This window comes from Streptomyces sp. NPDC054786 (genome assembly GCF_053611685.1).
In genome coordinates this window covers 55,984-112,582 of sequence record NZ_JBSHAW010000007.1, presented here as the reverse complement: position 1 = coordinate 112,582, position 56,599 = coordinate 55,984, and the positions used below count along the sequence as shown (strand labels likewise).

Here is a 56,599-nt window from a genome sequence, read left to right as displayed (position 1 = left end):
CCGTGCCCTTCGACCGGCTCTTCGAGTTTCCCGACGAGGACGGCATTGAACCCGACAGCCGGCCCCTCTACACGCCCCTGAACCGGCTGCGCGGCATCCTCACCCCCGACAATGGACACCTCTCCACCGACCCAGACATCTACACCGCCACCGATGCAGATACCTAGGCCGGTGGGAGGTTCAGTCCCATGTGTCACGAACCCGGACAGGCGGTGGGCAATTTCCCCAAGGACAGTCCGAGGGCAGCCGTCACTCAGCGTGCGCGTATCACGGAAGGTGAGCTGGCCAAGACCGACGGGCGATTAGGGGATCAGTACACAGTGGTTCTCGATGACCCTGCCACTGCGATCCAGACCACCGCAGATGGCCAATCGCGGATATGCCCTGATCTCGCGGTTGACGACGAACCGCCACCGCGACACGCCGGCCTTGCTGTTCCGGTAATCGCCCACGAAGGCGCGCAACGTCCCCGGCAGCCCGTCCCTCGTCGTGACGGTGATGTCCTGGACGTAGTCGCGCCCCTGATAGGCAGTAGCCACGCAGATGTAGGTGCCGCAAGTGGACTTGACCTCGGCGCTCGCCGGTGCCGCGGTCGCCAGCCCCAAAGCACTGGCGGCGGCGAGCGCAGCCGCGATCGTCGCTGATCGTCGCCGTGTAGTTGTCACCGGCCGAATCGTCTCTTGGCGCGCGTGCATCACAAGACCCCCCTTGACTACCTGCGTCGGCTGACTGCACGACTGTGCACACTGTCGCGTGCCGGCCCGGATTCGACAAGTAGCGGTGCAATTACACAGCGCCATATTCCACCTGGCGATACCTATCCGAGAACGGAGCCGTCATGCAACCGCCGCACCGTCACAGCTGTGGCGGACGAGAGAAATGAGTTCAGTGTCCAGGGCCCTGTCCTGTCCACTGGACACTTTTCTGCGCAGCTGAGATCGACGATCTACGCCTGATCTTTCAGTGCGCAGATCTTGTTTACCCCGTGCTGCAGGTCATGTCGGCTCCCCAAACTCACTCGACGTCAGTCCCGGCCGGCCCCACGGAAGGCTGACAGGGGGCACTGCTCACCAGCGACGCGGAGTCAGTCAATTCGACGAGAGCACTCAACACGACGCCGCGGCAGCCACGCTCGGCAAGACCGAACTCGCGCAGGTGCGCGGTCCGGCGGACCGCGGGCTTCCGCGTCCACGGTGCAGTCGTCCCGGGACACGGATTGCGCGTCGCGTGCCCGGCGGGTGGCGGCGCCGACAGTTGATTGTCGACGGCCATGCCTCGCCCTTCCCCTTCCCCTCCCCCTCGAAAGCCGCGGAGGCGGTGACAGGCAATGTCATCAACGGCTGGACGCTCTGGCACCGCTCCGACGGCACCACGCTGGACGAACTGCGCCGTCGGCGGCCCAGCGGCGAAGGCAACCAGGCCGTTTCCTTCGAATCGTCCAGCACAACGCGATCGCGTTGCCTGTGTCGCCCTCCAGCACTCGGCCGACGATCGACTCTCCGGGTGTCTACGTACACTGAGGGCATGGCATGCCGCATCAGTGAACTGGTCATCGACTGCGCCGACCCTGACCGGCTCGCCGCATTCTGGAGCAAGGTCCTGGGCTACGTCGAACTCGGCCGGGAGGACGACGGAAGCATCGAGATCGGGCCGCCCGACGCCGGCTTCGGCGGCCCGCAGCCCACCCTCGTCCTCAGCCCCAGCAGCGACCCGCGGACCGGGAAGCTCCCACTGCACATCGACGTCAACGCCACCGACCGCGACCAGGACGCCGAGCTGGAGCGGCTGCTCGCTCTCGGCGCCAGGACCGTCGACGTCGGTCAGACCGGTACCGAGAACTGGCACTGCCTGGCCGACCCGGAAGGCAATGAATTCTGCCTCCTGCACACCCGGCTCCAGCCCCTCTGACCACGTGCGTCCTGGCGCCAAGCCGCTCGGCCCGTTCGAGTCGGGCCGGGGGTTTGCTCGTCGGTGTCAGCGCCCGAACTTGCCGCCGAAGGCCGTGGATGGCTGGGACGTATCGGTGGACCGCTGCTGTTCGGCGTCGACGATGCGGGACAGGCGCGGTATGCGTGACCGGAGCATCACCAAGACCGCGAGGATCAGAGCGATCCCCGGCACCTTCTGCAAGCCGTCGGCCTGGCTCACCGGATACGAGTAGACGATCACCACGTTCAGCATGGCGTAGCCGAACATCGCGGCGGCGATCGCGGCGGTGAGCCGGCGGTGGGTGGCTCGCATCTGCGGGGAGTTGTGCCAACTGCGCTCGTACGCCGCGGCCCGCTCCGCTTCGCCCTTGGTGGCCATCGGCGTGGCTCCGGTGTAGGTGAGGGGGCGACCGCGCCAGCAGGAGAGCAGGAAGACGGCGGCGGCGACGGTGAGGTAGACGGTGGGGCGCAGCAGTGCCAGCCGGGCGTCACCCGAGACGGCCAGCAACACGACTGTCGCCGTCAGTTCGGCGATGACGAGCAGGCCGAGCACGTCCACTCGCCGGCCGCGAATCATGCGTGGAACGGTGTACCCTGCGGTGGCCGCGCAGGCGGTGATCAGCGCGGGCACGTCGGCGACGCCGAGCCAGTGCAGCAGGTAGTAGACGACGGTCGGAACGATCAGGTCGGACAGGGTGGGCAGCAGGGCCCGCAGGGTCCTGATCATCGATGGTTCTCCTTTCCGGCATGGCGAATCGCCTGGGCGAACCGCTCGCCGTAGCGCAGCGACTCCGCCACTGCGGCGAAGCCGTACCGGCGCATCTCGGTCTCGTACGCGGCCACCGCCGATACCGGCCGAGCGGGACGCCGGACGGCGGTGAGCTTGTCCGCGAGCACGGCTGCGTCGCGCAGCGCGGTGTTGGCGCCGGTGCCGCCGGCCGGCGACATCGGGTGTATCGCGTCGCCGAGCAGGGTGACCCGGCCGGCCGGCCAGGTGGGCGGCCGGTCGGCGACGCGTACTTTCTGGACGAAGCAGTCTTCCGGTTCGGCCTCTCGCACCGCTTGGTGCAGCCCGGGGTGCCATCCGGTGGTCGCGGCGACCGCGTACCGGTGCAGATCGGCCGGCGACGCGGTACGCCACTGCTCTTCGCTGACGAACGGTTCTCCGCTGAGCACCCACATCAGGTAGTCGGGCTCTGGGTCCAGTGACACCGGCGGCGTCACCGCGGCGGCGGCTTCCAAGTGCGGTTGACGGGTTCGGTAGGCCCCCCAGATCCCGACGCGGCCTTGCGGGGCGACCGCCACCGCGACCCGGTCGAACAGTGACGCGGGCAGCCGGTCGCGCAGTGCTGCGCGCAGTGTGGTTCTCCCCCACAGGCAGCGGACGCCGGTGTCGCGGGTCCGTACGTGGGGCAGCAGGCCGGCACGCACGGCCGAGCCCACGCCGTCGGCTCCGACCAGCAGGTCGCCCTCGGCGGTCGAGCCGTCGGCGAGGAGGACCCGCACCCGGTCGGGGGTCTGCTCGAAGCCGACCACCTCCTGTCCGAAGCACACCTCCCGTTCCAGGCCGGCCAGCATGATCTGGCGTAGCGTCAGTCGGTTGACCCCGGTGTGGTCCCGAGGGGCGGCAGTGCCGTCGACGCCGATGTCGGTCGCGTACAGCGGGTGCATGTGGTGGTTGAAGACGGCGACCCGGGCCCGCGCCTCGTCGTTGGACGTGGCTAGGTACAACCGGAACAGTTCGTGCGGTAGGCAGGCGGCGAGGGCGTCGCCGCCCACGCGGTTGATGTTGATCCGGTATCCCCGCCGGTCGGCCCGTACCGTCGGCGTCCGCTCGAAGACCGTCACGGCCAGATCGGCTTGGCGCAGCGCCTGGGCGAGGGCGAGGCCGCCCACCCCCGCACCGGCGATCAGTACCCGAAGTGTCATGCGATCCCCCGTGGTGGTGTGCACTTGGTCGTGCGCTCCGTCGAGTGCTCACCGGTCCAGGTGTGGATTGCCCACCTTCGCCTTGGACTCCTCGAATCTGGTCAGCAGGTCGGCCAGGGTTCGCACGTCCGCGGCGTCCCAGTCGGCGAGGAAGGCCGTGAAGCGGTCGAGGCCCTGCTCGGTCAGCCGGTCGAGCGCGTGCCGTCCGGATTCGGTGAGCGCGACAAAGCTGGAGCGGCGGTCCGCCGGGTCCGTCGTCAGTGTCACGTGGCCGGCCTGCTGAAGCGTCCTTAGTTGGTGGGTAACGGCCGATCGGTGCACCTCCAGGGCGGAGGCGATGTCGGACGGGCGCACCGCTTTGTCCGGGACCTCTCGCTCCGCCCAGCCGAGTACCTGGAGGACGGCGAGGGACGCTGCGTCCGGAATCCTGCGCCGGGCCCGCTCCACACCGGCAGTCACCGTGTTCACCGCGAGCGCCAGCCGTGCCACGTCATCTCTGCTTGGTCGCATGACACCACGGTAATGTAGTTGATTGACTTAATCAACTGGATCGGTGCACGTTCGACACGATCGTCTCGGCGAGCGACGGCGTTCCAGTGGAACGATCCGGCGGTGCGGAGGGTCAATGCCGCCGACGCGCCGCGGCCCGGAGGCGCCCTCGCCGTGATCGCCACGCAACATTCGGCAGGCGCCGGCGAGAGTTCTTCGTCGAGGTCCAGGACTGCTCCGAGCGTTTCGATCCGGCCCCCTCCAGGGCTGCGGCTCCCTGCCGCAGAGGACGTCGACACCTCGGATCACGCGGACGAGGTCGCGATCAGCGGCCGGTTCGGGGGAAGCCTTCGCCGACGAGGTCTACGGGGGCTTCCATCACGAGCGCTGTACAAGTCGGCCACGGACAATGCCGGTGCTGGGAAGGCCGATGCTTGGGGGAAGGCGGCGAAGGGCGCGGGGTCACCTGCCCGGCCGGGTCAGGTGGATTCCGGTGGTGGGGTCGAAGACGCGGATTTTGGCGGTGTCGAGCCACAGTTGGAGTGGCCGGCCTTCGCGAGCGTGGGTGGCCGGGTTGAGTCGGGTGACCATCGGCTCGGGGCGTTGGCCTGCCGTAGCGGGTTCGGCTTCCGTTGCGAGCGCCCGTAGTTCGGCGGTGGTGGGGCTGCGTTCCGTGGTGAAGTACGCGTACACGTCGGAACCCAGGGGTTCCAGCACGTCGATCGTGGCGGTGAAGGTCACGCCGGTAGCTCGCCGCTCGCCGGTCAGTGCGGCGTCCTCGAAGTCCTCGGGGCGCAGGCCGACGATCAGCTTCCGCGGCGCGTTACGGCGTTCCAGGTCCTGCCGCTTCCGGCCGTCCAGGGGCAGCGCTCCGAGCGCGGTGCGCAGTGTGTCCTCTTCGAGTACGGCGGGGAGGAGGTTCATCGGGGGTGCGCCGATGAAGCCCGCAACGAACAGGTTTTGGGGGTGGTCGTAGAGGTGCTGTGGTGTGTCGATCTGCTGGACGATCCCGTCTCGCAGCACCACGACGCGGTCGCCGAGGGTCATGGCTTCGCTCTGGTCGTGGGTGACGTAGACGGTGGTGGTACCCAGTCGGCGTTGCAGCCGGGCGATCTGGACCCGCATCTGGACACGGAGATTCGCGTCAAGGTTGGAGAGCGGCTCGTCCATGAGGAAAGCTCTGGGGTTGCGCACGATCGCACGTCCCATCGCCACCCTCTGCCGCTGACCGCCGGAGAGCTGAGCAGGCTTGCGGTCCAAGTGCCCGGTCAGATCGAGAATGCGTGCGGCCTCCTCGACCTTGGCGTTGATCGCGGCCTTGTCCTCCTTGGCCAGGCGCAGCGGGAATCCCATGTTCTGGCGTGCGGTCATGTGCGGGTAGAGAGCGTAGTTTTGGAAGACCATCGCGATGTTGCGGTCCTTGGGCGGGCTGTCGTTGACGATGCCCCCGTTGATGCGCACCGTGCCGGAGGTGATGTCCTCCAGCCCGGCGATCATGTTCAAGGCTGTCGTCTTACCGCACCCGGACGGGCCGATGAGGGTCACGAACTCGCCGTCCGCGATGTCGAGATCGACGTCCCGCACTGCGTATGCGCCGCCGGGGTAGCGCTTGGTGAGCCCCTCCAGCGTGATGCGGGCCATGGTGGTGCCTCCTCAAGTGTCGGTCCTTGACCTGCCGGTCCTCGGTGTCCGGGGGCGCCGGGTCGTCGTAGTCGTCGCGCGGGTCGTTGGCCGGTTCATCCCTTGACGGCCCCGGCGGTGAGTCCGGAGACGATCCGGCGCTGGGAGATCAGCACGAACACGATGATCGGGACGGTGATCACCACGGCCGCGGCGCTGATCGATCCGGTCGGCTGCTCGAAGAGCGAGCTGCCGGTGAAGAACGCGATGGCGGCCGGGACGGTTCGGGCTCGGGTGGTGGCGGTCAGCGAGATGGCGAAGAGGAAGTCGTTCCAGGCGACGATGAAGACGAGGATGGCCGTGGTGATGATGCCGGGAGCCGCCAAGGGGGCGATGACGAGCCGGAGCGTCTGGGCCGGGGAGGCACCGTCCACCTTCGCGGCCTTCTCCAGGTCCCAGGGGACCTCACGGAAGAACACCGCGAGCATGTAGATCGACAGCGGCAGTGAGAACGTCATGTAGGGGACGATCAGTCCTGGCCAGGTGTCGAAGATTCCGAGCAGCCGCTCGACGTTGAACAGCGGTGCGACCAGGGAGATCTGCGGGAACATCACCGCCAGCAGCGAGAAGCCCAGCAGGAGCCGCTTGCCGGCGAAGCGCATCCTCGCCACGGCGTACGCGGCCATCATGCCCAGTGCGACCGCGATCACGGTGGTGATCAGTGCGATGCCGATCGAGTTGATGAGCGCGTGGGTGAATTCGGCGGGCGCGAAGATGCCACGGTAGTTGGCGAGCGACCACTTCTTGGGGAGGAACGAGCCGTCCGAGAGTGCTGCGGGGTCCTTGAATGACAGTGAGACCAGCCAGCAGACCGGAATCAGGGCGTAGAGCAGGACCACGAGGTTCGCGAGGCTCCAGCCGGTGAGTCGCGCGCGACGGGCAGTGGCCATCAGCGTGGTCCCTCCGTGTCGGGTGCGGCAGTGCCGAACAGAGCGATGAAGACGAAGGCGATGACAGCGACACAGATGAAGATCAGGATCGAAACCGCTGACCCGATACCGAGGTTCAGGGCCGTGAAGAGGTTGTCGTATCCGAGGATCGACACCGAGCCGGTTCCGTTCGATCCCGAGGTCAGCACGTAGATGTTGTCGAAGATCCGGAACGCGTCCAGGGTGCGGAACAGCACAGCCACCAGGATGGCCGGCTTCATGAGCGGCAGGGTCACCATGATGAAGCGCTGCCAGGTCGTGGCGCCGTCGACCAGCGACGCCCGCAGCAGCTCTTCGGGCACCAGGGCGAGCCCGGAGAGCAGCAGCAAGGCCATGAACGGGGTGGTCTTCCACACTTCCGCCAGGATGATCAGCGCGAGGGACTGCCAGTGGTGGGTCAGCGGCGCGCTGCCCGCGGGCAGCAGGTTTGCCAGGTATCCGGTACCCGGGGTCCAGGCGTACTGCCAGGAGAAGGCCGCGACCACGGTGACGATGCCGTACGGGATCAGAACCAGCGTGCGCACCGCATCTCGGCCGACGATCGTCCGGTGTATGACCACGGCGAGCAGCATTCCCAGGACGAGTTCGACCGCGACGGACACGACAGTGATCAGCGTGGTCACCCAGAGCGCCTGCCACCAGAGGGGAGAGGAGAGCACCGCTGTGTAGTTACTGAAGCCGATGAAGTGTGCCAGCTTCGGGAACCGCAGATCGTAGCGTTGCAGGGACAGGTAGGCGCTGTATCCGATGGGGTACGCGGTCACGGCGAGGAGGACGAGGACCGCCGGCGCGCACAGCAGCCAGGCCAGCCGCTGTTCCTGCCGAGCCCCCAGGGAACCGACGCGTCGGGGATGCGACTGTTGGCGTCTGCTCAAGGGATCAGCCCCCTGGAGTGCAGGGCGTCCGAGATCTGGAACCTCAGACGGCGGACCGCGCTTACCGGATGGATCTCGGCCGGGGGCGAGAGCGTGTGGGAGATCGCGATCGAGACGTTCTGGTAGGCCGGAGTCTGCGGTCGGAGGCTGGCCGACTCCAGGGCGGACAGTACCTCGCGGGCGAACGGGAAGCCGGCGATGACCGCCGGGTCGGAGTACAAACTCCTTAAGGTGGGCGGTAGTCCGCCCCGGACCGCGGCCATCTTCTGGTTGGCGCGGTCGCGCAGGCAGAGCGCTGCCTGGAAGGCGGCCTCGGGGTGCGGTGAGGAGGCGCTGACGGCCAGGTCGTTACCGCCGATGGTGGTGTGCGCGGGCCGGCCCGGGAACACCCTTGGGTACGGTGCCCACTTGAAACGCCGGAACAGGGACGGGTTGTCGGCCTTCATCGCTGGATACACGTACGGCCAGTTGAGTTCGAAGGCGGCGGTGCCGTTCTCCATGGCGAGCCGGTTCTGGTCCTCCATCTGGTTGGCGAGGGACGGATCGGCGGCCGGGGAGGTAGCGAGTTCACGCATGACGCGGGTCGCGGTCAGCGCCGGCGCGCCGAGGGCGGGCGCGGACGCATGGGGTTTCAGCACCGATCCCCCGGCGCTCGTCACCAAGGTGTTGAACCAGATGGTCAAGCCTTCGTACCGGCCGCCCTGAATTTCCACGTAGTGGGGCTTGTGCCGCTGCGCGAGACGGCGAGCCATCGCCAGCATCTGCGCCCAGGTCGCGGGAGGCTTGGGGACCAGGTCCGTGCGGTACCACAACAGCTGGGTGTTGGCGTTGGACGGGACGGCGTACAGGCGGCCCCGCCAGGTCCCGGTGCGCAGCGACACCGGCAAGGTGTCCTGGACGGCCTGCTGCCGCACCGCGCCGGTCCACGGCAGTACCCAGCGGGCTTCGGCGAATTCCGGCGCCCACGTCACGTCGAGACCGAGGATGTCCAACGTGGGGTCGTGGGCGGCAAGTCTGCGTACCAACTGCTCACGTTGCCGGTCAGCGGCACGCGGCAACTTGTGATAGTCGATCACATAGCGGCCGTGCGACCGTCGGCTGCAGTTGGTGGCGGCCTGTTGGAGAGCTCCGGAGTCATCAGGAAAGGTGTACCAGTTGATCACGGTCCGGCCCGATGGCGCAGGTCCGCCGCACGCAACGGCCAGCAGGAGCGCCGCCACAGCTGTTCGCCGCCGGAAGCCGCTCACGGTACGCCCCTTCGACGCCGACTCCTCGGTCCGGCGAGCCACTACGACACATTAGTCTGTTTTGTCACATCTGGACGGTAGGCAGTACTCGCCCCTCCAGCAAGCACCTGGCTGCGTGTCCCGAGGGAGGTGGGCACGCGGCCGCGCGTACCCACCGAGCCATGCCTCGTGCTCGCGTGGTCGGGGCCGCAACCAAAGGGGCCTCGCTACCGGATCAGGGCAGAGGCGCGCCGTTCCGCGGTCGGCCGATGGGCGATGGGGCGTCTCCACAGACCGCAGCGCCCGTGTGGCCGGGATGCGGAGATCGCGCCGCGCACCGAGCCCCGGTCAGTCACTTCGCGGAGCGCCTGCGTAGCGGCTGGAGGCGCCCGCGTCCGGGGGCACAGTGACGGGACCTCAGGAGCCGTCTCCCGTAAGGCCTGGTGACGGTGGTTCCTGCTGAACCACGGCAGGGGCCTCCGCCTGGTGGTCCGTTGGCGGCGGGGCCGTGCTCCCTCGGGGGATGAGATGGGTGGGGAGCACGATGTGCCGGGTTGGGTCGCTGCTCGGATCCGTGAGGACCGATGAGACAAGCTCGGCGGCGATACATCCCGTGCGCCAAGCGGACTGGGCGACGGTGGACAGGTCGAGAGATTCTGCCAGGGGGTGGTCGTCGAAGCCGAGGACAGACATCCGCCCGGGTACCTCGATACCGCAGGACCGCAGGATGCTCATCACTTCAAAGGCCATGTCGTCGGATTCCACGAAGAGAGCGGTGGGCATCCGCGGCAAGCTCAACAGTGAGCCGACCGCCTCCCGGATGCCGCTACGGCTGTATTCGGCGCGCACCACAAGACTGTCGTCATAGGGCAATCCGGCTTCCTCCAGGGCCTCGCGGTAGCCGACCAGCCGGTCATACGCGCTCCAGACGAAGGAGTCCGCGGCGGCAGACTGAAGATGGGTGATGCGCCGGTGCCCGAGGTTCAGCAGGTACTGCATGCCCTGGCGGGCGCCCGCGACGTCATCGATGTAGACGCTGGCCCTGTCAGGGGCGTGCTGGCTGACGTACACCACGGGTACGCCGAGTTCATCGAGCCGCTCCCGCTCCTCCTCGGTGAGGATGAAGGAGACCACCATCACGGCATCGGCGTTGCGCCGGGCCGGCAGCCGCTCGAAGAAGGCAGCCCGCTCGGTCGTGTCGGTGATGGCGTAGACCAGTAGATCCAGGCCGGCTTCGCGCAGCCCTCCCGCCATGCCGGTAAGGCAGGTGCCGAGGAACCACGGGGCGCGCGGGAGGCCGGGAGTCAATACAGCGACCCGGCGGGTCTTGCCCGTGACGAGACTCGACGCACTACGGGAGAGGGCAAACGACAGCTCCCGGGCTGCCCGTTCCACGCGGATCCGGGCTTCCGGGGACACCGTCGGCACTCCGCGAAGGGCCCGCGAAACCGTCGATGTCGAGACCCCGGCCCTGCGCGCCACATCCGTCAACGTGGCCTGGCGCTGATCTCCGGCCATGGATCGAACGTAGCACGCCGGCCCACTTGCCAGACCCCTGTGGCGCCCGCCGCACCGATCACCGCGACCCCTGTCGAATCCCATGCCGGAACGTCCAGCCCGAGGGCCATTCCTCTCGGTCATCAGGCTTCCCACACCCGAGAAACGTCACGTGAAGAGACAGCTTCCCAACGCAGAGTCAAATCAAGGGGCTCATGCAAAGCAACCACGAGAGCGCTGTCTTTGCAGGTCTCACGAGACCATTTTTTCGGGACGCACCGTCTGGATGTAGCCGACGAATCAGCGGAACATACGCCATCTAGCTGCACTGATGCTGTCGTGAGCAGATGCGAGGGCCTGAGAAAAAATCTTGGCAGCGCTGTCTTGACTTCTTTCAAAGTCGGGGCGCAACCTGAAGGAGAAGTCAAATAAATACGCATTTTGCTCGCATTGCCAGCAAGCGTTGTCCGGACCCAGAAGTGAGAGCCCTGCGCTCAAACCTTGATCACCACCAGGTCGAGCCAGAGCCACACCCGGCAGGCACCCCACATGGGCCGAGATCGCCGTCCGATGACCACCGCCCGATGGCGGCCGCACCGCAGCAAGCCCCTCGCCGTCCATCCGAACGTCAGGCACGACACCCATGCCCACACTCGCAGCGCCCCCGCACGCCGCCCCTCGCTCATCCGCCCACTTCAACCGCCTCCCCTTCGCGGCCGTCACACCGCGGCCCACGCAGCGGCGTGCGCTCATCGCTGTGCCCGCACAGGAGGAGTGGGTGGGCAGCGCCCGCCGTTTCGCGTCCACCACGGTCACCCAATGGCGCCTGTCCAGTGACGAGCACGACAACGCGATGCTCGTCGCGGGAGAACTGGCCGCCAACGCGGCTCGGCACGGGTCCAGCGACATGACGCTGCAGCTCATCCTTGACCCGGGGCTGCTCCGCATCGCCGTCGACGACCACGGAGGCGCGTGCCCCCACCGGGAGCCTTCCGTCGATCACGATCCGGACGAACACGGTCGTGGCATGCACATCGTCAGCCTGCTCGCGACCACGGTGGAGACCCGTCGGCACGACAACGGCCGATGCGTCGAGGCCTGCCTGACCGTGGAGCGCGTTCGCTCAGATGAATCCTCCAGCAGTTGACACGGCCGTGCTCTCGGATGGCTTTGCCCTTACGGGCAGGCGGAGTTGGGTCCGCGCACCCGCACGACGGTGAGTCCGGTGAGGTCCTCGCTGCCACGTCCCAGCACTCGTCCTGTCGCACGCCGTACACAACTCCCGGAGCCAGAAGCGATGTTGACGGATTTTGCGGTCCTGCACCATGGCTTCCGTCTCCCGTCTCGCGGTACCGGCGGTCTCGGGCGCCAGGGTTCGGGGTACCGCGTTGGCCCCAATCAGCAGCCACTGTCGCCGGCAAGACCAAGGGACACACATGGACTGATGCGGCACCAGGACACGACCTAAGCCCCGGGCTCTCCCGCGCCGCCGCCCGTCTCCCCGCCGCCCGGCAGCGGGACCGTACTGCCCCGGGGGATCAGCTGGGTGGGCAGGACGATGTGCCGCGCCGGGTCGGCGTCCGGGTCGTTGAGGAGGGAGCGGGCCAGTTCGCCGGCGGCGCGGCCGATGTCCTCGGGAGACTGGGCGATCGTGGTGAGATCGGACCACTCGGCGATCGGGTGGTCGTCAAAGCCGAGGACGGACATCCGTTCCGGGACGTCGATACGGGTCTTGCGCAGCGTCCAGATGACGGAGGCGGCGAGCTCGTCCTGTTCGGCGAAGATCGCGGTGGGCGCATCCCGCAGGCTGAGCAGCTCACCGACGGCTTCCACGATGCTGCGCTTGTCGGCGACGGGGGCGGCGACCACGAGATCGTCGTCCAGGGGGACACCCGCCTCGGTGAGCGCCTGCTGGTAGCCGATGAGCCGCTCGTTGGAGCTGAAGGCGAATCCGCTGGCGCCGACCGACTGGACGAAGGCGATACGGCGGTGTCCGAGGTTGAGCAGATGCTGGGTGCCGCGGCGCGCCCCGGCCACATCGTCGACATACACGCTCGGGCTGCCCTCGGCGTGCTGGCTGACGTAGATCACCGGCATCTGGAGGTCGTCGAGCCGCGCGGTCTCCTCCTCAGTGAGGTCGAAGCAGAAGACCAGCAGCGCATCGGCGTTCCGTCGGGCCGGCAGCCGCTCGAAGAAGTCGGCGCGCTCGCTCATCTCCGAGGTGACGTAGACGAGCAGGTCCATGCCCGCCGCGCGCAGCCGCGGCCCGAGTGTGGAGACCGCCGAGCCGATGAACCAGGACGTGAGTGTCGGAGTGAGCACGGCGACCACGCCGGTTTTGCCGGTGACGAGGCTGGCGGCCTGCCGGGAGACCGCGAAATTCAGCTCGCGGGCCGCCTGCTCGACGCGCGCACGGACGTGCGGCGAGACCGTCGACAGACCGCGCAGCGTGCGCGAAACGGTGGAAGCGGAGACCCCGGCCCGCTCGGCGACATCGGCCATCGTGGGGTGCCGTTGAGCTGGAGGCATGAGCGGACGGTAGCACAGCGAGCACACCTTCACGAGGGCGATATGACAGCGCTGTCATCCCGGTGCGCGTTGACCTGTCACGCCATCTCCCCTGTAAAAGCTGCATGGTGCACCCGAATGACCTGCGGATTACCGCGACGTAACGCATTGACTTCCCCTGTGCGTCTGCCTAGCTTGGCAGCGCTGTCATGAAGTGGTTGAAGCAATTCAGGCGGAGCGAACCTCCGATGCTTTGACCTGCGACTTTGTCGCGATCAGTGGGGATGGCAGCGCAATCGCGACATATTCGCCATGCCTTCATGGCTCTCTTGCATCCCGTCACATTCCAACGATGCCGCCCGCCCGGACGTCCGCTGCCGTGGTGACCGGCAGACCGCTTCGTCCCACTCGGCCAGGAGAGATTCCATACCGCTCGACCAGGAGAGACAGAGTTGAAAACCAGGACCACCAGAGCACTGAGCGCGGGCGCGGCTCTCGCCGGGCTGGCGTCCGTCGCGGCCTGCGGCGGCAGCGTCTCCGGCACCGTCACGGGCGGCAAGCCCTCCTTCGAAGGGCGCGGCCCCATCACGTACGTCGCCGGCAAGGACACCAGTGGCGTCATCCAGCACGTGCTCGACCGCTGGAACAAGCTGCACCCGAAGGAAAAGGTCACCTTCATCCAGCTGCCGACGGACCCCGACGCGCAGCGTCAGCAGATGATCCAGAACGCGCAGACGAAATCCGATGCCTATACGGTGCTGTCCCTCGACGCCGTGTGGACCTCGGAGTTCGCCGCGCACCGGTGGGTCGACCGGCTGCCGGAGGACCGTTTCGCGCTGCGGCAGATGCTGAAGCCGATCGTGAAGACCGGAGAGTACCGCGACGGTCTGTACGCCGTCCCGATGAGTTCGGACGGCGGGATGCTCTACTACCGCACCGATCTGCTCAAGAAGGCCGGTATCGCCCGGCCGCCGGTCACCTGGGCCGAGATGAAGGCGGACTGTGCCAAGGTGAAGAAGCTGCCCGAGGCGAAGGGCATGTCCTGTTACGCCGGGCAGTTCCAGAAGTACGAGGGCCTGACGGTCAACGTGGCCGAGGCCGTGAACTCCGCCGGCGGCGTCGTCACCGACGCCAAGGGCCGGCCGCACCTGGACAGCCCCCGGGCGAGGAAGGGCCTGGACTTCCTGGTCGACTCCTTCAAGGACGGCACGATCCCCAAGGACGCCCTCACTTACTTGGAGGAGGACGGGCGGCGCGCCTTCCAGTCCGGGAAGCTCGTCTTCCTGCGGAACTGGCCGTACATGTATGCCCTGGCGTCCAAGAAGGACGGCTCCAGCAAGGTCGCCGGCAAGTTCTCCGCCGCGCCGCTGCCCGGCCTCGACGGCCCCGGCACCTCCAGCCTCGGTGGCCACAACATGGCCCTGTCGGCCTCCGCCGAGAACAAGGCCACGGCGATCGACTTCATGAAGTTCTTCGCCAGCCAGGAGATCCAGCGGTTCACGCTGTCCCGCGCACCGGGCGCTCCGACCTACCACGCGCTCTACAACGACCCGAAGCTGATCAAGCAGTATCCGTACCTCCCGACCCTCAAGAAGTCGGTCCTGCGCGCCGTGCCGCGGCCCCGGGTGTTCCAGTACGGCGATGTCACCGCGGCGATCCAGCAGGAGGCCTTTGCCGCCCTGACCGGCAGCAAGAGCAGTGCGCAGGCGCTGAAGGACCTCCAGAAGACCCTTCAGCAGCAGCCCGCGGCGGACTGAGCGAACGAGGAGTACGTCATGGCGACAACACACACCACGGCAGCGCCACGGGCCCCGCTGTCCGTACCGGCCAAGCCCCCGAGACGACAGCGCAAGGCGACCTCAGGGTCCGGTCGGCTCGCGGCCCTGCTGATCTCCCCGACGCTGCTGGTGCTGATGATCGTGGTTCTCTACCCGACGATCGTGGCCCTCAAGGACTCGCTGTTCGGCACCCCGGGACTCGACCCGAAGACCGGATTCGTCCGGGACACCGATCCGTTCGTGGGAGCCGAGAACTACACCGCGATCTTCGGGGCGGCAGGCGCCCGGTTCTGGAACGCGTTCTGGAACACCACCTTTCTCACCGTCACCACGGTCGCGCTGGAAACCGTGATCGGGGTGGCGATGGCGCTGATCATGCACCGCGCCTTTCAGGGCCGGGCCCTGGTCCGGGCCAGCATCCTGGTGCCGTGGGCAGTACCCACCGCCGTCAGCGGTCTGCTGTGGCGCTGGATCTTCAACAGTGACGGCATCGCCAATGCCGTCACCGGTCAGCATGTGCTGTGGACGACCGAGGGCTTCCACGCCAAGGTCGCGGTCATCATCGCCGACGTATGGAAGACCGCGCCGTTCATCGGTCTGCTGGTGCTGGCGGGTCTCCAGGTGATCGACAAATCGGTCTACGAAGCGGCCAGGATCGACGGGGCGAGTGCGCTGCGCCAGTTCCGGCACGTCACCCTGCCCCTGGTGAAGCCCGCCCTGCTGGTGGCCGTGCTCTTCCGGACGCTCGACGCGCTGCGCATGTTCGACCTGCCGTACATCCTCATCGGTGCGCAGAAGACGTCCGTGGAGACGCTGTCGATGCTCGCCCAGGACCAGGCCGCGAATGTACGGTTCGGGCCCGCCGCGGCCTATGCGGTGATCCTCTTCATCTATGTCTTCCTGATAGCGCTGGCCTTCGTCCGGCTGCTCGGTGCCAATGTCGTCGGGGACGACGACGCGGGCCCGAAGCGCAGCCGGTGGCTGCCGCGTCGGCGTACGGAGGTGGCGGCATGACGAAGTCGCTGAACTGGCGCAAGTGGCTGCTGTACGCGGGAGTCGCCGCGGTCGTCGCCTACTGCCTGGCACCGTTCTACTGGATGCTGGTTTCCAGTCTGCGCCGTACGTCCGACATCTTCGACAACTCGCTGTTCCCTACCCGGATTTCGTTCGAGAACTACCTCGCGGTCCTCGACCCCTCCGAGTCCTTCACGCGCGCCTTGCTCAACAGCGTCGTCGTGGCCGGCATCACCACCGTCCTGGCGCTGATCCTCGCCACCTTCACTGCCTATGCGATGGCGCGGCTGGAGTTCCGGCTCAAACGGCTGGTGCTCACTCTGATCATCGCCACCTCGATGTTCCCGGTAGTGTCGATCATGGTCCCGCTGCTGAAGATGTTCGTCGACTTCGGCTGGATCAACACCTACCAGTCGATGATCGTGCCCAGCATGTCCTTCACCCTGCCGCTCGCGGTGTGGAACCTCACCGCGTTCTTCCGGCAGATGCCCCACGAGCTGGAGCATGCGGCCATGGTCGACGGCTGCACCCGCGGCCAGGCCTTCCGCAAGGTCATCATCCCGCTGGCCGCGCCCGGCATCTTCACCACCGCGATCATCACCTTCATCGCGGCCTGGAACGAGTTCCTGATCGCCCTGTCGATGACGAACAAAGCGGAGATGCAGACCGCACCCGTGGCGATCTCCAAGTTCTCCGGGGCCACCCAGTTCGAGACGCCGTTCGGCAGCCAGATGGCCGCCGGCGTCCTCGTCACCATTCCGCTGGTGATCATGGTGCTGGTCTTCCAGCGCCGGATCGTCGCCGGCCTCACCGCCGGCGCGGCGAAGTAGCCCCCTTCCCCTTGCCCGCACGCCCCGCTTTTACCGCACGCCCCGTTGTTCAAGGAGTACGCACGACCATGTCCAGCACCGCACCCTGGTGGCGCAGCGCCGTCATCTACCAGGTCTACATCCGCAGCTTCGCCGACGCGAACGGCGACGGGATCGGTGACATCGCAGGCATCCGCTCGCGCCTGCCCTATCTCAAGTCCCTTGGCGTCGACGCCATTTGGATCAACCCCTGGTACAAGTCGCCGATGGCCGACCACGGATATGACGTGGCGGACTTCAGGGAGATCGACCCGCTGTTCGGCAGCGTCGCGGAGGCCGAGGAGCTCATCAAGGAGGCGCATCAGTACGGCCTCCGCGTCATCCCCGACATCGTGCCCAACCACACCTCCGACCAGCACGTCTGGTTCCAGGCTGCGCTGGCTGCCGGGCCCGGTAGCCCGGAGCGCGAGCGCTATGTATTCCGGGACGGACGCGGCCCCGACGGCGCCGAGCCGCCCAACGACTGGAAGTCCGTCTTCGGCGGTCCGGCCTGGGAGCGGCTGCCCGACGGACAGTGGTATCTGCATCTGTTCGCCCCCGAGCAGCCGGACCTCAACTGGGAGAACCCGGAGGTACGCGCCGAGTTCGAGGACATTCTGCGGTTCTGGTTCAGCCGGGGCGTCGACGGATTCCGTATCGACGTGGCACACGGTCTGATCAAGCACCCCGACCTGCCCGACCTGCCGCCCCTCCCGGACGCGGGCGCCCAGGAGCCCGTCGACCACCCGCACTGGGACCGCGACGAGGTGCACGAGATCTACCGTGCGTGGCGCCGGGTGGCCGACGAGTTCCCCGGCGACCGCAAGTTCGTCGCCGAGGCCTGGGCGCCCACCCCCGAGCGGCTCGCCCGCTACGTACGGCAGGACGGCCTGCACACGGCCTTCAACTTCGACTTCCTGATGACCAGTTGGGATCCCACGGCGCTGCGTGAGGTCATCGACAGTTCGCTCGACACCCTCGGCTCCGTCGGTGCCCCTGCCACCTGGGTGCTCTCCAACCACGACGTCGTACGCCACCCCAGCCGCTTCGGCCGCAGGGTGGTCAAGAAGTGGATCGCCAATACGCCCTACCGGCCCGAAGGCCCCCTCGACCTCGAACTCGGCACCCGGTGCGCCCGCGCCGCCGCCCTGCTGATGCTCGCCCTCCCGGGCGGCGCTTACGTCTACCAGGGCGAGGAACTCGGGCTCCCGGAGGTCGAGGACCTGCCCGAGGAGGTGTTGCAGGACCCCATCTGGGAGCGCTCGGGACACACCGACCACGGCCGGGACGGCTGCCGGGTGCCGATCCCGTGGGCCGGGCAGAAGGCACCGTTCGGGTTCAGCCCCAACGATGCCACCGCGGCGCCCTGGCTGCCCCAGCCGGCGTACTGGCACGCGCTCAGCGTCGAGGCACAGACCGGCGACGAGACGTCCATGCTGGAGCTCTACCGACGCGCCCTGCACCTGCGCCGCGACCATGCCGCGCTCGGCGACTCCGGCCTGACCTGGCTTGACACCCCGGCCGGAGTGCTCGCCTTCACCCGCGAGCCGGGCTTCGCCTGCGTCGTCAACCTCTCCTCCGAGCCGTACGCGCTCCCGGAGCACGACTCGGTGCTGCTGGCGAGCGGGCACCTCGAGGACGGCCGGCTGGGGGCGGACGAGGCGGTCTGGTTGGCGCTGTAACGGGGGAAGCGCCAACCGCCTCCCGTGGGCGACCGACCGACCGCTCCAGGCCGGTCGGTTGCCCACAGGGAGTGCGCTCGCGTACGCCGGCCCGCTCCCACATCATCCAAGGAGAACCGACCAGCCGAGCCGACTGGTCGGCGACGACGCGATCACCGTCCGGATGGACTCGGCGCAGGTGCGTGCCCCGCCACGAGACCGCAGCCGGTTGGCTGCGATTTGGCCCTGGGCGGCGCCATGCCGCTCGCCAGGAAGCCAGGAAGCCAGGCTGATGTGGTTCGACCATGCGGCACGACCGGCGCCGCCGGGAAGGGTGGGTCTGCCCGGTACGCGTAGCTTTCACCTCGTCGGGTAACCGGCCCGGATGGAGACTATGACCATGGCCTCATCCCATCTGCCCCTGCCCGGACAACTGGCCGCCCCCCACGGGACAAGCGGTGTATTGCTCGTCATTGCGGGCGTTGCCCTGGTCGCCGTGCTGCTCGCGGCCTTCGCATGGGGGCGGCGGCTCAAAGCCCGTGAGCCCGGTCCGCCCCGACCCGAGGAGCAGCCGCGCCTGCCGGAGGGCGGGCCGGTCGGCGACATCGTGGAGAGCCAGGAGACCGAGGAACTCACCCGAACAGAACAACGGCGCACTCCGCATGAACTGAAGGGCTCTGGCGGCAGCCATGACGGTTCGCCACCCCGCTGACCGAGGCGGCGAGAAGCGGGGACGATTCGCCGAGTTCGCCGAGAAGGCTTCGCTCTTCACCAGCTCCCCCGCCTTCTTCGTCATCTGCCTGGCTCTGGTCACCCTCTTCGTGGCCGTCCACCTCGCGCATCTGTCGGTCGAGTGGCAGGTGCTGGCCGGCGATGTCATGACCGCGGTCACCCTCCTGCTCCTGGCGCTGCTGAAGAACTCCGAGCTGCGCGCGGAACACGCCATCCAGCGGAAGCTGGATGCCTTGGCGGCCGCCCTGCTGGAAGAGCACGGGACGAAAGGCGGCCAAGCCGCCGAGGACCTCAGAAAGGTCGTCCGCCTGGAGGACGAGACATGACGCAGCGCCGCGTTGCCCGTGCCTGGTGAAACTGGCACCGACCGCCCGCACTCTCCGCGTCGGCCGAGCCCGAGGAATACCCGGCCGCCGGCCCATAGCACCGCACCCCCGGTGACCGCCGAGGCCGACACGCACAGCACGGCCCCCCGGCCTCCCACGGGCGCATCTCGACGGGGCGCGCCTGCCTGAGCACTACATCCTGGCGGGCCGGTCGTCTCACTGATTCCCATGGGCGCCGGTGCGTACGGCGCGCGGGAGGCGGTCCATGTGCGACAGCGGCGGCAGCGCTGTCTCCCGGAAGCGCCGTCCAGGCCACTGAGCGCTGGGATGGGGCGGAAGACCAAGCTTTCGGCACGGGACGTTCCGTCGTCCGGTCGGGATGCGGATGCTCCGGCAGGTCCGCAGGCTGGAAGTAGGCGGCGCGAGGCCGGAGGCCGGCCAAGTGACGTGACGCACCGGCGCGGCACACGCTGTGATGCCCTCGGGCCGGGAGGCGACATGCCGAAGGAGCGGAAGTGCTCGCACCCGGAAACCGAGGAAAAGGGCATGCGGGACACCGACACATAGGGGCGTTCCCGCCGGCCGAGCGGCACCAGGGGCTACAAGGCACACACGGCGTGTATCCGCAGAACCCCTGACGCCTTCCGAAACCCGAAGAGACTCCTACCTCCGGTCGCCTCCCGGCCCACCTCACAGGAACCGGCCGCGACCGGGAACCGGAAGGGACCATCATGAAGGCAGCGGTATATGAAGGGCCGCGGACGGTCACGGTCAAAGACGTACCGGACGCGAAGATCGAGCACCCCTGCGACATCATCGTCAAGATCACCACCACCAACATCTGCGGCTCCGACCTGCACATGTACGAGGGGCGCACCTCCTTCGAGACCGGGCGCACGCTCGGCCACGAGAACTTGGGCAAGGTCGTCGAGGTCGGCCCCGCGGTCAGCGAGGTCAGGACGGGTGACTGGGTGGTCCTGCCGTTCAACATCGCGTGCGGCTTCTGCCAGCAGTGCGAGCGGGGCTACACCAACTACTGCCTGACGATGCAGCCGGAGCCCGGCATGGCAGGCGCCGCCTACGGGTTCGCCGAGATGGGGACCTACCAGGGCGGACAGGCCGAGCTACTGCGCGTGCCGTACGGCGACTTCAACGCCCTGCGTCTGGGAGAGGACGCGGCCGAGCGTCAGGTCGACTATGTGATGCTGGCCGACATCTTCCCCACCGGCTACCACGCCACCGAAATGGCCCATGTCAAACCCGGGGACCAGACCATCGTCTACGGTGCGGGCCCCGTCGGGCTGATGGCGGCCTACTCCGCGCTTCTCAAGGGAGCCGCCCGGGTATGGGTGGCCGACCACCACCCCGACCGGCTGCGTGTCGCCGAGGAAATCGGGGCGGTCCCGATCGACATGACGAAGGACGAGCCGCCCGACGTGGTCAAGGACGCCACCAACGGGCTGGGCGCGGACAACGGTTGCGAGTGCGTGGGGTATCAGGCACACGACCCACAGGGACACGAAGACGCCAGCCTGACCATGAATGGCTTGATCGACGCCGTGCGCTTCACGGGCCATCTCGGAGTCGTGGGGGTGTTTCTGCCCGAGGACCCTGGGGGCGAGAGAGCACAGAACGAACTCGAAGCGCAGGGAAAGATCCCCATCAACTTCGGCACGATGTGGTTCAAGGGACAGCAGATCGGCACCGGCCAGGCCCCCGTCAAGCGCTACAACCGTGCCCTGCGCGACATGATCGCCCTGGGTAGGGCCGAACCCAGCTTTGTGGTGTCACATGAGCTGAACCTCGACGAAGCCCCGACCGCCTACGAACACTTCGACGCCCGGGACGACGGCTGGACGAAAGTCGTCCTCCACCCCGGCGGTGAGAACTGACCGTGGAGGCGCCGGCACGCCGTCCCACTCAGGTCCGGTGCCGGAGTCCGGGGAGCGACGGTGGTCATCACGACGGCCGCTGGTCATTCTTCACCTGAGTGGCGACGAGTCCAGTCGCCTCAGCAGTTCACCCGGTCCCTCGTGACTCCTGTGCTCCGGCCTCGATCAACTCGTGGCGGCAGTAGCCGCCGCTGAGTACTCCCACGCACGGCACTCCGACCCGGACACCGGCCTTCATGTCCCAGACGTGTCTCCCACGAACACCGCCCGCCCGGGCTCGGTGCCGGCCTTGGCAAGCGCCTGTTCAACTAGGTCAGGGGCGGGTTTGCTTGCAGTAGGTACTGTCCACGAGGGTGCCGTCCATGTCGAACAGAGCGGCTCTGCGGTCCGCGTTCATGAGTTCCGTCTCCTTCGGGACGCCGAGAGGGTGCTCGTGGGCCGAGCGCGAGAGTCGGTCGAGACGCCACCTTCGGTCGCGTCGCCGTGATGCGATGCCGTCGCCCTGCAGCTCGTGCGGCGTGATCCGGTGCTCAGTCCGGGGCGACCTCCGGCATCTGGGGAGGCGAACGGCGGAATCACGCGGAGAGAGCCTTGATGAGGTCATCCCGATTCATCGACGAACGGCCGTGTATGCCGGCCTCGCCGGCGAGTTCGTAGAGTTCCGACTTGCTGCGTCGTGACAAGTCCGAGGACGGAGTGCTGCGCTTGCCGCCCTTCGTCGCCTTTCGCTTGTCTCGTGCCTTGTCGAGGCTGGCATGGAGCACGTCCATCAGATCGACGACATTCGTGGATTCCGGGGCCGCTTCTTCCTTCTCCACCGCCTCGCCCTTGCTCTTGGAATGTCGCCCTCGGCCCCGACCGCGACCAGATACTCCCGGTTGCGCATGACGAACGTGGCGATCCCGGCCTTCCCGGCCCGGTCGAGCGCCTTCTGCAGCAGCGCGTAAACCTTGGCTTGCTCCTTTCCGCGGGGGCCCAGGTAGTACGCCCGGTCGAAGAAGACCGGCCTCACCTGCGCCAGGTCGACGAAGCCACTGATCTCCAGCGCCCTGGACCGTCCAGGAGCAATGTCCTCCAACTCCTCCGGCTCCACCAAGACATAACTGTCCCCGGCGTCCAGGCCTTTGACTATGTCGTCGGCGGTGACCTCTTCGCCGGTGCGCTCGTTGACCCGCTCATTGCGGATGCGGTCGGCGGTGCCGCGCTGGATCCGGTGGAAGCGGACGGTATGGCTGTCCGTCGCCGTGTACAGCCGCACCGGCAGCGTGACCAGCCCGAAGGTCAGTGAACCACTCCACACCGGGCGTGCCATGGACCGCACCTCCTCCACCCGGACGTGCCAGGTCCCGTCTCTCCATGGCACGACCGATCGGCGGTGATCGCATCCCAGCGGCAGCGGCAGCGGAGCGCCGGGAAGACAGCGAGTGCCCCGGCCAGAGGGGCCGGAGCACAACGGGAGCTACGGCTCGACAACGGAGTCGGCCGTCCCGCTCAAAAGAGCTCCTCGACAGTGGAGTTGACGATTCGGGCCTGCATATTGCGTTCCATCATGCGTAGGGCGGCTTCCGCGAGATCCCGGTGGATGTGCGCACAGGCGTCCTCGACGACGGTGACGCCGATGTGCCGGATATGGGCGTCGAGCGCCGAGTAGAGCACGCATTGTTCGGTGACCTGGCCGCAGAGCACGATCGTGTCGATGCCGTGCTGGCGCAGCAGATATTCCAGGGGCGTCTGGTAGAAGATCGAGTGCCGCGCCTTGACCACGAACAGGGAGTTCTCATCCGGCCGGAGCGGCTCCACCAGGTCCGCGTGCGGGCTGCTGAGGACGGTGTCCAAAAGCTCGTCATGGTGCGAGCGCCACAGCCCGAAGTTGTCGTTGACGTAAATGACCTCGGTATCGCTCCGCCGGGCGCGTTCGATCAGCGAGGTGAGGTGCGGAAGGGCCTCGCGCACCGAGGGCAGTAGCAGTTCAGCGTCCTCGTGTTCGTAGGAGTTGAGCATGTCGATCACGATGAGTGCGGCTGTGGACATGCGGGCCCCCGGTCAGCTCGGGGCCGGACGTTCGCGGACCACGTCCTCGGGCCGCTTGTCGTCGCGCAGGCCGAGGAACCGCGGATGGCGCAGCATGCCGTCACGGGTCCACTCGGTGAAGCCGATCTGGGCGACGAGTTCGGGTCGAACCCAGTGGGCGCCACGCTCACGAACCGGTCCGTCGAACGGGGAGTGTTCGCATCGGCGGGCGTCGAGCAGGGTGCGAAGCCGGCGCAAGGTCTCCTGGTCGAATCCTGTGCCGACCTTTCCCGCGTAACGCAGGCTGCCGTCTTCGTAGTGGCCGAGGAGCAGGGCGCCGAAGCCGGTCCTGCTGCCGGCCGGTTCGGTGAAACCGCCGATGACGAACTCCTGGCCCCGCGCGCATTTGAGTTTGAGCCAGTCCGAGGAGCGGCGCGGCAGGTAGCGGCTCGCGGCCCGCTTGGCGATCAGCCCCTCCCAGCCGCGGGCGCACGCCTCGTCCAGCTCGCGGGCGCCGCCGTGGTTGCGGTGCGGGGTGAAGCGCAGCGGCTGCCGGAAGTCGAGCGCCCGGCGCAGCAGGGACTTGCGGGTGCGCAACGGCAGCCGGGTGAGGTCGCGGCCGTTCAGCCGCAGCAGGTCGAAGACGTAGTACGTCACGGCGACGCCGCTGGCGCGGGCCCGGTCGGGGTCGGTGAGCTGCATCCGCTGCTGGAGGCGGGCGAAGTCGGTGCGACCGTGCGCGAAGGCGACGATCTCGCCGTCGACGATGAAGTCCCGGCACCGCTGGCGACCGAGGGCGTCGACGATCTCCGGGTAGCTGGAGCTGACGTCGCGGCCGGTGCGGGACAGCAGCCGGGTGCGGTCGGGTTCGCGGCTGCCGAGCGCCCGCACTCCATCAAGTTTACGTTCGAATATCCAGCCGCCATCGAACTCCCGGCGGTCGCTGAGCACGGCCAGCATCGGGCGCACCGCGTACCCGTCACCGGCCGGGGCGTCGCCCAGCAGCGCCCGTTCGGCCGGGGGCAGCGACGCCAGCAGCTCACCGGCCTCACTCATCGCCGCCCCCTCCGCCCCCGGACTCCTCCTCGGCGACGCGCTTCAGGGTCCGGCCGGTGCGGACGGACCGGGCCCGGCGGGCGTCGGGGGTGCCACGCGCTCCGGCCCGCTCGTCGCTCTCCTTGACCAGCAGCCAGGCTTCCCGACCCCCTGAGCCGCCGCCGCGGAACCGGGTGAGCGCATAGCCGCCGTGCAGCTTGCTGCCCTCGAGCCAGAAGGACGCATGGCCGCTGTCCAGTGCCTCGCCGAACGTGCGGCCACGTCGCTTCTTCCCCGGGAGCGGGCGGTAGCTGCCCTCGTCCCAGACGATCACGGCACCTGCTCCGTACTCCCCTTCCGCGATGACTCCTTCGAACTCCCGGTATTCCAGCGGGTGGTCCTCGGTGGGCATCGCCAGCCGCTTGTCCTGCGGGTCCGTGGACGGGCCCTTCGGCACGGACCACGACTTCAGCACGCCGTCGACCTCCAGCCGGAAATCGAAGTGCAGGGTGCTGGCGTCGTGGATCTGCACCACGAAGCACGGCATGTCACCGGAGGAGGACTGCCCGCCCTGCGGTTCGCGGGTCCGGTCGAAGTGCCGTTTGCCACGATACGTGTCCAGTCCATCCCTGTCGGTCACGGTTCCGTCCGCCTTTCTTCGAAGGCCGCCTCTCTCACTCTGGCGCGCGGCCGACGGCGGCGCATGTGCACATGCGGGCCCGCGCCCCTCTGCCCTCGACTGTCCAAATCGGTGAGTGACACTGCCTGCCAACGGCACTCGATCGCCGCTGCCGGGGTTCCCGGTTGGCGGGCAGGCGCAGCGCGGCAGCGGGGTCGGCGGGGTCGGCGGGGTCGGCGGGGTCGGCGGGGTCGGCGGCAGGATGCCCACCGCGACCGGGCCTGCGCGTTCAGCCGCCGGACGGGCCGGGCCTCGCTCCCGGTCCCGTCGTGCCCTGCAGGACGTCCGGCACCGGGCCGAGTCCGGCCAGGCTTCCGTCCAGCCAGGCCGCCACCAGCTCCACCCGCGAGCGTCGGCCGGTGCGCTGGAACAGCCGGGCCAGCCGTTGTTCGACCGTCTTCTCACTGCACGCCAGACGGGCCGCGATCTGCCGGTTGGTCCCGCCCTCGCCGACCATGCCGATCAGCCGTACGTCCGCCTCGCTGAGGCCCTCGCGTGCCGAACGGCCCCTCGGCAACGGCACGTTGCGGCGCTGCGCCGACCGGCCGAGCAGGACGCGCCCGGGGCGCCCGAGCGACAGCAGGTGGGTGTGCCGCGCCGCCTCGGCCAGCCACGGCTGGGGATCGTCGCCGACCTCAGCGAGGACCTGGCAGCAGTGCAGCATCATGTGCCGGTCGCCCCGCCGCTCGGCGGAGCGGTAGGCGTCGTGCGCACCCTCCGCGTCACGGTGCAGCACCCCGCGGGCGACGAGCAGCGCCTCCCGGGTCATGGCCGTGTCCGCCTCCGCGTGCAGTGCCGCCAACTGCTCCAGGGCCTGCCGCGCCTGCCGCGGCCGGGTCTCCTCGGTGAACTCCAGGATGCGCAGCAGCACCCTCTCGACCCCCGCGAGCAGGCCGCTGCCGCGTGCCCGCCGCACGTCGTGCCACGCCTCCTCCAGTGCCGCGTCCTGCTGTCCCGACCAGTACCGCACGCCCAGCCGGGCGCGGGCCGCCAACGGGTGCACGACCGTGCCGGGAATGAGGTCGAGCCACTCGCGGGCGCGTACGAGGTCACCGCGGAAGCAGTAGATCTCGGCCGCCAGTGCCCGCGCCAACTGGCCGGTGTCCGGCCCACCGTGGACCTCGCCGCGCCGCTCGATATCGCGGGCCGTCGACAGGGCGTCGTCCCAGCGCCCGGCCAGGTAGTCGCGGACCATGGCGTGGTAGCGGCCGGCGGTGCTGTGGCCCGCGCGTACGTAGCGCTCGCCCAGCACGGCTTCGAGGGCGCCCGCCAGGTCGCCGTAGGCCGCGGCGTCACGCAGCCGTCCGACCGCCGCCTCGCGGGTCTCCTCCCGCAGCCGGCCACCAACGGCCCTCGCCAGCTCCTCGTGTCCGCCCACTGCGGCGGCCAGCGTCCGCAGTTCGGCCCGGGACGGCAGCGGACCGTGACCGTCGCGGAGCCGGCCGCCATCCGGGGCGGGGTCCGCGGACGGCGGCCATGGGGTGAGCGGGCCGATCCCGTACCGGCCGCCGAGCACGGCCAGCATCGCCGCCCGCGGCATCCGTTCGAAGACCGCCCCGGGCACGGCGTCGTCGTCGTACGGCGACCGATGCTCGTGCAGCGAGGACAGCCCCCAGGCAATGGTGGCGAACTCCAGCCCGCCGCCGTCGACGGGGCCGGGATCCCGCAGGCCGGCGAGGATCGGTTCGCCCAGCGCGAGGACGGCGGTGTGGTCGCCGCTCCCCAGTCCCAGTTCGGCGGCCTCGCGCAACACGCCCAGCGTCGCGGGGTAGTTGGGCGGCAGCCGGCGCAGCGCGGACAGGTAGGCCCGCCCCGCCCGCGGGTGGTGGGACCTGGCGTCCCTGCCGGCCGCCGCCAGCAGCAGCGGCACCGCCACGCCGTCGTTCAGCGCGGAGCCCGCAGCCGCGACGTGGTCGGCCAGCAGCGGATGGCAGGCGCCCGTGGTGGCGGGCCCCAGCCGCTCGGCCACCGTCTGCACGACGGCGGCGTGCAGCGACCGGACGTCGCGGCGGGGCAACAGCGTCCGCAGCGCCGCCGCCAGTGCGGGGACGGCAAAGGCCGGCCGGCCGTCCCCGTCTATGGTCAGCACCCGCTCCCTGACCAGCCGGTCCACCGTCCCACCGAGGTCCATGCCGAGCGCGGCGCAGGCCGGGATCAGACTGTGCAGGTCCTCCAGCCGCAGCTCGGCTCGGTGCAGAAGGCTTGCCAGGACAACGGCGTCCGTGCCGTCGGCGGTGATCCGGCGCAGCGGTTCCGCGCCCACCGTGAGTCGCAGGTCGTCCTCCGTTCCGGCCAGGCCGGTACGGCCGTCGAGGTCGACGAGGCCGCCGTCCTCGTCCAGCGCGGTGAGCACCGACAGCACGGCCGCGGGGTTGCCGGCCAGAGGTCCGAGGGAACGCCGCACCGCCCCGAGGAGCGCGGGTTCGGCGGGACGGCCGAGGCGCTGTCCGACGAGCTCGGCGACATCGTCCGGCCTCAGCGGCGGCAGGTCGAGCACCCGGTCGGCCGCCGTCGCCAGGTCGGGTCCGCCTGCCGGGCCCCAGGACACCGGGCGCCCGGCCATCACCACGGGCAGGCCCGCGGGCCGGAACGCGCGCAGCATCAGCTGGAGCGCGGATGCGGTCGGTGGGGGCAGGCGCTCGGCGCCGTCGAGGACGAGGGCGAACGGGACGTGGTCCGCCGCGTCCGCGAGGGCCTCGCCCAGCGTGGACAGCAGCGTCAGTTCGCTACCGTCACCGAGGCGCAACTGCGCCCGGCGCACGGCGGTGAGGTGGGCCGGGAGCCGGCCGTCGTGGACCTTGGCGAGCACGCCCCAGACGGCGTCGGCAAGGGCGGCGGCCCCGGCCGGCCCGGTGGCGGTCTCCCAGGCCAGCCGCAGCACCTTGGCCCCCTCCTGGACCACCGCGTGCCGCGCCTCGGTCAGCACGGCGGTCTTGCCCGCTCCGGCCGCGCCGGTCACGAGCAGGGTCCGCGCCGTACCGGCCGGGCGCAGGCCATCGGCGACCACGCCGACCTGGTGCTCCCTGCCGACGAGAGGTACACCGCGTTCCACTGGGACTCCTCACTCACCTTCGACCCACGTCGACCGGGGTCGTCCCGCCGATCGTGACGTTGTCGCGGGAGACGGCCATAATGCAGGCTCCGACGGGACCGGCGTACCGGTCCCGTCACGGGCACCTGGCGGAATGTCCGCCGGTGACAAGTCGTTGAGGAGGTTCCGTGGACAGTGGCCGGCCGGCGGAAGCCGAGGCGGTGCGCGGTACCACGGCGGCGTGGGCGGACGGCGCGAGCGTGCATCTGATGGGCCGTGAACCGGAGTTGGGGGAGTTCGAGCGCTTCCTGGACGACCCGGACGGATCCGGCCTGGTGCTCATCCATGGAGAACGGGGCGCGGGACGCAGCGCGTTCGCGCACGCAACCGCCGAACGGCTGCGTGCGCGGGATCACATGGTCCTGCCGCTGGTCTGCGCGCGCGGCGACCAGGACCGTCCGCTCCTGCTGGCGTTGCGGATGGTCACCGCTGTGCGGGAGCACCGGTCGGTCAACGGGAGGCAGCCTGCGGCCGGCCGGGCGGACCTGGACGCCGAGGTGCTGGCCGCCACGGAGAAGGGGGAGCGGGCGGCGCTCGCCGACGCGCTGGTGTCCGTGCTGACGCACGCGGCGCCCGTGGCCGTGGTGGTGGACGACGCGCAGTACGCCGACGCGGCGTCCCTCGACGTCCTGGGAGTCGTCGCCGCCCGGCACCTCCCGGAGGTCCGGCTGGTGATCACGTCGGTACGGCACGGCACCGGGACCGGCGACGCCGCGTCCGGCCGCCGGCAAGACCGCGCCGTCGCACTGTTGGCGCAGGCGGGCAAGGCGCGGACGATCGAGCTGCCATGCCTGACACGACCTCAGATCGCCGACATGGTGGCGCGGCGGTCGCAGGCGGTGCCCGACCCGGCCCTGGTGGAACGCGTCCTCGGGCTGACCCGCGGGATTCCCGCAGCCGCCGACGCGCTGCTCACCGAATGGTCGCGCCGGGACGCGGTGCGGATCGCCGACGGGCACGCCTTCCTCGCCCCGAGCTCGCCGGTTCCGGTGCTGCCCGATGAGGACCGGTTCATCAGGGCGCTGCAAGAGCTCGGTGAACCGTGCCGGACGACGGCGGCGGCGTTGAGCGTGCTGTGGCCGCTCGGCCGGACGGCGATGACGCTGGTGGCCGAGACCACCGGTCTCTCCGACCGGCAGGTCGCCGACGGCGTGCGCCGCCTGATCGCCGCGGGACTCCTCGACGAACTGCCCGGCGAGGACGGCGGCGCCCCCCGGGGCTGGACCTTCCGGTCGTCTCTGGTGGAGCACGCCACCCGGGGACGGCTCGGGCCCCTGGAACGCGGCCGGATGTCCGCCGCCGCGGTGGAGGCGCTCTGGGCGGCGCGGGACAACACGGACGTCGCGGCTGCCCCGCACCGTCCGGCCGTGCTCGTCAAGGAGGCGGACGCCGAGACCTACCTGCCCGACCGGATCGCCGACGCGGGGGTGCTGATCGACCGCGATCGCGCGGTGGCGGAACTGACTGCCGCTGCCGAGGCGTTGCACCCCGACCCCGAGGACCGCGGCATGCTGCGGTGGTTCCGGGCGGCGCTGCGATTGGTCGAGGATCCGGCGGCCCGCGAACTGGCGCTGCTGCGGTGCGTGAAGGCCGCCTGGGTCGTGGGCGACCACCCGACCGCGGGCAGGGCGGCGGAGGCGATTTTGCGCGACCCCTCCGACGTGCTCCCCGGCCAGGAACTCCAGGAGGTCGCCAGTCTCCAGGTCGTCGCGGCCGCCGCCGGGAAGGACTGGACGCAGCTGTCCCGGATGGGCTCGGCCGAGTGGTGGGACCGCCTGCCGCTCCCCCCGGACGCCGCCGTGCCGGCGCGGGCACTGGCGCTGTGCATGACCGAGCGGTGGCAGGAGGTGCTGGACCTGCTCTCGCGGACGGAGGCGGTGTGGCGCACGAACCCGCACACCCGGCTGATACCCGAACTTGCACAGGCCGTCGCGAACATGGTGCAGGGCCGGACCGACGTGCTCGCACGCAACCTGGACGCGCCGCCGGAGCCCAGCCTTCCCACGGAAACGCTGTACTCGATAACGGCCGGGTACGCCCTCCAGTTGCTCGGTGCCGCCGACCTGTCCGGTGCCATGGCCCTGCTGAAGGACCGCGCGACGCCACCCGAGGCGCTTCCCCCCGGCACCCGCTTCCTCCTGCTCCAACTCCAGGGCCGATGGGACGACGCGCTGGCGCTGGCGCGTTCCATGGTCGCGAAGGACCAGACGTTCATCGCGCCGCCCCAGCACCACCTGATCGCCGCGGGGACGGCGGCCATCCTGGTGGCCAGGGGCAAGCCGGTCGGCGCCGCCCGCCTGATCGCCGGCGAGCGCGGGAACAGGAACGGCCCCCTGGAGGTCTTCCTGAACGTCGCCGAAGCCGAGGTGCTGCGGACCATGGGCCGTCCCGACGCGGCCGACCACACGTTGCGGCGCGGACTGCGCGAGGCCGACGCGCGCGGCTATGTCTACGGAACCGACGAGCTGGCCGCCATCCTTGCCACGGTCCGGGCGGACGCCGGTCGGGCCGACGCGGCGGCGACCTGTCTGTGGCGCCTGGAGGAGCTCGCCGGGCGCACCGGCAGCGGACGGACCCGGCTGCTGTACCTGCTGGCATCCGCCCGGGTGCTGGGGCAGGGCTCCGGCACCGCGCGCGAGATGCTGCACGAGGCGGTGGACCTGGCCCGCTCGCGGGGGCAGCCCTTCGAGACCGCGGTCACGCTTTCGGCGGCGGCCGGAAACGCGGGTCCCCCGGAGCTGCTGCACGAGGCGTACGAACTGTACGGCGAGACGGGCTCCGTGCTGCGGCGCTTCCACACCAGGGCCGCGATGCGCGAGGCCGGGCTGACCGTCCCCGGCCGTAGACAGGCCACCGCCGAGAACGAGCAGTTGCTGGCCACCTTGATCACCGAGGGCCTCACCAACCGCCAGATCGCCACCGTGCTGCAGCTCAGCGAGGACGCCGTCGCCAACCGCCTGTCACGGCTGTTCGCACGCACCGGCCTGCGGTCCCGTACGGAGGTCGTCTCGGCCATGCTCACCGGCAACCCCCTGACCGCCCCGGACCACTGAACGGTCCCGCCCCCACCGGCACCGTGTGTGCCACCTCCCTTGAGGGCACGCTGGTGGAACAGGTCCGGTGGACCCACCGGGAGGTCCTTGCGCCGCGCGGCCTCACCGCCTCGGGCCTCAGCCCCCGCGAACTCGATGTCGTCCGCCTGGTATCGGAGGGCAGTGAACTCTCCGCGAAAGCCATCAAGCTGTGCTATTCGGAGCGCACGGTGAAGTACCTCCTCTACGGCCTGATGAAGCGTCTGCAGCTGCGCAACCGCGCGCACGCCGTCTCCTGCGCCATCCGCGCCGGCCTCATCTGACCCCCGCGATCCCTCAGTGTCCACGATCCGGCCAGGCCCGGCCGCCGGAGGTGCGCGGCCACCGAAACCGCGTCAGGTCACCGTGCGAGTGCCGGAAGCCTGCGGCGTCCGCTCGCCCCGCCACAAGGCGCTACCGCCCTTCGCCGACGCCCGCCACGTCCCGTCACGGCGTCCCAGGGGGGGCTCATTCTCGCAGGTCAGGGGCGGTACGAACGTTCCGGTGTCCCATTTTCCGCGTCGGCCGTGGCAGCCGGGACGGAGGGCGCCGCACGCTGGGACCAGCAAGCAACCACGAACTCATGCCGAAGAAGACACCATGCGGACCCGCATCCGACTCCGCCGGTTCCGCAACACCGACGTGACCGACTTGGTGGCTGTGGCCGTGCTCGCCGCATCAACCGCAACCGTCTTCCTCCTGCTCTTCAGCCGTCTCTGACGGCACTCGTTCCGACCGCACTCAACCGAACAGAAGGCACCCACTCACCATGCGCACTGCCCGTCGCGCCACCCATCTCGTCGCTTCCGCCGCCGCCCTGACGGCGGCCCTCGCGCTGACCGCCTGCCAGAACGACAGCGTGGACACCGGCAGCCCTGCCCCGGCCGCGTCCTCCCAGTCCGCGACCGGCGGCCAGGGCGCCCAGCCCCCCTCGGACGGAGCCGGCCCGGCCAAGGGCGGTCAGGTGTCGAAGACCGCCGCATCGGGCGCCTCCGGCGGCGGGAACGCCGGTAAGAACGGTCCGGGTCGGTCCGCCGGCCGGGGCTCCGGCAGCCGGACGACCGCCGCCTGCACCGGCGCGCACGTCAAGGTCACCGCGACCAAGGTCAATCGCCCCGTCAACCACATGCTGCTGACCGCCACCAACACCGGCTCCGTGCCCTGCAACGCCTACGGCGCGCCCTACCTCCGCTGGGACGACGCCCAGGCCGCCACCACGTTCCTCGACGCCTCCAAGCCCCAGGCCGTGGTCACGCTCGCGCCGGGCAAGTCGGCGTACGCGGGGATCATGTACCAGTCCGCGGACGGCTCGGGCAGCGGCGGGCACACTGCCCGCGCCCTGGGCGTCCTGTTCGGCAACCGGGCGGGCAACGGATCCACCGGCCCGTCCGTGCGGCTCACCCTGCCCAAGGGAGGCGTTCCCACCGATAGTTCGGCATGGGTCACCTACTGGCAGTCCCGCGCCGATGACGCGCTGACCTGGTGAACGATCGCCACTGACCACGGTCGGAAACGGCCCCGGCAGCTGCCCGGGGCCGGGCTCAGCCGTCCTCCTTCGGGGTGGGAACCCAGTCGCTGCCGCCCAGCGGGTAGTCGTACTGCAGCCGGCCCGCCATCCCACTGGTGTGGAACGGCTCCCCGTTGTCGTCGATGCGGAGCGTGCCGTGCGGTTCCCGCTGGACCACTCCAGCTCCAAGTACCAGCGCACCGCGCGGGCCCCGGCCCGCGCGGTAACCTTGAAAACCTCCGGGTCCCGCTCACTCACCTTGTAGGGGAAGTCCCGCTGTCCGCCCTCCGGCGCGATCCTCGGCTGCGCCGCGTCCAGGGAAACCCCGAACGTCTTGGGCGTGATGCCGCCGCCACAGCCCACGCCCATGCTGTAGGCGTTCCAGGCGGGCGGCGCGGAACTACTCACCACCCGCACCCGCAGCGCTTGCAGCACCACGGTTCCGTCACCCGCGCCCTGCACCGACACCTGCACCAGCTGACTGTCCGCCGAGACCGCGCCCAGCGCCGAAATCCAGCCCCGGGCCTCCTGTTCAGCGGGCGGCGGAGGCATCTTGCCCGGCTCCCTGTCGACCAAGTAGCGCTGGCTGCACGGGTCCTCCCAACGGTACGGGCGGACATCCACACTCACCGGGAGCCCGGCCCGGTCGGTCGTGCCCGGAATGGTCGCCCGGCCGCCACCGGGCGTACGGGACGGAGACGGCGACGGATCCGCGCTCCCTGTACCGGTCGGCTTCGCGGACGCCGACGGCGACCGGACGCCCTCCGGCCTCGCCGCCCCGTTGCCGCTCTCCGCGCTCGCGGTCCGCCCGGCTGCCGCCTTGCGGCCGTGCCCCTCCCCACTGGAGACCAGCCCGGCGGTCAGCGCGGCGGACACGGCCACGGCGGCCACGGCGATTCCGGCCGCCAGTGCGACACGCCGCCGTGGCCCCCCTGGCACCACCGGGGCCACGGGCTGCCCCTCGGGGCTGATCTCGGCGACGGGGCCGGGGGCGGAGGCGGTCGCCGCGTGAGCCGTTGGCGGCACAGGCGCGGCCCCGGCCCCGGAGTCGGCCCCGGAGTCGGCCCCGGCCCCGGAGTCGGGCTCGGAGTCGGGCTGGGGCTCGGGCGGCTCAGGCACAAACCCGGAACCGTCCCCGGAACCGGCAACCGTCTCAACCCCCGCGGCAGCGACCGCCGCGTCCCCGCCCCCTTGCTTACGCTCCCGCTCCCGGCGTCGCGCCTCGTCCGCCAGGATCCACCGCCGGTGCAGCTCCACCAGCTCGTCCGGCGTCGCCCGGCACAGCCGTGCCAGCCGCTCCAGCGGTCCGTATTCCGTCGGTACCGCATCACCATTGCAGTAGCGGTGCAGCGTCGAAGTGCTCATGTACAGCCGCTTGGCGAGCACCCCATAGCTGTTCCCGGAGCGGTCCTTCAACTCCTTGAGCAGCGCCGCAACTCCGGACGTTTCCTCAGCCGCCCCCACTGTCACTCCCTCCCCGCCCGCGCACACGCACGGACCATTCACCCAACACGACCGCCCCGAGTCGCCCCCGACATCGCCAACGCCCCTCCCCCACCCGAATTCTCCAGGCGGCGGGCCGGCGAGTGACCGGGCGGGCCGCCGCGGTCCTCCTCCCCCCGTACCTGAGGACCATGATCGCACCGGCTCACTCGGCCACCGGCCCTGCCCTTGGCGCGAACACCCAAGGTCCCACACCCGCCCTTGTGTTGAACGGTTTCCCGGCGCCGACCCGGACACCGCCGCCGATGAAACTCTGGGGCTAGTTGCTCTTGGGGTGCGGATTGCCGAGGTAGGGAAACTCGTTCAGAAGGTCAGTGTGTGGCTCGAGCCCGGTGGGAGGGATGTCCCCGTCCGAGAGGAAGGAGAGACGGTAGTTGATGACGTCGTCGGTGAAGACGCGGCCGTTGGGGTATTGCGCAGGCTTCGCCGGGTCAAAAACCAGCATGTCGGGCAGGATGCGGTCGGCGTCAATCGCCGCGATCGCCTCTTCTCGTGTGTAGTTGCCGGTGTGCCCCATGAGATGGACGAACGCCCGTGCCCGGCGCCGTGGTTCCACCCGGACGAACCGTCCCGATGATCACTAGTAGCCGCATCCGCTCCCGGACCCACCCCGACCAGCAAGAACGGGGTCTGCAGCTAGAGTGTTCACGGGTCGGTGGAAACCGGATGGCCGCAATGTCAGTGCCAGGTGATAAAAAGCTGGGATGCCCCAGGCACCTGCCTTCGAAGACCTGCTGGCCCTGATCCAGGACCGCTCCGCCGCCCTGCGTAGCAGGGTCGCGGGCTCCCCCGATCTGGATGTCCGTGTCCCCAGCTGCCCCGACTGGTCGCTCCGCGACCTCGTCGAGCACCTTACCGAGGTGCACCGGTTCTGGGCAGCGGCGGTCGTGGCCGGCCCCAGCGAGAAGCCCCCGACCGCGGTACCGGCCGATGACACGCTGTCAGCCGACCTACTGGCCCGTTCGGCCGCAGCCACCGGGGAGCTGATCGCCGCCCTGCGAGCCGCAGGTCCCGCAGTGGGCTGCTGGACCTGGTGGGCCGACTCCGGCGTGCCGACGACGAGCGGTGCCGTGGCTCGCCATCAGGTCCGAGAGGCCGCTGTCCACGCCTTCGACGCCCAGCTGGCCACCGGAACTCCCCAGCCTGTCCCTGCAGTTGTCGCACTCGACGGCATCACCGAGTTCATCGGCGTCAGCCACGGCACCGCCGGCCCCTGGCCGCACGAGCCGGCCCGGATCGGCCTGCACGCCGCCGAGGGCGAGTCGTGGCTGGTTGACCTGACGGCGTCGACCTCAGGCGCCATCGACGGCCACCACAAGACGGCCGCCGACCTGCACGGATCGGCGAGCAACCTCTTGCTCACCCTGCACGGCCGCCTCCCCCTGGACAGACTGCGAAGCGAGGGTGACCGCGCCACTCTGGAGCGCCTCCTGAGCTGGCCCGACCTGGGCTGACCTACCGGCCCCAGAACCCCCAGAGGGGCGGGGTCTACGCTCTGACCTGCGGCCCCGACCAGAACGGCCGCTCCCCACCGACGTCACGCCGGAACGCGGAGTGGGCGGTCGCCGCATCCATCGACCTCTATGACGGGTGAGGCTCGGGTACGGGGAGAGGGCAGCACCCTGCGGGAGCGCCCCGGTGCGGGCGGGTCGTTATCGGCGGTGCCGTGGCTTCTCGGGCCAGTCCACGACGAGTTCCTCACCCGGCGACAGGTGAGCCCAGCGCCTGGCCATGTCGCGTAGTACATCAGCGGCGGCAAGGATGTTCTGCTCGTTCACCCGGGCGTCGGGCAGCGTGGACAGGGCATCTGTGGCCGCTGTGCGTACCTGCTCAACGGTAGTCATCCGCTGCTCGACTACCCCCTCGACCAGGCCCGCCATCAACTCGGCTCGCGTCAACCGACCGGCACGTGCTCGAATCGCCTCGCGTGACCGCTGGGCGGTATGAGGCGGTCGTCGACCGTCGAGGTGTTCCATGCTCCCGAACACCGCGCCTGCCGCTACCGCGCCCCAGAATCCGCCATCGTCGCCCGTCTCTCGCTCGACGATCAGGTGCACCAGGTCGTGCGGGATCCCGGAACCGGCAACACCCTCGCGCACCCGGTACCGCACACCATCCGATCGCTCCACCACACAGTAGGTACGCCGGCCATCGGCCAAACGCGGGAACCTGACCTTCATCACGACATGAGACCTGCCGCCCGACATGTGGAGCAACTCAATTTCAACGTACCGAACCTGCCACCGGACTCTGAACGCCCCCGCACTGCGGCTGAGCACCGCAGTTCCCATCACGGCCAGGAGGCGGGGCAGCGAACAGCTGCTCTGGGCTGACCGCAATTCCCAGGCGGACCGGCGGACTTGTTGTGCGCACGCGGCTACTTCGGCCGGGCACGTTTCCCGGTCGGTCGGTCTAGGGTCCGTACCAAACCTTGCCCGGCTTCTCGTGGTCTTCGCGTCCTCCGTCCCGTCCGGCCCGGTGCTGGGCGCTTGGCTCGGTGGCTTCGCCGGCCCGCGCGCGATTCTCTGGGTGGCCGGCCTGTTCTTTCTCTCCGCCGTGGCGCCGATGCTGCTCTCCCCGGTCCCGCGCATACGCGGTTTCGGCGCGGGAGGCCGCCTCTTGAGCGGCACCGAGTCCCCTCCTGAAGAAGGGTGGGCGGAGCGTTCCTCGGACCACAGAGCTGCAGGTAGTTACTGACTTCGGCTCGTCAGGGTGACTTTCGTGAAAGCGTCTGATGCTGCCAGAGTGTTAGCGGTACTTCGTGGTGTGTGAGGTATGCGGATGGGGGCGGGCTGACTGCTTCGGGACGTCAGCGCCGCGAGGCCGTACGAACACAGGCGGCCGAGTTGTTCGAGCAGAAGATCAGACCGCCGGAGGTCGCACGGCGTCTGAGGATTAGCCGGAAGTCGGCCTACCAGTGGCACCAGCTGTGGCGGGATGGTGGGCCTGGGGCCCTGTCGTCGCGCGGGCCCAGCGGATCACGGTGCCGTCTGTCCCCGTATTGCCTGGAGAAGCTCGCCGCCTACCTGGAGCAAGGTCCGGCTGCACACGGCTGGGTAGAGGACCAGGTGTGGACCGCCGCGCGGGTGGCCACGCTGATCGGTAGGAAGTTCCACATCTCCTACAGCGTCTCGGGCGCCACAAGGTTGATGCACCGGCTCGGATTCTCCCCACAGGTGCCCGCCCGGCGGGTTGCCGAGCGCGACGAGCAGGCCGTGAAGGTGTGGAAGGAGGCGACCTGGGCCGAGGTAAAAGAACCCGGGCGGCCTGCGGGGGCTACATCTGTTTCGAGGACGAAGCAGGCTTCACCCGCCGTCCGCCCAAAGGACGTACCTGGGGCCGGCGCGGCCACACGCCAGTTGTGACGGTCAGCGGACGCCGTTCGGGACGACTGTCTGTGGCCGGACTGATCGCGATGCGCCCCGGCTCGCGCCCCCGACTGTGTCACCGGCTGATCAGCCATCCGGCGGGCAAGGGCAAGCGCCGCAGCATGGGCGAACGCGACTTCATCGCACTGATCGACGGCGCGCACCAGCTCGTCAAGGCGCCGATCGTCCTGGTGTGGGACCGGCTCAACACCCATGTTTCCCACGCCATGCGCGAGTTGATCGACCAGCGCGACTGGCTGACGGTATTCCTTCTGCCCGCCTACTCGCCCGACTTGAATCCGGTTGAGGGCGTGTGGGCGCACATCAAGCACAGCCTGGCCAACCTCTCCGTCATGGCCCTCGATCATCTGGAGGTCATCGTCCGCCAACGGCTCAAGCGCCTCCAGTACCGTCCCGAGGTCCTCAACGGCTTCATAGCCGGCACCGGCCTGGCCCTGGACACCCCAAGAACAACCTGACGAGCGAGATCTTCCACCAGGAGTGGGCAGGCGGTAACTCGGTGACCCAATGCGTACATCCTCGGGCGCGTTGCCGGGCGGTCAGGCCGTCCCTATCCGGATGACGCATCCCCTCAATGCAGTCCGCCTGACCTCCAGGACACCACCGAACCCTGAAAGTCAGCCGCCGCGGGTCGCCCAGACCTCTACGTACGGCCCCCGGTCGACACCGTCGACCGTGAAGCCCGCCCTGGCCACCGCGGCGGCGAACTCATCTGGGTCCCACACGGTGTACCACCGTCGGCCGTCCGGTTCATCGAGCCAGCCTGTACGGCCGGTGGCGCTCAGACACACGTATATCCGGCCGCCGGGCCGCAGCAGTCCGGCGAACTGCCCCAGTACGTCCACCGCATCCACCACGTCGAGGTGGACGAGCGACGCAGAGGCCCAGATCCCATCAAACGTTCCGGCCGGGAACCGCGACCCGACCTCGCGCAGGTCACACTCAGAGGTAGGCGCGTGGGCGTTGGCCATCGCCACGAACTCCGAATTAAGGTCAACACCACGCACCACATGCCCGTGTTTCCGAAACCTCGCAAGGTCACGGCCCGGACCACACCCTGCGTCAAGGATCAGCGAGGGCACAGGCAAGGAGCCCGCGAACCGCTCAACACGATCCGCCATCTTCGGAGCATGCACAGCCGCGTAATCGTCGGCGTGGCTGCTGTAGACGGCGACCGACTCAGCTACCGGGTCCGACTGCCCCCTGCGGGATGTGGTGCGTGACTTCATTCCCCCATCCTGAGCTGCCTCTGCACCACCGACCAGCGGCCAGAACGAAAAGGGATCAAGCTCATACGCTCGCAGCCCAGCGATCCAGGCGACAGTGCCCCGGAAGACGCAACGAGAGTCACCCTGAAGCGCAGAGGTCAGTAGTGCTGTGGCCGCATAGGTTCGCCGGGTTGAAACGATCAAGGCCTTGATGACGAGCGGTCGGCTTCTCCATCGGATGCCTTGCCCGCTACGGGACCTCGGCGCGTTCGCATGGCCGGCACGGCACTAGAGTGAAACGGTGACCTCGCTGCCGGAAGATTCATCGACACTGACCGGCGAAGACGACCGCGACACGGCCGTACAGCGCCTGCAGGAGGCGTACACCGAAGGGCACATCTCGCACGAGGAGATGGACGAACGCCTCCACCAGGTGCTCACCGCCAAGACGCACGGCGAGCTCGTGCCGGCTCTGGCCTCGCTCCCGGAGAAGAAGGCGGACACCACGTCCACGATTTCCGCCGCCAGCGGACGGATCCAGCGGCGCGGCGCGTGGCGGGTACCTCGGGTCCTCAAGGTTGAGTCCGCGTTCGGAAGGGTGCACCTGGACCTGTCCCGGGCGGTCATCGAGCATCCGGTGATCGACGTCGAGTTGCAACTCGGCGCCGGCAAAGCGAAGATCACGGTGCCTCGCGACGCGACCGTGGAGGTCGAGGATCTGCGCACCGTGTGGAAGGACCCGCGCTACAAGACCGGGCGGCGCCCCCGCCCCGGTGGCGGGCCGACGATCCGGATCTCCGGGGCCATGGAATACGGACGGTTGACGATCCGCCACGCACGACGCTGAGGTCCAGTCCGGTACCAGGGCCCTCCTGCTTGTCAGCCCTCCCGCTGACCGGCTGCGCCGTCCCACCGTCACCGGGTTGGATGATCAGGCCGTGGTGGCGAGGGGCCCGCCCCATCGGATGCCCTTCTCGCAGCGGACGCGGGCCCGTTCCCGGCGTTGGGCGGCCAGGACGGCCAGGTGTCGGGCGTTGGCGTTGCGCCAGCGCAGGTATCGGTGCAATTCGCGTGTCTGGACCGTGTGGTTGGGGTGGTTCGAGTTGGCGAGCCGGTTGATGCCTCACAGCGTGTCGTCGCCGACCGAGTAGCAACCGTGGAGTAGGTGGTTGCCGTGAGTGCGGTGAAAGGTTGCCGGATTCCGGTTGGGGTGGCCCCGCTTCGCCCAGCAAGACCCGGCGGTGCGGCGGATGCCCAGCGGTCCGAACTCATCGAAGGTGAAGGTTCGTTCGGGCCGCTGGGTGAGCGCGTACTCGATGCGGTACTCGATGCGGTCAAGCTTGGCGTCGAAGTATGGGTCGGTGGAATCCTTCCAGGCCTCGGCCTGCGGGCACAGCAGCAGGCATGAGGACGCAAATTGAGTGCGTGAGGAGGGCCGGTGCTCGGCGCTCTGCTGCGTGATCTGCTGGGCGGCAGAGGGCGGCTGGTTATGGATGTGGGCTGTGCGGGGCCTCACGGCCACGCCCGCGCGCGGCGGCGCCCTCAGCCCTTCACTGCCGCACGGTAGGGGCGGAAGAACGCGCGCACTTCCTCCGCGTAGAGCTCGGGCTGCTCGAAGGGCGCGAAGTGCCCGCCGCGCGCGGGCTCGGTCACCCGCACGACGTGTGCCGTGCGTTCGAGCCACGCCCGCGGTGGGCGGACGATGTCACCCGGGAAAAGTGAGAAGCCGGACGGCACCTCGACCCGGCGGGCGTGCTGAGCGGGAGGGATCGCGGCGTTCGCGCGGTACATGCGCATCGATGAGCCGATCGTCCCCGTGAGCCAGTAGAGCGTGACGTTGGTGAGGATCTCGTCCTTCGTGAAGCACCGCTCGATGTCGCCGTCGCAGTCGCTCCACGCTCGGAGCTTCTCGACGATCCACGCGGCGAGGCCGGCCGGCGAGTCGGTGAGCCCGAAAGCGGCGGTCTGAGGCTTTGTGCGGTGCATGGCGGCGTAGGCGCCCTCGCTCCCGCCCCAGGCCACGGCGCCGTCGAGCCAGGCGCGCTCCTCGGCCGCGAGGTCCGCCGGGTCGCCGGTGAAGACGGGCAGGCCCGCGTCCATACGGTGGACGGCCACGACCCGGCCGGGGTGGTCGAGCCCGAGGTAGCGGCTCACGTGGCTGCCGATGTCCCCGCCCGCCGCGCCGAACCGCTCGTAGCCCAGGACGCTCATCAGCTGGGCCCACAGGCCGGCGACGGCAACGGCGTCGAGGGGCGGGCCGGTTGGGCGGTCGGAATACCCGTAGCCCGGCATGTCGGGCACGACCACGTCGAACGCGTCGGCGGGGTCGGCACCGTGCGCGCCGGGGTCGGTGAGGAGTGGGATGACCTTCGCGTAGCGCCAGAAGGAGTCCGGCCAGCCGTGACTGAGGACCAGCGGCAGGGCGGGCCCGGCAGACGCGGCGGCCCGGTGGTGCACGAAGTGGATCCCGATGCCGCCGAGCGGGACTCGGAAGCGGGGAAGCCGGGCGAGCGCCGCCTCCTGCGCCGGCCAGTCGAACCCGTCCGCCCAGTAGGCGACGAGCTCGCGGAGGTAGGCGAGGTCGGTCCCGAGCGACCACCCGGCGTCCTCGGGCGCGTCCGGCCAGCGCGTCGCGCGCAGCCGCGCCCGGAGGTCCTCGAGCGCCGCGGGGGCGGCCTGCGGGGTGAACGGCTCGGGGCGGGGCGGGGCGTCCGGCATGGGACGCATGCTAGCGCGGCGGCAACGACCACCGGATCGGGATCCGTGCGCCTGACGCGTGCGGCGTGGCGGATGATGCGTGGGCGAACGGCACGGCACACGGCAACATCCGTCACCTGGCCCGGCCCAACACGGCCGTCCGCGGTTGAGGGGGGGTGACGACCCAACACGGCCGTCACCAGCAGGACGGGGGTTCCGGCCGGGGACGACAACATGTATCCCCCACCCCCTCCGCGCAGGGCCGGTGACGTGATCAATTTTGGGGCGGTCAGGATGTCGCGAACCGCTCGGCAAGGGCACGTAGTCCTGTTGCGAAGATGCCGTCGCGGAAGGAGCCGACCAGTGCCTCGGCGTCAGAAGCCTCGCAGTCGAAGACCACCGACCAGCACACGAACGCTTCGCCGGTGGTGGTGAGCGGCAGAACCTGCAGGATCGCGCGATAGAACCGCACGGCATAAGGGGATTCGACGATGTCGTAGGTCAGCGATCTTTGGTGGTCATCCAGCGCGACGAGCGTTTCCACAACCGTCGCGCCGTCGGCCATGAGCAGGGAACGGACGCTGCCGACGCGGTCAGAGGCGCCCCCGTCACACAGGTCGCTCCGCGCGACAGCGGGCTGCCAGGCCGCGAGGGAGCCAAAGTCGCGGACGGTGCGCCACACGGCTGCGGCCCCACCCGGGACGACCGCACTGGCGAAGGTTTCGGGCATCAGTGTTCTCCGGTACCGGTATACGAGTTGGGGCGGGGTGACCAGCTGGTCACCAGGTGCTCTCGGGGCGGTGGCAGCTCTCGGGGCGGTGGTGGCTGGGTAGTTCGGTGTCCATGGCGCCGGGTTCGACAGGTGTGCGGGTAAGTACGTACATGATGAGGCGTCAGTTCTCCTATAGAACCTTGACCGAAGGCCATGATCGTGTGCCTGTCGGCGCCGCTGCCGTTGCGGAGACGGGGCGCCCACAGTGCTGAGGGAGTCGCGGATGCTCTGGGTGGTGGCGCAGGCATGGGTGCCGTCCGCGGCGCATCGACGCGGTAGCCGTGCATGGCAAGGGGACGGCAGACCTGGGCGCTGATTCCGCATGGGCCTCCTGTCACGAAAACCGTGGTGCGGTCCGCGTTTTGCCTGGTCATGCCGCCAACGTTAGGAGCAGTGCGGGCGAGGTGGGAGGGTGCGCCGCACCTACCCGGCGACCGTCCGAGTCGCGTTACCGTCCCTGTCGTGGACCGCGAAAACAAGCTCGGAAACTATCTGCGCGCCCGGCGCAATGTGACGACGCCCCGGGAGGCCGGGTTCCCCGACGACGGCTCACGGCGGGTGCCGGGGCTGCGGCGAGACGAGGTGGCACTGCTCGCCGGGGTGAGCACCGACTACTACATCCGTCTGGAACAGGGCCGCGAGAGGCACCCCTCCGAGCAGGTGCTCCAGGCGATCGCACGGGCCCTGCGGCTCGACGACGACGCCGCCGCTCACCTGTTCCGGCTCGGTCTGCCCACACCCGCACGGTCCCCGGTCCCGGCCGGGACTGTCAGCCCGGAACTGCTGCGGCTGATGGACGGCCTGAGCGGCGTACCCGCGTTCGTGGTCGGGCCGTCACAGGACATCCTGGCCGCCAACGCGATGGCGCAGGAGCTGTACCGCGGATTCGCCCGCTACGACAACCTGCTGCGGATGATCTTCCTTGATCCCTTCGCCCGCGAGTTCTACGGCGACTGGGACAAGGCGGCCGACATCGCCGTCAACAACCTGCGCGCCTCGTCGGCGCAGTTCCCCGATGACGAGCGTATCGAGCGTCTCGTCGGCAGCCTCGGCGTCCACAGCCCGGCCTTCGCGACCTTGTGGGCACGCTACGAGATCCGCCCGCGCACCCACGAGGACAAGCACTTCCACCACCCCCAGGCAGGGGAACTCCACCTGCATTACGAGGCGCTGGCCATCACCAGCGCTCCCGGCCAGCACCTGTCCCTCTACAGCGCGGAGCCCGGCAGCCCCAGCAGCGACGGCCTGATCCTGCTACGCCGCCGGGCCGAGCAGCACACCTCCGCACAGAAAGGAACATCCATCGATGACCGACACCCTCGCTGACGCCTCCGGAAGCTTCCACATCGCCGGCAAGGAGATCTCCCGCCTCGGCTTCGGCGCGATGCGCCTCACCGGACTCGGTGTCTGGGGTGAGCCCGACGACCGCGATGCATGCGTCCGTGTGGTGCGCCGCGCCGTCGAACTCGGCGTCCAGCTCATCGACACCGCCGACTCCTACGGCCCCTGCGTCAGTGAAGAGATCATCCGGGAAGCTCTTCACCCCTACGCCGACGACGTGCTCATCGCCACCAAGGCCGGACTCACCCGCAACGGACCCGACATCATCGAGACGGATCAGGGAGTGGTACGCCTCGGCCCCAAAGCCTGGCCGCCTGTGGGACGTCCGGAGTACCTGCGGCAGCAAGCCGAGATGAGCCTGCGGCGGCTCCGCCTGGACCACATCGACCTCTTCCAGTTGCACCGGGTCGACCCGAAGGTCCCGTTGGCAGACCAGGTCGGTGAACTCAAGAACCTCCAGGACGAAGGCAAGATCGTGGCGATCGGACTGTCCCAGGTGACGATCGACCAGATCGAAGAGGCACGCGAGACCGCCGACGTCGTCACCGTCCAGAACCGCTACAACCTCACCGACCGCAGCTCGCGCGACGTCCTCGACCACTGCGCCCGAGAGGGCATCGGCTTCATTCCCTGGGCACCGGTGGCCGCCGGAGAACCCACCCGCCGGGGCGGACCACTCCATCGGGTCGCCGCCGCGCACGGCGCCGGCCCGTCCCAGGTCGCGCTCGCCTGGTTGCTGGCCCACTCCGAGGTCATGCTGCCCATCCCCGGCACCTCCAAGGTTCCGCACCTGGAGGAGAACGTCGCGGCAGCGACGCTGCGCCTGAGCGCCGAGCAGGTCGACGAGCTCACCAACGCCGCCTGAACGTCGCCCTCCTCGCGACGTCGGCCACCCGTTTCAGACCGTTCCCAAGGAGTCGTTGATGCACCTGCCCGCTGATGACGCAGGCCGCGGAAGAGCCGTCGTGCTTCTCCACGCCCGGCCCACCGATCGCACCATGTGGAGCGCCCACCTGCCCCTGCTCGCCGAGGCCGGCTTCCGGGCGATCGCCCTGGACCTGCCGGGCCACGGCGAGGCGGTGGTGCGTGACGGGCGCGAGGTGGCGCCATGGTCGGATGTCCTCGAAACGCTCGATCACCTCGGTGTCGACCGTTTCGTGCTCGCCGGCAATTCCCTCGGGGCGCTGGTGGCGCTCCAGGTGGCGGTGGCCGCGAGTGACCGGGTGGAGGGTCTGGTGCTGGTGGGATACCGCGCCCATGATCAACCCGCTTCCGCGCGGCTCAAGACTGCCTGGGACCGCGAAAGGACAGCACTGGCCGCAGGTGACATCGACGCAGCCGTGCAGGCCGGTGTCGAGGCATGGACCGCTGATGGCGCGTCACCCGCAGTGAAAGCGCAGGTGGCTCGCACCTTGCGCAACGACTTGGCGTCACGGCTCACCCACGGTGAGCCGGCCCACGCCGTGGACCCGCTCAGCAAGGACCCCGCCGCACTACGCAGGCTCCGCATGCCGGCGGTCGTGGGAGTCGGCGAGCTGGACCTGCCGGACTTCTTCCAAGGCGGCGAGAGCCTGGCCCATGAGCTCCACGCGGGCGACCTCGTGGTCATCCCCCACGCCGGACACCTCGCGCCACTGGAACAACCCACGAGGTTCTGCGCACTGCTCCTGGACATGCTCGACCGAACTCCGCCGTCGCACTCCCCTGCACACTGAACCGGCTTGCCCCGGTGCGTCCGTCCGTGCAGGAAGGGAACGAGACGGCAGCTCGACTCGGCCGAGCCGGTTCTTCCGCAGATACGAAACAGCGGGCATTGCCCCGCCGCGATCCGTGAACCCCGCAGTTCAAGACACCCGTGACCCATATCGACCAGGCCGGCTCGCAGATCCAGGCGCTCGTGGCCACGGCGCGCCGTCTTTCCCACCCCAACCACCTGCTGACCTGATCTGCCGGGCGGCAGCGAGTCGGGGCGCCGAGCCTGCGGCATCGGACAGTGATCACTGCCTGCGGTCGGACACCGGATAGGGGACGAACGTGCTGCTGTTCTCATCGATCGCGAGGGGGCGACCCAGCGGTGGCACGGCGCGCTGGGGGCAGTCGAGGCGTTCGCAGATGCGGCAGCCCATACCGATCGGTGTCGCGGCGGACGCATTGTCGAGGTCGAGGCCGTCGGAGTAGACCAGCCGCGAGGCGTGCCGGACTTCGCAGCCGAGGCCGATGGCGAACGTCTTGCCGGGTTCACCCCAGCCGCCGCGGTGCCGCGTGACCGCGCGGGCGGTCCACAAGTAGCGCTGCCCGTCGGGCATGGAGGCGATCTGGACGTGGATGCGGCCCGGCGCGGCGAATGCCTCGTAGACGTTCCACAGCGGGCAGGTGCCGCCCGCGCGGGAGAAGTGGAACCCGGTGGCGGACTGGCGTTTGGACATGTTTCCGGCGCGGTCGACGCGGACGAACGAGAACGGCACGCCGCGCAGTCTGGGGCGCTGGAGGGTGCTGAGGCGGTGGCAGACGGTTTCGTAGCCGAGACCGAAGTGGTCGGTGAGGCGCTCGATGTCGTACCGCACGTTCTCGGCGGCCGTGTGGAAGGCGCGGTAGGGCAGGATCAGTGCGGCCGCGTAGTAGTTGGCGATGCCGATGCGCGTCAGTGCGTGCGTGGCCGACCCGGTCGGGAAGTCCTCCGCCGCCAGCCGGTCCAGTTCGTCGCCGAATTCGAGCAGGGCGAGCTGTGTGGCCATCCGGAACGCCTGTTGGCCCGGCCGGAGACGGCTGGAGAGGTGCAGGGTGTGCGACGGTTCGTCGTAATGGTGCAGGCGTTCGGCGGCCTCGGTGCTCACGCGGACGCCGTGCGTCTCGGTGAGCCTGTCGGACAGCGCCCTGACGACGTCCCCTGGCCGGATGCCGATGCGGCGGGCCAGGTCCTCGGCGGCGAGATCGGCGTCGTGCAGGTAGTTCCGGCGGCGGTAGAAGAACTCCCGGATCTCCTCATGGGGTGAGCGGGGGGTGACGGGCTCGCCGTCGCGGTCGTCGGCCGCCTCCGCGATCCGTTCGGCGAGGAGCTGTCCGCGTCGGCCCAGATCCAGCAGGAACCTCGCGACGGCCGGCATCCGAGAGGCGAGCTCGGCCAGGTCCGAGGGTGAGACCCGGGCCTCGGCGACCTCACCTGCCAGCGCCTCGCGCAGGTCGGCGACGAGTCTGCTGGTGTCGCGCTCCGAGAAGAAGCCGGGGTCGACGCCGAAGGCTTCGGTGAGCCTGAGCAGCACGGGCACGGTGAGGGGGCGGGAGACGTGCTCCATCTGGTTCAGGTAGCTGGGTGAGATGCCCAGTACCCGGGCCAGTTCGGCCTGGCTCATGCGCCGTTCCTCGCGCAGGCGCCGCAGCCGCGCGCCCGCATATGTCTTGCTCACCGCACTCCTCCCCCGTCGGGTCATCTGTCGCTCCGGCCGTGGACGCGGCCGTCATGGCGAGGACCAGCGTACGTGGCATGCCCCCTCCGCAACCCTTCGCAACCTTGGCAAATCGGCGGAAGAAGATTCGCAGAACTTGGCATGCATCCATGATTGATGGCACTCGGTGCCAGTGTCAGAGTTCCAGTGCGGCCCGCCGATACCAGGTGACCGAGGCAGATGACCGGGCACGATTCATGCCCTGACGTCGGAGATCCCGGCATCTTCTGTCCGGCAGCCAGGCAGCATTGCTCAGCATCGCCCTCGACGGGACGGCGGGCCGCACTCATACGAGACACACAGTGCCACTCCTCTTCAGAACCGGTGCACGGCGGAGGAGACATTGGCAGACCACGCGACTCATGGAGACGGTGAAGGTCATGGCAGAGGCAAAGACGACGGCGGCCGAGCAACTCGCGCAGCGGTGGGCCACCGATCCCCGCTGGAAGGGCATCGAGCGCAGCTACGGCGCCGAGGATGTGATCCGGCTGTCGGGCAGCGTCCATGAAGAGCACACGCTCGCCCGGCGCGGCGCCGAGCGGCTGTGGCGGCAGCTGCACGAGCGCGACTACATCCACGCGCTGGGCGCGCTGACCGGCGGCCAGGCCGTTCAGCAGGTGAAGGCCGGCCTGGAGGCCATCTACCTGTCCGGCTGGCAGGTCGCGGCCGACGCCAATCAGGCCGGTCACACCTACCCCGACCAGAGCCTGTACCCCGCCAACTCCGTGCCACAGGTGGTGCGTCGGATCAACAACGCGCTGCTGCGCGCCGATCAGATCGCCACCGCGGAGGGCGGATCGGACACCACGGACTGGCTCGCGCCGATCGTCGCGGACGCCGAGGCGGGCTTCGGCGGGCCGCTCAACGCCTTCGAGCTGACCAAGGCGATGATCGCGGCGGGTGCGGCCGGTATCCACTACGAGGACCAGCTCGCCTCCGAGAAGAAGTGCGGCCACCTCGGCGGCAAGGTCCTCGTGCCCACCGGGCAGCACATCCGCACCCTCAACGCCGCCCGCCTCGCCGCCGACATCGCGGACGTGCCCACCGTCATCGTGGCCCGCACCGATGCCCTCGCGGCGAACCTGCTGACCAGCGATATCGACGAGCGCGACGCCGAGTTCGTCACGGGCGAGCGCACCGCCGAGGGCTTCTACCGCGTCCAGAACGGTATGGCGCCGGTCATTGCCCGCGGCCTGGCGTACGCCCCGTACGCCGACCTGATCTGGGTCGAGACCGGCACCCCGGACCTGGCGCAGGCCCGCGAGTTCGCCGAGGCGATCCACGCCGAGCACCCGGAGCAGATGCTCGCCTACAACTGCTCCCCGTCCTTCAACTGGAAGGCCGCCCTCGACGACGACCAGATCGCCAAGTTCCAGCGGGAACTGGCCGCGATGGGCTACCGCTTCCAGTTCATCACCCTGGCCGGCTTCCACTCCCTCAACCACGGGATGTTCGACCTCGCGCGCGGCTACGCCGAGTCCGGCATGACCGCCTACGTCGACCTCCAGGAGAAGGAGTTCGCCGCCCAGGCGCAGGGCTTCACCGCCGTCAAGCACCAGCGCGAGGTCGGCACCGGCTACTTCGACCAGGTCTCCACCGCCCTCAACCCGGCCTCCTCGACCACCGCGCTCGCCGGCTCCACCGAGGCGGAGCAGTTCCACTAGGCCGCCGTCAGGCGCCCGCGCATCCCGTCGGCCCATGATCAAGCGGGGCCGGACGACCGTCTCCGTCCGGCCCCGCTCTCCCCTCGTCAGGAGACCCGCATGTCCACCAGCGCACTGATGCACCGCGTCCAGGTCCTCGCGGCACCCGGGCACCGTCATGAGGAGATCCTCACGCCGGAGGCCCTGGACTTCGTCGGCCACCTCGCCGCCGCCTTCGGAGAGCGCCGCCAGGAACTCCTCAAGGAGCGCGGGCGGCAGGTGTCGCGGCTCGCCTCCGGACACCGACTCGACTTCTCCGTCGCCACCAGCGCCGTCCGCGCGGACCCTTCCTGGCGCGTCGCCCCGCCGGCGCCCGGGCTGAGCGACCGCAGGGTGGAGATCACCGGCCCTGCGGAGCGCCGCATGGCCGTCAACGCCCTCAACTCCGGGGCGAAGGTCTGGATGGCCGACTTCGAGGACGCCACCTCCCCCACCTGGGACAACGTCGTCGAGGGGCAGCTCACCCTGCTCGACGCCGTCGAGCGCCGCATCGACTTCACCACACCCGAGGGCAAGGAATACCGTCTCGGCAACCAGGTCGCCACCATCGTCGTCCGCCCCCGCGGCTGGCATCTCCTCGAAGAGCACCTGGAGAGGGACGGCCGGCCCCTGCCCGCCGCGCTCGTCGATTTCGGCCTGTACTTCTTCCACTGTGCGCAGCGCCAGATCGACGCCGGGAAGGGCCCGTACTTCTACCTGCCCAAGCTGGAGAACCGGTACGAGGCGCGACTGTGGAACGACATTTTCGTCCTGGCTCAGGATCTCCTGGGTATCCCCCGCGGCACCGTCCGCGCCACCGTCCTCATCGAGACGATCACCGCGGCCTTCGAGATGGAAGAGATCCTCTACGAGCTGCGCGAGCACGGTTCCGGGCTCAACGCGGGCCGGTGGGACTACCTGTTCAGCCTGATCAAGACGTTCGGGCACCGCACCGACTTCCTGCTGCCGGACCGGGCGAAGGTCACCATGACCGCTCCCTTCATGCGGGCGTACACCGAACTGCTGGTGCGCACCTGCCACCGGCGGGGCGCCCACGCGATCGGGGGCATGGCCGCCCAGGTGCCCGGCAAGGACGCGGCCGCCAACGAGGCCGCGCTGGCCAAGGTCCGGCTGGACAAGGAGCGCGAGGCGGAGGACGGCTTCGACGGCTCCTGGGTCGCCCATCCCGGCCTCGTCCCTGTCTGCCGCACGGTGTTCGACGACGTTCTGGGCGACCGGCCGCACCAGATCGAGCGCACCCGTGACGACGTGGAGGTGACCGCGGCGGACCTGCTGTCCGTGCGCCGTATCAGCGGCCCGCCCACACGGGAGGGCGTGCGCACCAACATCGCGGTCGCGCTGCGCTACTTCGACGCCTGGCTGCGGGGCAGCGGAGCGGTCGCCCTGCACGGACTGATGGAGGACGCGGCGACCGCGGAGATCGCCCGGGTGCAGATCTGGCAATGGCTGCGGCACCGCGTCATCGACCGGGAAACGGTGCAGCAGGTGCTCGACGACGAGACCGCCGCCCTCGGGGCCGAATACCCCTGGGCCCGGATCGAAGAGGTCCGCGCGCTCTTCGAACGGACGGCCATGGCACGGGAGTTGCCGCCCTTCTTCACCCCGGATGCCTACTCCCGGCACCTTGTCCGGCACGCGGAGGCGCGCTCATGAACAGGAACATCCGGCGGGTGGGAGTGGTGGGCGGCGGTCAGATGGGGGCCGGCATCGCCGAGGTGTGCGCCCGTGCCGGGCTCGACACCGTCGTCTGCGAGGCGGACGCGGTGGCCGCCCGTGCCGCCCGGGGACGGGTGGCCGTCTCCCTGGAACGCGCCGTCCAGCGGGGGAAGCTGGACCGGATCTCGGCGGAGGACGCGCTCACGCGGATGGTCTTCACCGGCAGCCTGGACGACCTCGCCGACCGGCAGCTCGTCGTCGAGGCCGTCGTCGAGCACACCGAGGCGAAGACGGAGGTCTTCACCGCCCTCGACAAGATCGTCGAAGATCCGGAAGCGATCCTGGCCACCAACACCTCCGCCATCCCGGTCATGCGCCTGGGCATGGCCACCCGGCGCGCCGACCACGTCCTCGGGCTGCACTTCTTCAACCCGGTGCCCGTACTGCCCCTTGTGGAGGTCGTCACGTCCCTGCACACCTCACCGCGCGTCACCGCGTCGGCCGAGGAGTTCGTCAGCACGACACTGGGCAAGACCGTGGTCCGCTCTCAGGACCGGGCCGGCTTCGTCGTCAACGCCCTGCTCATCCCCTACCTCCTGTCAGCGATCCGGATGGCCGAATCCGGCTTCGCCTCCGCCGCCGACGTGGATGCCGGGATGGAACTGGGCTGCGCGCACCCGATGGGGCCGCTCAAGCTGGCCGACCTGATCGGCCTCGACACGGTCGCCTCCATCGCCGCATCGCTGTACGACGAGTTCAAGGAACCTCTCTACGCGCCGCCTCCCCTGCTTCTGCGCATGGTCGAGGCGGGGCTGCTCGGCCGCAAGACGGGCCGTGGGTTCCACACGTACGACCGGGGTTGAGGGACCCGGGTCAGGTCGGGGCTGAGGGGCCGCGACTGCTGTGGTGCGGGGGTGCGGGGCGCCTGACCGGGCGGCTCCGTACCCCTGCGCGCGGTGCTACGTCCACCGGCCGCAAGCCCATGACCCGGGAGGCGGTCGCGCGGCCGCCCCGGCGTGCTCCGATCCCCCGGCCCGCGCGTGGTACCGGGCCGGGCCGGGCCGGGAACGCGATCATCCGCGACACCCTTGCCCAGCCACCGGCCCGGTTCGCTGAACCGCGCTCGGCGGTGACCGGGTGCCTGGCCCCTTGCCGGGATGCGTCGCGCGGACGGTGTCAGTCGTTCGGTGCTTCGCGGGCCTTGCCCGTCACCTCCGGTGGGGTGGAGTTCCCGGCTCGCCGGTCGCCAAGGCCCGCAGGGCCCGGCCGGCCGTCGCCGAGGTGGTCGAATACGTCGAGGGCGACCCGGGTTTCGAGGTCGTCCGTGCCCACGGTGCGTCCCAGGCGCGCTTCGGCACTCTTGACGCGGTAGGCGACGGTATTGCGGGCGATGTGGAGCTGTTCCCCGGTGTGGAGCAGGCTGCGTCCCGAGGCGAGGTAGTGGCGCAGGGTCTGGCGCAGGTCGGCTGTGCGGGAGTCATCGGTGGCCAGCGGCCCCAGGATGTCGTGGACGAACCAGCCGGCCTGTTCGGTGTTGGCCGTCATGAGCGCGGCCAGGCGGACCTGTCGGTAGTCGCACAGGTCGCTCCGGCCGCTCTGCCAGGCGACTCGTGCGGCCTCGCGGGCGCACAGGTGGGTGCGGCGCAGTCCGTCGAGGCCGGCGGGCTCCCGCACACTCTCCGCTGACGGTACGGCGTTGTCTCGCACTTCCGACAACCAGCGTGACCGTGCAGCGCGTTGGTCATGAAGTGCGTTGCATCACGAGCAGCCGACCCATAGCCTTCTCACGTCCAACGCGCTGACCAGCGTGTTGGTGTTCAAGTTCTCACAGGGGGAAAGCGAATGAAGCGTCGCCATAAGGTGCGAATGTCGATGATAGCGGGGGCGAGCGCCACTGCCATCGCGATCAGCCTGGCCGGAGCTGGGACTGTGCAAGCGAAGGGGCGGTACGTCTGGGCCGACTGTGGGACGACCGGGGCGCTCGGGGTCCTGAGCCTGAATGAGGGGGACACCCCGTATTCCGAAATCACTATCGGAATGGATCTCAAGGACACGGACGAGGACGGCCACCATGTGAAGATCCGTTTCCTCAGCAAGCGCGTCGGGAGCAGCTCGACTGTGAAGTGGAAGTGGCACTCCCAGTACCTAGGCGCGGGCCCTGTCCTAAAGGTCAACACCAAAGTCAAGGACAAGTACGGCATCACGGCCGAGGGCCTCGAGGTGGCGCGATTCGAAGGCAGCACCAAGCTCAACTCCTGCACCGCCTGGGCCAAGTAGGGACCGAGAGCGCACCCGCCATGGCCGTCACGAAAGCTGGCTGAGTAGGCACCGTCCCCCGCGAAGACACATATGAGGGCCTGGAAACCGTCGGTTCCAGGCCCTCACGCATGCCGCCGTCAGAAGTCGAGCTCCACGTAGTCGATGTCGGTGAACTCCACCAAGAGGCCGTCGGCGCGGCGGCCGCGGTCCTTGAAGTAGATCTCCTGCAGGCCTTCGGCGGCGATGTTCTGCAGCTGCTGCTCGGCGGCGCCGGCGGACTGCGCATCGAAGAGCCGGGCTGCGTAAGCCGGGGGCAGGTGCTGGGTGATCAGCCTGATCCGGCCGTCGTCCGTCGTACCAGGGGCGGCAGTGAAGCCGAAGCGGGCGTGGGTCTCGATGGTGATCCCGCCGGTCTGTGCGGCGCGGCGCCGAGGAGGTGTTGACCGGAACCGTCCTGCCCGGCGTCCTGGACGGCGCGGTACCGAAGCCGGATCTGGCACGTCCGGTGGTGGTGTTCGTCGCGGGGCAGCCGGGCAGCGGCAAGACATCGGCCGTCAAGGGTCGCTTCCAAAAGCCCGTCGCCATGGTGCCCCCTTCGGCGGGGATACGTGGGTACTTCCACCAATATGGGGGACCGGCCAGGACCGCGGCGCATCCTCGGTATGACTTCGGCGTGACGCGAACTCGGATCGGTGGAAGAGCGGTTCCCTGCGGACAAGCTCGTCGAGAACACCACGCAGTCGCTCGTCAGTCACGAGGTCGGGTTCCATCCTTACTACCCGACACGACCGAACCCGGCTGGGCATCCAAATGGGTGCCCCCACCCAATGGGTGGTGAGCCGCTCGTCGGTCACCAAGAGGGCTCGGGCCTCTGCCGCTACCGACGGCCAGGTCAGTGCCGGCGTTTCTGCTCAACATTCACGAGCCTGTTGATCACCAACTGCCTCCGGAACCCGTCGACAAGCGCTCTCCTAGAGATGAACGAAGCCAGGCGCTGCTGTCTAAGCGAAGCGTTCGACAGCGAGCCCCAGCCGTTTCGGCTTCCTTGCCGGCGAACGTAGTCGCGTGAGGTAAACACGCCGGGGGTGCTGAATGGCCGTACCGTTCGGGGCTGGGTACGCGGGACCCTACGTCGAGGTGACGTATGCCGATGCTGTACGCGAGCAACAGCGGCGCCCACTGCTGCGACTTCGAGATCATCCGGTTCGAGGACGGTTGCGCCGGTGCGTCCGTCCCCCTGGCCACGGAGCGTGCGTCACTTCCGGGGCCAGTACTGGTCGGCGACGACCGGGCGACACGTCAGCTTCGAGTGACTCCCGGGCGGCACGAGGTTCGTCAGTCTGCCTGCGGCTGGGTGCGCCGGGCGTAGGCGCGGGCGGCGCGGGCGCGGTCACCGCAGCGGGTGGAGCACCAGTGGCGGCGGCCGTGGCGCAGCAGGTAGCGGTTACAGGGGGTAGAAGCGCAGTTGGTGAGACGGTCGGCGTCGGGGTCGGTGAGGAGATCGGCCGCGTTGGCCGCGAGGGTCGCGAGAGCGCGGTCGAGGATCTCGTTGGTGGGGCACGGCGCCGCGCGGTAGGGGCCGTTCTTCTCGTCCCAGTACAGCAGGGCGGCTGTGGGGGCTCTGCTCAGCGCGTCGTTGACGGCGGACAGTGCCGCGGGCAGGGCGGGCAGCCCGGCGACGCGGGCGGCGAACAAGGCCCTGAGGTGTTCGCGCAGGGAGCGCAGCTGCGTCGCGCACATCTCCTGCACCCCGGCGTCGGATGGCGCGAGGCCGTGTTCGGCGAGCCACCGGTTCGTGGCCTCGGGGGTGCCGAGGAGATCAATGAAGTGCCCTCCGGGCAGCGCGATGGCGCTGTTGACGAAGTGGAGGGCCAGATAGTCCTCCGCCCCCGGCGCGGGCGGTGGCACGGGTTCGGCGGTCGCGGTCTCGCTCATAGTTGTCATGGTACGGCTTGCCTTCATCCGTGAGATACCACTAACGTGCTTCACGGATAAATCGCTTCCTATCCGTGAGGTTTTGATGGCTGCTACCAGCACGACCACTGAGCAGATCCCCATCCGAGTCTTCGGCGGACCGACCGCCCTTTTCGAATACGGGGGCCTGCAATTGCTGACCGACCCGACCTTCGACGCGCCCCGCGACTACCACGTGCCGGGTGGCCGGCTGACCAAGACGGCACCCGCCTCCGCCTCGCCGGCCGGCCTTGGCCGTATCGACGTGGTCCTGCTCTCCCACGACGAGCATCCCGACAACCTCGACGACTCCGGCCGGGCAGTACTTGCCGACGTCCCGCTGACCCTGACCACGCCTGGGGGCGGGCAGCGCCTGGGGGCGGGGGCCAGGGGGCTGGCCGACTGGGAATCGATCGCGCTGAACCGCCCCGGCGGCGGCACGATCACTGTCACGGGCGTGCCCGCCGTCCACGGGCCCGGCGCGCGCGAGGAGGTCGAACCGATCACCGGCCAGGTCGTCGGATTCGTCCTGACCGGGGAGGACCTACCCACGGTCTACGTCAGCGGCGACAACGCCTCGCTCGACCTTGTCAAGGAGATCGCCGAACGGTTCGGCCCGGTGGACACCGCGATCCTGTTCGCCGGAGCTCCCCGCTTCCCCGTTCTCTTCGACGGCGCGCTGATCGTCCTCGACAGCGCGCAGGCCGCCGACGCTGCCCAGATCCTTGGTGCCCGCCGGGTGGTTCCCGTCCACTACGACAGCTGGGCGCACTTCACCGAGGGCCGTGACGAACTGGTCGCCGCCTTCACCGAGGCCGGGCTGCTTGACCGCCTGGACCTGGGTGACCGGGGCTGATCGCCCAGCGGGCAGACCGGACGCCGACCGATGCCTCGGCAAGGCCGGTCGGCATTGACCGATTGCCATCGAAAGGTGCTGCAGAGATCTCGTTTCGCACCGCAGCCGACCGGTCTGTACTCCCCTGGGGCCGTTGAGCGTTGGCGGGACCAAACGTCGCAGGCACCTGCCCGAACCGGGGGCCGGTGCCGATCTGGTGTGGGCCGTTGAACAGCGCTCTCCGCGCAGGCGGAGGTGAACCGTCCGGTCCTGGGCAACCGGCGAGGTGCAGTTGCCAAGTGCGGATGACGTCGTGCAGGGGCGTGGTGGGGACAGGGGCGCCGGGGTTACCCGCGCTCAAAGCGCGGCGTCGGAAGGCTGCATCCGCGGCGTGGATGTGATCGTAGACAGGGTCCCGGGTAATGAAAGCGGCACCGGTCTCACGGGCGAGGGCGGGGAAGAATTGCTGCACTTGGGGCGACTGGCATCCCGACCGGCCGGAGACCGAGCAGACCCGACAGTGTCGGCCGGTCGCGGGACGCGGGCCGAGGCATCGTGTGACGAAGACTGGCGGCTTCCGGCTGTCGGGTTCTGGTTCTCGTGCACCACCAGCACTCGGGTGCTGTGGGCGGGTAGGACCTCTTCATGGTATTTCGGTAGCGACTGGGCGGTACCGACGATGCAGAGGTGTGCGTGTGAGAGCGGTGCGGAAATCCGGGGTCGGCGGCATGCTGAGAATCCGTCCGACACCACGGTGGGTCGTTCCCCTGTTCACCATCCTCGGGGTGGCGCTCGTCCCCTGGACCCTGTATCTGGCGTTCACGCTGCCCCGGCGAGCCACCTTGGCCTCCTACGACGCACCGTGGGTCGGATTCGACATCGGCCTGGCCGCCGTCGTTCTGCTGACGGCGGTGCTCGCCCACCGACGACACCGGCAGGTGAATCTCGCGGCCGTGGCGGTGACGACCATGCTGGTGGTCGATGCCTGGTTCGACGTGATGACCACGCCCCGTGGGGAGGCGGGCGGCATTCTCGTCGCTTTGGCCACCGCCTTTCTGGTCGAACTTCCTCTTGCGGTCCTGTCGTTGTGGATCGCGTTGACCGCCGGCGACCTGACCGGCACCGGGCGCCCGCA

Annotated in this window: 51 protein-coding genes and 4 pseudogenes (2 of these 55 running past the window's edge); 27 read left to right on the top strand and 28 right to left on the bottom strand. The window is 69.4% G+C overall.

The window, feature by feature from the left end; all coding sequences use genetic code 11:
* On the top strand, positions 1-167 hold the 3' portion of the coding sequence (locus ACWGI6_RS08480) for a hypothetical protein (RefSeq protein ID WP_453266783.1). Its footprint begins 343 nt before the window's first position; only the last 167 of its 510 coding nucleotides appear in the window; the start codon falls outside the window, past its left edge; the stop codon is at positions 165-167.
* A gap of 135 nt (positions 168-302) precedes the next feature.
* On the opposite strand, the gene ACWGI6_RS08475 is transcribed toward ACWGI6_RS08480, so the two are convergent.
* The gene (locus ACWGI6_RS08475; protein ID WP_453266782.1) at positions 303-665 is read right to left on the bottom strand and encodes a hypothetical protein; all 363 of its coding nucleotides are present in this window, start codon (positions 663-665) and stop codon (positions 303-305) included.
* A gap of 859 nt (positions 666-1,524) precedes the next feature.
* Here ACWGI6_RS08475 and ACWGI6_RS08470 point away from each other — a divergent pair.
* Positions 1,525-1,908 (top strand): VOC family protein, encoded by a 384-nt coding sequence (locus tag ACWGI6_RS08470; RefSeq protein WP_453266781.1) that lies wholly within the window; start codon positions 1,525-1,527, stop codon positions 1,906-1,908.
* 66 nt (positions 1,909-1,974) lie between these two features.
* On the opposite strand, the gene ACWGI6_RS08465 is transcribed toward ACWGI6_RS08470, so the two are convergent.
* The 3 genes from ACWGI6_RS08465 to ACWGI6_RS08455 are packed head-to-tail and all read right to left on the bottom strand — an operon-like array spanning position 1,975 to position 4,367.
* A complete protein-coding gene (locus tag ACWGI6_RS08465) occupies positions 1,975-2,655 on the bottom strand; it encodes a VC0807 family protein (RefSeq protein WP_453266780.1) in 681 nt (226 codons plus the stop codon).
* Entirely contained in the window at positions 2,652-3,857 is a 1,206-nt protein-coding gene (locus tag ACWGI6_RS08460; protein WP_453266779.1) for an FAD-dependent oxidoreductase, read from the bottom strand. The genes ACWGI6_RS08465 and ACWGI6_RS08460 overlap by 4 nt, the downstream gene beginning before the upstream one ends.
* A gap of 48 nt (positions 3,858-3,905) precedes the next feature.
* The gene (locus ACWGI6_RS08455) at positions 3,906-4,367 is read right to left on the bottom strand and encodes a MarR family winged helix-turn-helix transcriptional regulator (RefSeq protein WP_453266778.1); all 462 of its coding nucleotides are present in this window, start codon (positions 4,365-4,367) and stop codon (positions 3,906-3,908) included.
* Positions 4,368-4,439: 72 nt separating this feature from the next.
* Between ACWGI6_RS08455 and ACWGI6_RS08450 the strand changes: the two are divergent.
* Positions 4,440-4,706, top strand: a pseudogene (locus ACWGI6_RS08450) (class I SAM-dependent methyltransferase); the annotation flags it as partial.
* A gap of 102 nt (positions 4,707-4,808) precedes the next feature.
* Here the strand turns inward: ACWGI6_RS08450 and ACWGI6_RS08445 are convergent.
* From ACWGI6_RS08445 to ACWGI6_RS08425, 5 genes are all read right to left on the bottom strand, one after another.
* Complete coding sequence (locus tag ACWGI6_RS08445; RefSeq protein ID WP_453266777.1) at positions 4,809-5,987, bottom strand: ABC transporter ATP-binding protein; 1,179 nt, start codon at positions 5,985-5,987, stop codon at positions 4,809-4,811.
* A 95-nt stretch (positions 5,988-6,082) separates the two neighbouring features.
* A complete protein-coding gene (locus ACWGI6_RS08440; protein WP_453266776.1) occupies positions 6,083-6,916 on the bottom strand; it encodes a carbohydrate ABC transporter permease in 834 nt (277 codons plus the stop codon).
* The gene (locus tag ACWGI6_RS08435; RefSeq protein ID WP_453266775.1) at positions 6,916-7,830 is read right to left on the bottom strand and encodes a carbohydrate ABC transporter permease; all 915 of its coding nucleotides are present in this window, start codon (positions 7,828-7,830) and stop codon (positions 6,916-6,918) included. Before ACWGI6_RS08435 ends, ACWGI6_RS08440 begins: the two co-directional genes overlap by 1 nt.
* A complete protein-coding gene (locus ACWGI6_RS08430) occupies positions 7,827-8,993 on the bottom strand; it encodes an ABC transporter substrate-binding protein (RefSeq protein ID WP_453266774.1) in 1,167 nt (388 codons plus the stop codon). Before ACWGI6_RS08430 ends, ACWGI6_RS08435 begins: the two co-directional genes overlap by 4 nt.
* 480 nt (positions 8,994-9,473) lie before the next feature.
* Entirely contained in the window at positions 9,474-10,574 is a 1,101-nt protein-coding gene (locus ACWGI6_RS08425) for a LacI family DNA-binding transcriptional regulator (RefSeq protein ID WP_453266773.1), read from the bottom strand.
* 622 nt (positions 10,575-11,196) lie between these two features.
* Between ACWGI6_RS08425 and ACWGI6_RS08420 the strand changes: the two genes are divergently transcribed.
* A complete protein-coding gene (locus ACWGI6_RS08420) occupies positions 11,197-11,700 on the top strand; it encodes an ATP-binding protein (RefSeq protein WP_453266772.1) in 504 nt (167 codons plus the stop codon).
* Positions 11,701-12,017: 317 nt separating this feature from the next.
* Here ACWGI6_RS08420 and ACWGI6_RS08415 read toward each other — a convergent pair whose 3' ends face one another.
* The gene (locus tag ACWGI6_RS08415) at positions 12,018-13,082 is read right to left on the bottom strand and encodes a LacI family DNA-binding transcriptional regulator (RefSeq protein ID WP_453266771.1); all 1,065 of its coding nucleotides are present in this window, start codon (positions 13,080-13,082) and stop codon (positions 12,018-12,020) included.
* Between the two features lie 431 nt (positions 13,083-13,513).
* Between ACWGI6_RS08415 and ACWGI6_RS08410 the strand changes: the two genes are divergently transcribed.
* From ACWGI6_RS08410 to ACWGI6_RS08380, 7 genes are all read left to right on the top strand, one after another.
* On the top strand, positions 13,514-14,818 hold the full coding sequence (locus ACWGI6_RS08410; protein WP_453266770.1) for an ABC transporter substrate-binding protein: 1,305 nt from the start codon (positions 13,514-13,516) through the stop codon (positions 14,816-14,818).
* An 18-nt stretch (positions 14,819-14,836) separates the two neighbouring features.
* Positions 14,837-15,853, top strand: coding sequence for a carbohydrate ABC transporter permease (locus ACWGI6_RS08405; protein ID WP_453266769.1), 1,017 nt, complete (start codon positions 14,837-14,839; stop codon positions 15,851-15,853).
* Positions 15,850-16,683 carry a carbohydrate ABC transporter permease gene (locus ACWGI6_RS08400; RefSeq protein ID WP_453266768.1) on the top strand — a complete coding sequence of 278 codons (834 nt, stop codon included), beginning with the start codon at positions 15,850-15,852 and terminating at the stop codon, positions 16,681-16,683. Before ACWGI6_RS08405 ends, ACWGI6_RS08400 begins: the two co-directional genes overlap by 4 nt.
* A gap of 68 nt (positions 16,684-16,751) precedes the next feature.
* Positions 16,752-18,383, top strand: coding sequence for a glycoside hydrolase family 13 protein (locus tag ACWGI6_RS08395; RefSeq protein ID WP_453266767.1), 1,632 nt, complete (start codon positions 16,752-16,754; stop codon positions 18,381-18,383).
* A gap of 379 nt (positions 18,384-18,762) precedes the next feature.
* Positions 18,763-19,074, top strand: coding sequence for a DUF6479 family protein (locus tag ACWGI6_RS08390; protein ID WP_453266766.1), 312 nt, complete (start codon positions 18,763-18,765; stop codon positions 19,072-19,074).
* Entirely contained in the window at positions 19,052-19,420 is a 369-nt protein-coding gene (locus tag ACWGI6_RS08385) for a low affinity iron permease family protein (protein ID WP_453266765.1), read from the top strand. Before ACWGI6_RS08390 ends, ACWGI6_RS08385 begins: the two co-directional genes overlap by 23 nt.
* Before the next feature lie 731 nt (positions 19,421-20,151).
* A complete protein-coding gene (locus tag ACWGI6_RS08380) occupies positions 20,152-21,312 on the top strand; it encodes a glutathione-independent formaldehyde dehydrogenase (RefSeq protein ID WP_453266764.1) in 1,161 nt (386 codons plus the stop codon).
* Between the two features lie 575 nt (positions 21,313-21,887).
* Here ACWGI6_RS08380 and ACWGI6_RS08375 read toward each other — a convergent pair.
* The 6 genes from ACWGI6_RS08375 to ACWGI6_RS08350 form a co-directional block, all read right to left on the bottom strand.
* Complete coding sequence (locus ACWGI6_RS08375; RefSeq protein ID WP_453266763.1) at positions 21,888-22,130, bottom strand: hypothetical protein; 243 nt, start codon at positions 22,128-22,130, stop codon at positions 21,888-21,890.
* Positions 22,082-22,624: a non-homologous end joining protein Ku gene (gene ku / locus ACWGI6_RS08370; protein WP_453266762.1), complete on the bottom strand. Its 543-nt coding sequence runs from the start codon at positions 22,622-22,624 to the stop codon at positions 22,082-22,084. The genes ACWGI6_RS08375 and ku overlap by 49 nt, the downstream gene beginning before the upstream one ends.
* Before the next feature lie 179 nt (positions 22,625-22,803).
* On the bottom strand, positions 22,804-23,343 hold the full coding sequence (locus ACWGI6_RS08365) for a cysteine hydrolase family protein (RefSeq protein ID WP_453266761.1): 540 nt from the start codon (positions 23,341-23,343) through the stop codon (positions 22,804-22,806).
* 12 nt (positions 23,344-23,355) lie between these two features.
* Positions 23,356-24,378 carry a non-homologous end-joining DNA ligase gene (gene ligD / locus ACWGI6_RS08360; protein WP_453266760.1) on the bottom strand — a complete coding sequence of 341 codons (1,023 nt, stop codon included), beginning with the start codon at positions 24,376-24,378 and terminating at the stop codon, positions 23,356-23,358.
* Positions 24,371-24,997: a DNA polymerase ligase N-terminal domain-containing protein gene (locus tag ACWGI6_RS08355; protein ID WP_453266759.1), complete on the bottom strand. Its 627-nt coding sequence runs from the start codon at positions 24,995-24,997 to the stop codon at positions 24,371-24,373. The genes ligD and ACWGI6_RS08355 overlap by 8 nt, the downstream gene beginning before the upstream one ends.
* Positions 24,998-25,265: 268 nt before the next feature.
* Positions 25,266-28,088, bottom strand: coding sequence for an AAA family ATPase (locus tag ACWGI6_RS08350; RefSeq protein WP_453266758.1), 2,823 nt, complete (start codon positions 28,086-28,088; stop codon positions 25,266-25,268).
* 167 nt (positions 28,089-28,255) lie between these two features.
* Here ACWGI6_RS08350 and ACWGI6_RS08345 point away from each other — a divergent pair, with 167 nt between their 5' ends.
* The 3 genes from ACWGI6_RS08345 (at position 28,256) to ACWGI6_RS08335 (ending at position 32,684) form a co-directional block, all read left to right on the top strand.
* Positions 28,256-31,180: an AAA family ATPase gene (locus ACWGI6_RS08345; protein ID WP_453266757.1), complete on the top strand. Its 2,925-nt coding sequence runs from the start codon at positions 28,256-28,258 to the stop codon at positions 31,178-31,180.
* Positions 31,181-31,233: 53 nt separating this feature from the next.
* Positions 31,234-31,482, top strand: coding sequence for a response regulator transcription factor (locus ACWGI6_RS08340; RefSeq protein WP_453266756.1), 249 nt, complete (start codon positions 31,234-31,236; stop codon positions 31,480-31,482).
* Positions 31,483-31,967: 485 nt separating this feature from the next.
* Positions 31,968-32,684 carry a DUF4232 domain-containing protein gene (locus ACWGI6_RS08335; protein WP_453266755.1) on the top strand — a complete coding sequence of 239 codons (717 nt, stop codon included), beginning with the start codon at positions 31,968-31,970 and terminating at the stop codon, positions 32,682-32,684.
* Positions 32,685-32,739: 55 nt separating this feature from the next.
* Here ACWGI6_RS08335 and ACWGI6_RS08330 read toward each other — a convergent pair whose 3' ends face one another.
* The 3 genes and pseudogenes from ACWGI6_RS08330 to ACWGI6_RS08320 form a co-directional block, all read right to left on the bottom strand.
* On the bottom strand, positions 32,740-32,883 hold the full coding sequence (locus ACWGI6_RS08330) for a hypothetical protein (RefSeq protein ID WP_453266754.1): 144 nt from the start codon (positions 32,881-32,883) through the stop codon (positions 32,740-32,742).
* Positions 32,884-34,013: 1,130 nt separating this feature from the next.
* A pseudogene (locus ACWGI6_RS08325) lies at positions 34,014-34,091 on the bottom strand (hypothetical protein); the annotation flags it as partial.
* Positions 34,092-34,467: 376 nt separating this feature from the next.
* Positions 34,468-34,725 carry a hypothetical protein gene (locus tag ACWGI6_RS08320; protein ID WP_453266753.1) on the bottom strand — a complete coding sequence of 86 codons (258 nt, stop codon included), beginning with the start codon at positions 34,723-34,725 and terminating at the stop codon, positions 34,468-34,470.
* A 187-nt stretch (positions 34,726-34,912) separates the two neighbouring features.
* On the opposite strand from ACWGI6_RS08320, the gene ACWGI6_RS08315 reads away from it, so the two are divergent.
* On the top strand, positions 34,913-35,662 hold the full coding sequence (locus tag ACWGI6_RS08315; RefSeq protein WP_453266752.1) for a maleylpyruvate isomerase family mycothiol-dependent enzyme: 750 nt from the start codon (positions 34,913-34,915) through the stop codon (positions 35,660-35,662).
* A gap of 198 nt (positions 35,663-35,860) precedes the next feature.
* Here ACWGI6_RS08315 and ACWGI6_RS08310 read toward each other — a convergent pair whose 3' ends face one another.
* Positions 35,861-36,388, bottom strand: coding sequence for a hypothetical protein (locus ACWGI6_RS08310; protein ID WP_453266751.1), 528 nt, complete (start codon positions 36,386-36,388; stop codon positions 35,861-35,863).
* 588 nt (positions 36,389-36,976) lie between these two features.
* Here ACWGI6_RS08310 and ACWGI6_RS08305 point away from each other — a divergent pair.
* Positions 36,977-38,055 (top strand): IS630 family transposase gene (locus ACWGI6_RS08305; protein WP_453266750.1). Its coding sequence is split into 2 segments (ribosomal slippage): positions 36,977-37,478 and positions 37,478-38,055, totalling 1,080 coding nucleotides; the frame shifts between segments, so codons are not numbered across the junction.
* Between the two features lie 159 nt (positions 38,056-38,214).
* On the opposite strand, the gene ACWGI6_RS08300 is transcribed toward ACWGI6_RS08305, so the two are convergent.
* Positions 38,215-38,826: a class I SAM-dependent methyltransferase gene (locus ACWGI6_RS08300; RefSeq protein WP_453266749.1), complete on the bottom strand. Its 612-nt coding sequence runs from the start codon at positions 38,824-38,826 to the stop codon at positions 38,215-38,217.
* A gap of 280 nt (positions 38,827-39,106) precedes the next feature.
* Between ACWGI6_RS08300 and ACWGI6_RS08295 the strand changes: the two genes are divergently transcribed.
* Positions 39,107-39,652, top strand: a complete 546-nt coding sequence (locus ACWGI6_RS08295) for a DUF1707 SHOCT-like domain-containing protein (protein WP_453266748.1) — start codon at positions 39,107-39,109, stop codon at positions 39,650-39,652.
* A gap of 84 nt (positions 39,653-39,736) precedes the next feature.
* Here ACWGI6_RS08295 and ACWGI6_RS08290 read toward each other — a convergent pair.
* The 3 genes and pseudogenes from ACWGI6_RS08290 to ACWGI6_RS08280 all read right to left on the bottom strand — a co-directional run.
* Positions 39,737-40,192: pseudogene (locus ACWGI6_RS08290) on the bottom strand (IS630 family transposase); the annotation flags it as partial.
* 155 nt (positions 40,193-40,347) lie between these two features.
* The gene (locus ACWGI6_RS08285; protein WP_453266747.1) at positions 40,348-41,523 is read right to left on the bottom strand and encodes an epoxide hydrolase family protein; all 1,176 of its coding nucleotides are present in this window, start codon (positions 41,521-41,523) and stop codon (positions 40,348-40,350) included.
* Between the two features lie 268 nt (positions 41,524-41,791).
* Complete coding sequence (locus tag ACWGI6_RS08280) at positions 41,792-42,232, bottom strand: SRPBCC family protein (RefSeq protein ID WP_453266746.1); 441 nt, start codon at positions 42,230-42,232, stop codon at positions 41,792-41,794.
* Positions 42,233-42,736: 504 nt separating this feature from the next.
* Here ACWGI6_RS08280 and ACWGI6_RS08275 point away from each other — a divergent pair.
* The 3 genes from ACWGI6_RS08275 to ACWGI6_RS08265 all read left to right on the top strand — a co-directional run bounded on the left by ACWGI6_RS08275 (position 42,737) and on the right by ACWGI6_RS08265 (position 45,330).
* Positions 42,737-43,600: a helix-turn-helix domain-containing protein gene (locus ACWGI6_RS08275; RefSeq protein ID WP_453266745.1), complete on the top strand. Its 864-nt coding sequence runs from the start codon at positions 42,737-42,739 to the stop codon at positions 43,598-43,600.
* Positions 43,581-44,480 (top strand): aldo/keto reductase, encoded by a 900-nt coding sequence (locus ACWGI6_RS08270; protein WP_453266744.1) that lies wholly within the window; start codon positions 43,581-43,583, stop codon positions 44,478-44,480. Before ACWGI6_RS08275 ends, ACWGI6_RS08270 begins: the two co-directional genes overlap by 20 nt.
* Positions 44,481-44,580: 100 nt before the next feature.
* Positions 44,581-45,330, top strand: a complete 750-nt coding sequence (locus tag ACWGI6_RS08265; protein ID WP_453266743.1) for an alpha/beta fold hydrolase — start codon at positions 44,581-44,583, stop codon at positions 45,328-45,330.
* Between the two features lie 282 nt (positions 45,331-45,612).
* Here the strand turns inward: ACWGI6_RS08265 and ACWGI6_RS08260 are convergent, their stop codons facing one another.
* Positions 45,613-47,019 carry a short-chain fatty acyl-CoA regulator family protein gene (locus tag ACWGI6_RS08260; protein ID WP_453266742.1) on the bottom strand — a complete coding sequence of 469 codons (1,407 nt, stop codon included), beginning with the start codon at positions 47,017-47,019 and terminating at the stop codon, positions 45,613-45,615.
* Between the two features lie 419 nt (positions 47,020-47,438).
* On the opposite strand from ACWGI6_RS08260, the gene aceA reads away from it, so the two are divergent.
* The 3 genes from aceA (at position 47,439) to ACWGI6_RS08245 (ending at position 51,280) form a co-directional block, all read left to right on the top strand.
* Positions 47,439-48,722, top strand: a complete 1,284-nt coding sequence (gene aceA, locus ACWGI6_RS08255) for an isocitrate lyase (protein ID WP_453266741.1) — start codon at positions 47,439-47,441, stop codon at positions 48,720-48,722.
* 99 nt (positions 48,723-48,821) lie between these two features.
* Complete coding sequence (aceB, locus tag ACWGI6_RS08250) at positions 48,822-50,414, top strand: malate synthase A (protein ID WP_453266740.1); 1,593 nt, start codon at positions 48,822-48,824, stop codon at positions 50,412-50,414.
* Positions 50,411-51,280 carry a 3-hydroxybutyryl-CoA dehydrogenase gene (locus ACWGI6_RS08245; protein WP_453266739.1) on the top strand — a complete coding sequence of 290 codons (870 nt, stop codon included), beginning with the start codon at positions 50,411-50,413 and terminating at the stop codon, positions 51,278-51,280. Before aceB ends, ACWGI6_RS08245 begins: the two co-directional genes overlap by 4 nt.
* A gap of 313 nt (positions 51,281-51,593) precedes the next feature.
* On the opposite strand, the gene ACWGI6_RS08240 is transcribed toward ACWGI6_RS08245, so the two are convergent.
* Entirely contained in the window at positions 51,594-52,124 is a 531-nt protein-coding gene (locus ACWGI6_RS08240; protein ID WP_453266864.1) for a PucR family transcriptional regulator, read from the bottom strand.
* A 330-nt stretch (positions 52,125-52,454) separates the two neighbouring features.
* On the opposite strand from ACWGI6_RS08240, the gene ACWGI6_RS08235 reads away from it, so the two are divergent.
* Positions 52,455-52,694 carry a hypothetical protein gene (locus ACWGI6_RS08235; protein WP_453266738.1) on the top strand — a complete coding sequence of 80 codons (240 nt, stop codon included), beginning with the start codon at positions 52,455-52,457 and terminating at the stop codon, positions 52,692-52,694.
* 119 nt (positions 52,695-52,813) lie between these two features.
* Here the strand turns inward: ACWGI6_RS08235 and tpg are convergent.
* Positions 52,814-53,107, bottom strand: a pseudogene (tpg, locus tag ACWGI6_RS08230) (telomere-protecting terminal protein Tpg); the annotation flags it as partial.
* Between tpg and ACWGI6_RS08225 the strand changes: the two are divergent.
* Positions 53,092-53,514 (top strand): zeta toxin family protein, encoded by a 423-nt coding sequence (locus tag ACWGI6_RS08225; protein ID WP_453266737.1) that lies wholly within the window; start codon positions 53,092-53,094, stop codon positions 53,512-53,514. The pseudogene tpg and the gene ACWGI6_RS08225 overlap by 16 nt on opposite strands.
* 497 nt (positions 53,515-54,011) lie before the next feature.
* On the opposite strand, the gene ACWGI6_RS08220 is transcribed toward ACWGI6_RS08225, so the two are convergent.
* Positions 54,012-54,611, bottom strand: a complete 600-nt coding sequence (locus tag ACWGI6_RS08220) for a CGNR zinc finger domain-containing protein (protein ID WP_453266736.1) — start codon at positions 54,609-54,611, stop codon at positions 54,012-54,014.
* A gap of 85 nt (positions 54,612-54,696) precedes the next feature.
* Between ACWGI6_RS08220 and ACWGI6_RS08215 the strand changes: the two genes are divergently transcribed.
* Together ACWGI6_RS08215 and ACWGI6_RS08210 are read left to right on the top strand one after the other, a co-directional pair.
* A complete protein-coding gene (locus tag ACWGI6_RS08215; RefSeq protein WP_453266735.1) occupies positions 54,697-55,485 on the top strand; it encodes an MBL fold metallo-hydrolase in 789 nt (262 codons plus the stop codon).
* A gap of 764 nt (positions 55,486-56,249) precedes the next feature.
* Positions 56,250-56,599, top strand: partial view of a hypothetical protein gene (locus ACWGI6_RS08210; RefSeq protein WP_453266734.1) — the 5' portion only. The gene runs 67 nt beyond the window's last position; only the first 350 of its 417 coding nucleotides appear in the window; it begins with the start codon at positions 56,250-56,252; its stop codon lies off the right edge, out of view.

Coding starts and splice junctions, on each gene's coding strand:
- ACWGI6_RS08470 (WP_453266781.1), top strand. CDS start 1,525: ATGGCATGCCGCATCAGTGAACTGGTCATCGACTGCGCCGACCCTGAC.
- ACWGI6_RS08465 (WP_453266780.1), bottom strand. CDS start 2,655: ATGATCAGGACCCTGCGGGCCCTGCTGCCCACCCTGTCCGACCTGATC.
- ACWGI6_RS08460 (WP_453266779.1), bottom strand. CDS start 3,857: ATGACACTTCGGGTACTGATCGCCGGTGCGGGGGTGGGCGGCCTCGCC.
- ACWGI6_RS08455 (WP_453266778.1), bottom strand. CDS start 4,367: ATGCGACCAAGCAGAGATGACGTGGCACGGCTGGCGCTCGCGGTGAAC.
- ACWGI6_RS08445 (WP_453266777.1), bottom strand. CDS start 5,987: ATGGCCCGCATCACGCTGGAGGGGCTCACCAAGCGCTACCCCGGCGGC.
- ACWGI6_RS08440 (WP_453266776.1), bottom strand. CDS start 6,916: ATGGCCACTGCCCGTCGCGCGCGACTCACCGGCTGGAGCCTCGCGAAC.
- ACWGI6_RS08425 (WP_453266773.1), bottom strand. CDS start 10,574: ATGGCCGGAGATCAGCGCCAGGCCACGTTGACGGATGTGGCGCGCAGG.
- ACWGI6_RS08420 (WP_453266772.1), top strand. CDS start 11,197: ATGCCCACACTCGCAGCGCCCCCGCACGCCGCCCCTCGCTCATCCGCC.
- ACWGI6_RS08415 (WP_453266771.1), bottom strand. CDS start 13,082: ATGCCTCCAGCTCAACGGCACCCCACGATGGCCGATGTCGCCGAGCGG.
- ACWGI6_RS08405 (WP_453266769.1), top strand. CDS start 14,837: ATGGCGACAACACACACCACGGCAGCGCCACGGGCCCCGCTGTCCGTA.
- ACWGI6_RS08400 (WP_453266768.1), top strand. CDS start 15,850: ATGACGAAGTCGCTGAACTGGCGCAAGTGGCTGCTGTACGCGGGAGTC.
- ACWGI6_RS08395 (WP_453266767.1), top strand. CDS start 16,752: ATGTCCAGCACCGCACCCTGGTGGCGCAGCGCCGTCATCTACCAGGTC.
- ACWGI6_RS08390 (WP_453266766.1), top strand. CDS start 18,763: ATGGCCTCATCCCATCTGCCCCTGCCCGGACAACTGGCCGCCCCCCAC.
- ACWGI6_RS08385 (WP_453266765.1), top strand. CDS start 19,052: ATGACGGTTCGCCACCCCGCTGACCGAGGCGGCGAGAAGCGGGGACGA.
- ACWGI6_RS08380 (WP_453266764.1), top strand. CDS start 20,152: ATGAAGGCAGCGGTATATGAAGGGCCGCGGACGGTCACGGTCAAAGAC.
- ku (WP_453266762.1), bottom strand. CDS start 22,624: ATGGCACGCCCGGTGTGGAGTGGTTCACTGACCTTCGGGCTGGTCACG.
- ACWGI6_RS08365 (WP_453266761.1), bottom strand. CDS start 23,343: ATGTCCACAGCCGCACTCATCGTGATCGACATGCTCAACTCCTACGAA.
- ligD (WP_453266760.1), bottom strand. CDS start 24,378: ATGAGTGAGGCCGGTGAGCTGCTGGCGTCGCTGCCCCCGGCCGAACGG.
- ACWGI6_RS08335 (WP_453266755.1), top strand. CDS start 31,968: ATGCGCACTGCCCGTCGCGCCACCCATCTCGTCGCTTCCGCCGCCGCC.
- ACWGI6_RS08320 (WP_453266753.1), bottom strand. CDS start 34,725: ATGGGGCACACCGGCAACTACACACGAGAAGAGGCGATCGCGGCGATT.
- ACWGI6_RS08315 (WP_453266752.1), top strand. CDS start 34,913: ATGCCCCAGGCACCTGCCTTCGAAGACCTGCTGGCCCTGATCCAGGAC.
- ACWGI6_RS08310 (WP_453266751.1), bottom strand. CDS start 36,388: ATGAAGGTCAGGTTCCCGCGTTTGGCCGATGGCCGGCGTACCTACTGT.
- ACWGI6_RS08300 (WP_453266749.1), bottom strand. CDS start 38,826: ATGAAGTCACGCACCACATCCCGCAGGGGGCAGTCGGACCCGGTAGCT.
- ACWGI6_RS08285 (WP_453266747.1), bottom strand. CDS start 41,523: ATGCCGGACGCCCCGCCCCGCCCCGAGCCGTTCACCCCGCAGGCCGCC.
- ACWGI6_RS08280 (WP_453266746.1), bottom strand. CDS start 42,232: ATGCCCGAAACCTTCGCCAGTGCGGTCGTCCCGGGTGGGGCCGCAGCC.
- ACWGI6_RS08270 (WP_453266744.1), top strand. CDS start 43,581: ATGACCGACACCCTCGCTGACGCCTCCGGAAGCTTCCACATCGCCGGC.
- aceA (WP_453266741.1), top strand. CDS start 47,439: ATGGCAGAGGCAAAGACGACGGCGGCCGAGCAACTCGCGCAGCGGTGG.
- aceB (WP_453266740.1), top strand. CDS start 48,822: ATGTCCACCAGCGCACTGATGCACCGCGTCCAGGTCCTCGCGGCACCC.
- ACWGI6_RS08245 (WP_453266739.1), top strand. CDS start 50,411: ATGAACAGGAACATCCGGCGGGTGGGAGTGGTGGGCGGCGGTCAGATG.
- ACWGI6_RS08235 (WP_453266738.1), top strand. CDS start 52,455: ATGGATCTCAAGGACACGGACGAGGACGGCCACCATGTGAAGATCCGT.
- ACWGI6_RS08220 (WP_453266736.1), bottom strand. CDS start 54,611: ATGAGCGAGACCGCGACCGCCGAACCCGTGCCACCGCCCGCGCCGGGG.
- ACWGI6_RS08215 (WP_453266735.1), top strand. CDS start 54,697: ATGGCTGCTACCAGCACGACCACTGAGCAGATCCCCATCCGAGTCTTC.